Source organism: Bifidobacterium sp. LH_450 (assembly GCF_056356715.1).
The window spans coordinates 57,672-115,342 of record NZ_JBKEUU010000005.1; the positions used below are offsets into that span (position 1 = coordinate 57,672).

At 62.1% G+C, this 57,671-nt stretch carries 42 protein-coding genes and 2 tRNA genes (1 of these 44 only partly in view); 13 read left to right on the forward strand and 31 right to left on the reverse strand.

Annotated elements, in window-relative coordinates:
• From AC1AXT_RS07260 to AC1AXT_RS07280, 5 genes are all read right to left on the reverse strand, one after another.
• Positions 1-210 carry the start of an amino acid permease gene (locus AC1AXT_RS07260; protein ID WP_476541191.1) on the reverse strand. The gene continues 1,296 nt to the left of window position 1, outside the view, so only the first 210 of its 1,506 coding nucleotides appear in the window; the start codon lies at positions 208-210; its stop codon lies beyond the left edge, outside the window.
• Positions 211-710: 500 nt separating this feature from the next.
• Complete coding sequence (locus tag AC1AXT_RS07265; RefSeq protein WP_476540946.1) at positions 711-2,006, reverse strand: AGE family epimerase/isomerase; 1,296 nt, start codon at positions 2,004-2,006, stop codon at positions 711-713.
• A 468-nt stretch (positions 2,007-2,474) separates the two neighbouring features.
• Positions 2,475-3,290, reverse strand: coding sequence for a hypothetical protein (locus tag AC1AXT_RS07270; protein WP_476540948.1), 816 nt, complete (start codon positions 3,288-3,290; stop codon positions 2,475-2,477).
• A gap of 179 nt (positions 3,291-3,469) precedes the next feature.
• Positions 3,470-4,624, reverse strand: coding sequence for a sensor histidine kinase (locus AC1AXT_RS07275; RefSeq protein ID WP_476540949.1), 1,155 nt, complete (start codon positions 4,622-4,624; stop codon positions 3,470-3,472).
• Positions 4,621-5,304 (reverse strand): helix-turn-helix transcriptional regulator, encoded by a 684-nt coding sequence (locus tag AC1AXT_RS07280; protein WP_476540951.1) that lies wholly within the window; start codon positions 5,302-5,304, stop codon positions 4,621-4,623. Before AC1AXT_RS07280 ends, AC1AXT_RS07275 begins: the two co-directional genes overlap by 4 nt.
• Before the next feature lie 247 nt (positions 5,305-5,551).
• On the opposite strand from AC1AXT_RS07280, the gene AC1AXT_RS07285 reads away from it, so the two are divergent.
• From AC1AXT_RS07285 to AC1AXT_RS07300, 4 genes are all read left to right on the forward strand, one after another.
• Positions 5,552-6,427: a hypothetical protein gene (locus tag AC1AXT_RS07285; protein ID WP_476540953.1), complete on the forward strand. Its 876-nt coding sequence runs from the start codon at positions 5,552-5,554 to the stop codon at positions 6,425-6,427.
• Positions 6,428-6,515: 88 nt separating this feature from the next.
• Complete coding sequence (locus AC1AXT_RS07290; RefSeq protein ID WP_476540955.1) at positions 6,516-7,112, forward strand: hypothetical protein; 597 nt, start codon at positions 6,516-6,518, stop codon at positions 7,110-7,112.
• Complete coding sequence (locus AC1AXT_RS07295; RefSeq protein WP_476540957.1) at positions 7,109-7,732, forward strand: hypothetical protein; 624 nt, start codon at positions 7,109-7,111, stop codon at positions 7,730-7,732. Before AC1AXT_RS07290 ends, AC1AXT_RS07295 begins: the two co-directional genes overlap by 4 nt.
• A gap of 52 nt (positions 7,733-7,784) precedes the next feature.
• Positions 7,785-8,417 (forward strand): ABC transporter ATP-binding protein, encoded by a 633-nt coding sequence (locus AC1AXT_RS07300; protein ID WP_476540959.1) that lies wholly within the window; start codon positions 7,785-7,787, stop codon positions 8,415-8,417.
• Between the two features lie 178 nt (positions 8,418-8,595).
• On the opposite strand, the gene AC1AXT_RS07305 is transcribed toward AC1AXT_RS07300, so the two are convergent.
• Positions 8,596-10,773, reverse strand: coding sequence for an alpha-galactosidase (locus AC1AXT_RS07305; protein ID WP_476540961.1), 2,178 nt, complete (start codon positions 10,771-10,773; stop codon positions 8,596-8,598).
• Positions 10,774-11,114: 341 nt separating this feature from the next.
• Between AC1AXT_RS07305 and AC1AXT_RS07310 the strand changes: the two genes are divergently transcribed.
• Positions 11,115-11,867, forward strand: a complete 753-nt coding sequence (locus AC1AXT_RS07310; RefSeq protein WP_476540963.1) for a hypothetical protein — start codon at positions 11,115-11,117, stop codon at positions 11,865-11,867.
• A 134-nt stretch (positions 11,868-12,001) separates the two neighbouring features.
• Positions 12,002-12,622 (forward strand): YesL family protein, encoded by a 621-nt coding sequence (locus tag AC1AXT_RS07315; RefSeq protein ID WP_476540964.1) that lies wholly within the window; start codon positions 12,002-12,004, stop codon positions 12,620-12,622.
• A gap of 176 nt (positions 12,623-12,798) precedes the next feature.
• Here the strand turns inward: AC1AXT_RS07315 and AC1AXT_RS07320 are convergent, their stop codons facing one another.
• From AC1AXT_RS07320 to AC1AXT_RS07350, 7 genes are all read right to left on the reverse strand, one after another.
• Positions 12,799-13,845 (reverse strand): LacI family DNA-binding transcriptional regulator, encoded by a 1,047-nt coding sequence (locus AC1AXT_RS07320; RefSeq protein ID WP_476540966.1) that lies wholly within the window; start codon positions 13,843-13,845, stop codon positions 12,799-12,801.
• A 211-nt stretch (positions 13,846-14,056) separates the two neighbouring features.
• Positions 14,057-16,780 (reverse strand): glycoside hydrolase family 2 protein, encoded by a 2,724-nt coding sequence (locus AC1AXT_RS07325; protein ID WP_476540968.1) that lies wholly within the window; start codon positions 16,778-16,780, stop codon positions 14,057-14,059.
• Between the two features lie 61 nt (positions 16,781-16,841).
• A complete protein-coding gene (locus tag AC1AXT_RS07330) occupies positions 16,842-17,774 on the reverse strand; it encodes a carbohydrate ABC transporter permease (RefSeq protein ID WP_476540970.1) in 933 nt (310 codons plus the stop codon).
• A complete protein-coding gene (locus AC1AXT_RS07335) occupies positions 17,767-18,879 on the reverse strand; it encodes a carbohydrate ABC transporter permease (RefSeq protein ID WP_476540972.1) in 1,113 nt (370 codons plus the stop codon). The genes AC1AXT_RS07330 and AC1AXT_RS07335 overlap by 8 nt, the downstream gene beginning before the upstream one ends.
• 285 nt (positions 18,880-19,164) lie before the next feature.
• Positions 19,165-20,538: an ABC transporter substrate-binding protein gene (locus AC1AXT_RS07340; RefSeq protein ID WP_476540974.1), complete on the reverse strand. Its 1,374-nt coding sequence runs from the start codon at positions 20,536-20,538 to the stop codon at positions 19,165-19,167.
• A gap of 478 nt (positions 20,539-21,016) precedes the next feature.
• Positions 21,017-22,399: an ABC transporter substrate-binding protein gene (locus AC1AXT_RS07345; RefSeq protein WP_476540976.1), complete on the reverse strand. Its 1,383-nt coding sequence runs from the start codon at positions 22,397-22,399 to the stop codon at positions 21,017-21,019.
• A gap of 598 nt (positions 22,400-22,997) precedes the next feature.
• Positions 22,998-24,371, reverse strand: coding sequence for a GH1 family beta-glucosidase (locus tag AC1AXT_RS07350; RefSeq protein ID WP_476540978.1), 1,374 nt, complete (start codon positions 24,369-24,371; stop codon positions 22,998-23,000).
• Positions 24,372-24,598: 227 nt separating this feature from the next.
• Between AC1AXT_RS07350 and AC1AXT_RS07355 the strand changes: the two genes are divergently transcribed.
• Positions 24,599-25,729, forward strand: coding sequence for an SGNH/GDSL hydrolase family protein (locus AC1AXT_RS07355; RefSeq protein WP_476540980.1), 1,131 nt, complete (start codon positions 24,599-24,601; stop codon positions 25,727-25,729).
• 130 nt (positions 25,730-25,859) lie between these two features.
• Positions 25,860-28,211, forward strand: a complete 2,352-nt coding sequence (locus tag AC1AXT_RS07360; RefSeq protein WP_476540982.1) for a sialate O-acetylesterase family protein — start codon at positions 25,860-25,862, stop codon at positions 28,209-28,211.
• A 90-nt stretch (positions 28,212-28,301) separates the two neighbouring features.
• Here AC1AXT_RS07360 and ilvC read toward each other — a convergent pair whose 3' ends face one another.
• From ilvC to AC1AXT_RS07380, 4 genes are all read right to left on the reverse strand, one after another.
• Positions 28,302-29,357, reverse strand: coding sequence for a ketol-acid reductoisomerase (gene ilvC / locus AC1AXT_RS07365; RefSeq protein WP_476540983.1), 1,056 nt, complete (start codon positions 29,355-29,357; stop codon positions 28,302-28,304).
• A gap of 446 nt (positions 29,358-29,803) precedes the next feature.
• Positions 29,804-30,187, reverse strand: a complete 384-nt coding sequence (locus AC1AXT_RS07370; RefSeq protein WP_476540985.1) for a fluoride efflux transporter FluC — start codon at positions 30,185-30,187, stop codon at positions 29,804-29,806.
• On the reverse strand, positions 30,187-31,176 hold the full coding sequence (locus AC1AXT_RS07375) for a FluC/FEX family fluoride channel (protein ID WP_476540987.1): 990 nt from the start codon (positions 31,174-31,176) through the stop codon (positions 30,187-30,189). Before AC1AXT_RS07375 ends, AC1AXT_RS07370 begins: the two co-directional genes overlap by 1 nt.
• 55 nt (positions 31,177-31,231) lie before the next feature.
• Positions 31,232-32,518 carry an adenylosuccinate synthase gene (locus AC1AXT_RS07380; RefSeq protein ID WP_476540988.1) on the reverse strand — a complete coding sequence of 429 codons (1,287 nt, stop codon included), beginning with the start codon at positions 32,516-32,518 and terminating at the stop codon, positions 31,232-31,234.
• A gap of 248 nt (positions 32,519-32,766) precedes the next feature.
• On the opposite strand from AC1AXT_RS07380, the gene fbaA reads away from it, so the two are divergent.
• Positions 32,767-33,831, forward strand: coding sequence for a class II fructose-bisphosphate aldolase (gene fbaA / locus AC1AXT_RS07385; protein WP_476540989.1), 1,065 nt, complete (start codon positions 32,767-32,769; stop codon positions 33,829-33,831).
• 77 nt (positions 33,832-33,908) lie between these two features.
• On the opposite strand, the gene AC1AXT_RS07390 is transcribed toward fbaA, so the two are convergent.
• From AC1AXT_RS07390 to AC1AXT_RS07400, 3 genes are all read right to left on the reverse strand, one after another.
• Complete coding sequence (locus AC1AXT_RS07390; RefSeq protein ID WP_476540991.1) at positions 33,909-34,784, reverse strand: aldo/keto reductase; 876 nt, start codon at positions 34,782-34,784, stop codon at positions 33,909-33,911.
• Between the two features lie 208 nt (positions 34,785-34,992).
• Positions 34,993-35,066, reverse strand: a tRNA-Gly gene (locus AC1AXT_RS07395).
• Between the two features lie 283 nt (positions 35,067-35,349).
• Positions 35,350-36,447, reverse strand: a complete 1,098-nt coding sequence (locus tag AC1AXT_RS07400) for a serine hydrolase (RefSeq protein ID WP_476540993.1) — start codon at positions 36,445-36,447, stop codon at positions 35,350-35,352.
• A 256-nt stretch (positions 36,448-36,703) separates the two neighbouring features.
• On the opposite strand from AC1AXT_RS07400, the gene AC1AXT_RS07405 reads away from it, so the two are divergent.
• Both AC1AXT_RS07405 and AC1AXT_RS07410 read left to right on the forward strand, forming a co-directional pair.
• Positions 36,704-37,084 carry a hypothetical protein gene (locus AC1AXT_RS07405; RefSeq protein ID WP_476540995.1) on the forward strand — a complete coding sequence of 127 codons (381 nt, stop codon included), beginning with the start codon at positions 36,704-36,706 and terminating at the stop codon, positions 37,082-37,084.
• A gap of 40 nt (positions 37,085-37,124) precedes the next feature.
• Positions 37,125-37,889, forward strand: a complete 765-nt coding sequence (locus tag AC1AXT_RS07410) for a hypothetical protein (protein WP_476540996.1) — start codon at positions 37,125-37,127, stop codon at positions 37,887-37,889.
• 57 nt (positions 37,890-37,946) lie between these two features.
• Here AC1AXT_RS07410 and AC1AXT_RS07415 read toward each other — a convergent pair whose 3' ends face one another.
• The 3 genes from AC1AXT_RS07415 to AC1AXT_RS07425 all read right to left on the reverse strand — a co-directional run bounded on the left by AC1AXT_RS07415 (position 37,947) and on the right by AC1AXT_RS07425 (position 43,966).
• A complete protein-coding gene (locus AC1AXT_RS07415) occupies positions 37,947-39,392 on the reverse strand; it encodes an FAD-dependent oxidoreductase (RefSeq protein WP_476540999.1) in 1,446 nt (481 codons plus the stop codon).
• Positions 39,393-39,516: 124 nt separating this feature from the next.
• Complete coding sequence (locus AC1AXT_RS07420) at positions 39,517-41,757, reverse strand: heavy metal translocating P-type ATPase (protein ID WP_476541000.1); 2,241 nt, start codon at positions 41,755-41,757, stop codon at positions 39,517-39,519.
• 292 nt (positions 41,758-42,049) lie between these two features.
• Positions 42,050-43,966 carry a S1C family serine protease gene (locus AC1AXT_RS07425; RefSeq protein ID WP_476541002.1) on the reverse strand — a complete coding sequence of 639 codons (1,917 nt, stop codon included), beginning with the start codon at positions 43,964-43,966 and terminating at the stop codon, positions 42,050-42,052.
• A 307-nt stretch (positions 43,967-44,273) separates the two neighbouring features.
• Here AC1AXT_RS07425 and AC1AXT_RS07430 point away from each other — a divergent pair, with 307 nt between their 5' ends.
• The gene (locus tag AC1AXT_RS07430) at positions 44,274-45,362 is read left to right on the forward strand and encodes a glycerol dehydrogenase (RefSeq protein ID WP_476541004.1); all 1,089 of its coding nucleotides are present in this window, start codon (positions 44,274-44,276) and stop codon (positions 45,360-45,362) included.
• Between the two features lie 178 nt (positions 45,363-45,540).
• Here AC1AXT_RS07430 and AC1AXT_RS07435 read toward each other — a convergent pair whose 3' ends face one another.
• The 5 genes from AC1AXT_RS07435 to AC1AXT_RS07455 all read right to left on the reverse strand — a co-directional run bounded on the left by AC1AXT_RS07435 (position 45,541) and on the right by AC1AXT_RS07455 (position 51,299).
• Complete coding sequence (locus AC1AXT_RS07435; RefSeq protein WP_476541006.1) at positions 45,541-47,109, reverse strand: RNA-binding domain-containing protein; 1,569 nt, start codon at positions 47,107-47,109, stop codon at positions 45,541-45,543.
• A gap of 443 nt (positions 47,110-47,552) precedes the next feature.
• A tRNA-Leu gene (locus tag AC1AXT_RS07440) sits at positions 47,553-47,635 on the reverse strand.
• Between the two features lie 106 nt (positions 47,636-47,741).
• Positions 47,742-49,043, reverse strand: coding sequence for a tRNA guanosine(34) transglycosylase Tgt (tgt, locus tag AC1AXT_RS07445; RefSeq protein WP_476541008.1), 1,302 nt, complete (start codon positions 49,041-49,043; stop codon positions 47,742-47,744).
• Between the two features lie 183 nt (positions 49,044-49,226).
• Positions 49,227-49,952 (reverse strand): RloB family protein, encoded by a 726-nt coding sequence (locus tag AC1AXT_RS07450; protein ID WP_476541010.1) that lies wholly within the window; start codon positions 49,950-49,952, stop codon positions 49,227-49,229.
• 9 nt (positions 49,953-49,961) lie between these two features.
• Positions 49,962-51,299 (reverse strand): AAA family ATPase, encoded by a 1,338-nt coding sequence (locus tag AC1AXT_RS07455; RefSeq protein WP_476541012.1) that lies wholly within the window; start codon positions 51,297-51,299, stop codon positions 49,962-49,964.
• Positions 51,300-52,031: 732 nt separating this feature from the next.
• Between AC1AXT_RS07455 and AC1AXT_RS07460 the strand changes: the two genes are divergently transcribed.
• The gene (locus AC1AXT_RS07460; protein ID WP_476541014.1) at positions 52,032-53,348 is read left to right on the forward strand and encodes a Fic family protein; all 1,317 of its coding nucleotides are present in this window, start codon (positions 52,032-52,034) and stop codon (positions 53,346-53,348) included.
• A 261-nt stretch (positions 53,349-53,609) separates the two neighbouring features.
• Here the strand turns inward: AC1AXT_RS07460 and AC1AXT_RS07465 are convergent, their stop codons facing one another.
• The 3 genes from AC1AXT_RS07465 to AC1AXT_RS07475 all read right to left on the reverse strand — a co-directional run bounded on the left by AC1AXT_RS07465 (position 53,610) and on the right by AC1AXT_RS07475 (position 57,564).
• On the reverse strand, positions 53,610-54,350 hold the full coding sequence (locus tag AC1AXT_RS07465) for a creatininase (RefSeq protein WP_476541192.1): 741 nt from the start codon (positions 54,348-54,350) through the stop codon (positions 53,610-53,612).
• 169 nt (positions 54,351-54,519) lie between these two features.
• Positions 54,520-55,809, reverse strand: coding sequence for an MFS transporter (locus AC1AXT_RS07470; protein ID WP_476541194.1), 1,290 nt, complete (start codon positions 55,807-55,809; stop codon positions 54,520-54,522).
• 189 nt (positions 55,810-55,998) lie between these two features.
• Entirely contained in the window at positions 55,999-57,564 is a 1,566-nt protein-coding gene (locus tag AC1AXT_RS07475; protein ID WP_476541016.1) for a PucR family transcriptional regulator, read from the reverse strand.
• Positions 57,565-57,671: the final 107 nt, after the last annotated feature.

Sequence of the window (57,671 nt, forward strand, 5' to 3'; positions counted from 1 at the left end):
GATCGACGGGCCGGCCAGCGAAATCGATTCGCTGGAGCCGTAGAACAGGCCCGTTCCGATGGCGCCCCCGAGCGCAATGAGCTGGATATGGCGGTTTTTCAGCGATTTCTTCAGCGTAGGAGATTGCTGCACCGTCGTTCCGTGGCGCGGGTCGGCGACGGCTGCGTTCGTCGCGCCCTTCGCCGGCTTGCTCGCCGCATCCGGCTGCATCGTTTCGTGCCCGTCGTTGACCGCCGGCGCGATGTTGGCTGCAGTGTCGACGACGGCGTTGACTTCATCGGCTGCCGACGGTTGAGAAGGCTTGGTTGGCATGGTCGTTTGCTCCGCTCTATCCGCGAGAACCTGCGCGAACCGGCAGGCAGAAGCCATTGTAATAACGGCGCCGCCGAATGCAGAAGCCGCCGCAGCCAGCGGGCCGCAGCGGCTTCTTTTTCCAGCGGCAATCCCGCGCACGGGGAAACATGCACGCGGGAAAAACCGGCTGAAAATCTTCAATAAAAACCGGCGCCCGGCGGAACCGTGGGGTGAGAATGGTTCCGCCGTCCGAGGGCCGGCGCCGGCGCGTACGGGAGAGGAGAAGAGAGAACCCGCACCGTCGGCCGGAAGTGGGGATGGCAAGTAGGGTGTGATGATGTCATCCCCCAAGATTTTCTAGATTGCGTTGCGTCCGGCCGTGCCGCCGCGTTCCCACGGCGGCACGGCCGCCGACGCTACCGCAGCCCTTGCTCGACGCCTTCCTTCGTTGCCGGGGCAATCGAAAGCGCCGGGTTGCGCAGCGGGATCATCATCGCCTGCGTGGCGTGGTAGAGATCCGACTTGCCCGGCCACACGGTGCCGATGACGTTGTTGTTCTGGTCGAGCTGGTGGAACCAGGAACCGTTCTCGTGGTCCATCAGGTACTCGTCGATGTACTCGAGGAACGTGGCGTACCAGTCCTTGTATTCCTGCTTGCCGGTGACGGCGGCGAGGGTGGCGGCGGTGTTCACGCCTTCGGCTAGCGTCCAGTGCATGCGGTCATGCACGACGGGCTTGCCCTCCCAGTCGGTCGTATAGGCGATGCCGGGCGCGCCATCGGCGTTCCAGGCGTCCTCGACGGCGCGGTTGAACAGATGCTCGGCGGCGTCGACGTACGGCTTGGCTTCCTTAGACACGGCGACGGTGGCGCCCGGCGCCGGCTCGGCTCCTTCGGGAGCCGGGTAGGTGGACAGCGCCCACTGGGTGATCAGGCGCGCCCATTCGATGCCGTGGCCCGGCGTGGCGCCGTACGGCTTGAACTGGTCGTCCTTCTTGTCCGCGTTGTACTCGAGCTCAGCCTGCCAGTCGGAGTTGAAGTGCTCGGGGATGCGCCAGTCGTTCTCCTTGGCCCACTTGATGACGTGGTTGATGATGCGTCCCGCGCGGCGCCGCCATTCCTCGTCGCCGGTCACGTCGGCCACGGCCAGGCACGCCTCGACGGAGTGCATGTTGGCGTTGAGCCCGCGGTACGGGTCGAGCTCGGTGAACTCGGTGTTCCAGGTGTCGACGGCGAGGCCCTCCTCGTCGTCCCAGAACTTGCTCAGGTACACGTCTTCGGCGTCCTTGAGCAGCTCTTCGGCGCCCGGGCGTCCGGCGAGCAGCGCCGAGGACGCCGCGAGCAGCACGAATGCGTGCGCATACGCCTGCTTGGTCGGCTCGTAGCCGCCTTCCGGCTTGATTTCCGGGTACCAGCCGCCGTTCGCATCGTCATGCAGCGCGCCGCGCAGGCCCTTGAGGCCCGCGTCGACGAGCTCCTCGGCGCCTTCGACGCCCAGCAGCGTCGCCAGCGAGTAGACGTGCGTCATGCGGCAGGTAATCCAGGTGGCGCGGTTGCGGTCCTTCCATGGGGTGCCGTCGTCGCCGAGCCAGTAGGAACTGCCGTCCGGCGACGGGAAGTTGCGCCCGAATTCAATAAGATTGTCACGCGCCGCGTTCAGGAACGCAGCGTTTTCCTCAGTGCCAAGCTGGTACTTTGCTTCATGAGTGGCCATCGTCGTTTCCCTCTGTCCGTCTTCCATTGACGGCGGAGCGGCCGGCCTTCCGACGAGCCGGCGCTTCGCTGCTTTCCTTCAGCACCGCGCAGCCATGCACGGTTCCTTTTCGTAGCCCACAGTACCACTTAAGCGCTTAATCCGCAACCGGCGCGCCGTTCGAAAAAGATTCCTCCCCCTCGGATTACGCTTATTGCACCTCCTCCCTTGAGAAACGCCCCCCTAAACAATCCCTGCCGATCGCCCCGCGAAGCACCCGCGAACCATGAGCGGCTTCCACGCGCCTTCCCCAATGTCGCCGACTTGCCCAGCACCTACGTTCTGGCGATATTCCGGGCCCCTCTTTTATCGCCAGAATTTAGGAGCTGGGCGCGTCGGCGACATTCCGGGGCCTGTTTCCAGCGCAGACACGCCGCCACCGGGCATGTTGGCGACATTTCTCCCCGTTGCGGCAGCGACGTCGCCGGCTCATCCGAACGGGCGCCAGGCTTCCTGGGTGAAATAGTCAGGTGCGTAGGTGTCGAGCTCGTTGGCGATGAGGCAGTTCATCACTTCCTTGTCATCAAGGTCGAAGGAAAGGCTCTGGGATATCTGCGCCCGGAAATCCTCTTCGTCGGCGGCGGTGCGGATGCCTGTATCGCCGCCGTAGTTCACCGCGGCGTTCCAGTAGACGTCCGTCTCCTCCTGGAACTTCTTAGCCGTATAGCTGGCGTCGACCACTCCGGCCGTTTTCATGCAGTGCACGGTGGCTTCGTTTTGGTCGGATGCCAGATCGGAGTTGCCCAGCGATGCGGCATACAGGTCGTGGATGGCCAGCACCTCCTGCGTGCGGCATTGGTCGACATCGTCGGACGCCGCCTGCGATTCCTCCTCCGTGAGGTCGTGCCCATCCAGGCGGAATGTGCGGATCTCGTAGAGTCCGTTGTCGTAGCGATGGAGCGAGAGGGGCGCGTAGCCGCGCTCTACTACGCACGAATTGTAGTTGGATACGGCTTTTTCGTATTCGCCCCTCGTTATGGCGCCGTCGTTGGCGATGACCTCGTTGAGCAGCGCAATCTGTTTGTCGCCCATGCCCTCGTACTGGGGGTCGTCCAGCATGGATTGCGCATACTGCTTCATCGAGTCCGCTAGCTTGGCGCCCGTGTATGTTTCGGTGGTTCCGCTGGCAGCTGCCGTGCTATTTGACTTGGCCGCGCCATTCGAATCGGCGGTGCCTGAACAGCCGCCTATGCATATGCAGCCGACGATTAGCGCGGCTGCAGCTGCCGCAATGCGACGAATCATTGTTCTCTCTCCCTTTTGCCTGTGACGCATCGTTGCTTGCCCGCTCCAGCACTTCCCGCAGACGGTTCCGTTGTACCATCCGCGGCGTGCGCAGTGCCGCTTTCACCCACAAACCGAGACGGAAATCCGCTGACAGCAGCGCAGCGTTTTCTCTGTAAGACGCGAACGCTTCCGAACTTCTATATTGCACCCAGAGGGATTTCCGCTTCCATCGCCCACAGATTCTCCTCTTGCGACACTGAAAGCGCGCCGCCGATGCGTTGGATAATTGCGGCATACGTCTCTAATCCGATACCGGTGGAACCACTCGCTGTTGGCGACGGCACATCACTGGCTGCAATGACTAGCGACGCCCCCTGCAGGGCTGCCGTCAACGTATAGGGATGGTCGGGATCGGCATGCTTAAGGATATTGCCGAAAAGTTCCGCTATAAAACCGGTAATCGCCGAAACATGCGTTTGCGCAGCCGACACCTTCCTTAAATCGTCCGGCTCAATGACGAGCACGCCAGATATGCCAAGCTGCTCCAAACGACTTTGCCCCTTCCGCAGGATTTCAGCAATATCAAGAACGACCGTTTCGTCGTTTTGCTCCGTTCGAAACGTCTTTTCGCAGACTGCGGTTTCGGCACCATGGAGAATGTTGACGGAATGACGTGTAGCTTGCAATGCGTTTTGCAACGAATCCTCAAGCCGCCTCTTGTCTGTTTCCGTGAACTGTCCTGAAACGTCCAACAAACGCAACGCATAACACAGGTCGTTGCACACTACGTCATGTAATTCGAGGGCAATCCGTTCACGTTGGCGACGATCCTCGAGCTCGCGACACTCTTCTTGCCGGCACCGCAGCAGGAAAACGATACGCCCCAATGCCGTACAAAGTAGTGAGACAGCCGCAAGAATCAAAAAGAGCCTGAGATTGTTTCGAGGCAATCCGAACAGCGATGAAGCAGGGAGAAAAGCAATGAATCCCGAAGCAATCATTGACGAAGCAATCCCTAAAGGCCACGACGCAAAACCGAGGAAAACGAGTGGAATCGCACCCAACGACAAGTACCCTATGGGCGGCGTGAGCGGCAAGAAGAAGGATAAGGTCCACGCTGAGAATAATGCTATTGCGCCTGCACGCGGATACACGGCAAAAATGACCGCTGCGGCACAGAGAAAACCAGCGGCTGCATAAAGGGCGACATTATCTTGACAATAGGCATACTCAACAAGAACGGACAAAAGAAGCGTCACGTAGATAATCGCACTGAGGACTCTGAGCGGCCATGAACGCAAAAGAAGAGGCGGAACGACTTGGGTGGAGGTGGGGTGCTGCGTGGCATTCATATCAGGTCAAAATCCTTGCATTTGCGAATGATTTTTACCCGGCCCGTCACTCCTAGCTTTTTCCCTGCACGACGGACGTATGTAAATACGGAATTCAGCGAAATACCAAGTTTTGCAGCGATTTCCCGGCTGTCAAATCCCTGATCGTATAGGCGCAGCACCTGGAGTTCCCGCGGGCTTATTGATTCTTTATCCGATTTCACAACAGCAACTCGATCGAGAGAAGGTTCCGGTGTCGACAGACATGGAGGATTTTGCACCGCTTGGATAATAACGGACGGCAAATCCCGCGTAAGGCAATCTTTGGCAATGACGGCCCGCCCTCCGCTCTCGCATAATTCGGCGGTATATTTTTCTGGATCGTAGGCGGTTATTCCGATGACGGGGAGCATCGGCCGTTGTTGCGCTATCGCACGAGTCAACGCAACGCCATTGGTAGCGCCTAGCGCCATGTCGATGAGCAAAGCATCAAGTCGCCGCTTCCCGATAAGCAGCTTCTGTAGTCCCTGGGCTGGATTCGTAGCCGTCCACGCAATATGGAAAGGACGCCCTGCCACTCCCGGCATTGAGTACGCCGATAGCCATTGTGCAATCGACTGCATGCTCCAAACGTCATTGTCGATAATCGCCACGGTTATCGGCATCTGCGAGAACACCGTTGAAGAGGGGGCTTGAGTCATCGCTCTCCTTTCCTTTCGCCGTGAAGCCCTGCGACGACCCTGTCACGTTTTTCGTGACAACCGTTTCCCCGCACAGTCCTTATGCCTCTAGCTTAAGGCATGCCGGCAAAAGCCGGCCTTAACCATCCACACCAATCTCATGAAAGCGGGGAATTGATGCAGTTGAGAAGAATCAGGAAGGGCGATGGAGAATCGACATTGATGTCGCCCTTCCACTTTTCGAGTTGGTAAGGGAGGAAAGACATTCATGCCGGATGGGTCTCATAGGGAATCTTTTCAGTGGATAATGCGGTATCTTCTGCGGCGAGGGCTAGGCGGCTGGCGCTTCATTGCCGTGGTGGGTATTTCCATAGGGCTGGTAGGGCTCCAATTCTGGACAACGCATTTCGCGAGCTACGTTATTCCCGAACACGAACCGACGTTTCTGAGCGATGTCATGCTGTTCAGCCAATACGGTAGTAGCTCGGAACTCTATTTGTTCGTGCTGCCTCTGCTCGCCTCATGGCTCGGTGGCGGCACTATAGCGAGCGAACTGCGCTGCCGTCGTTTCACACCAATTGCTGTGCGGTCCGGTCGACATGTGACAGTGGGCGCCAGTGCGTGCGCCGGCTTCGTTTTGGGGATGATAGGCGGAATCTTTCCTCTTGCTTTGAATCTTTGCGTTGCGGCGGCGGCTAATCCGCGACTCGTTTTCATCGACGGGACTGAATTTACCTCCGACAACGTTGCGCTGCAGAAATACGTTTTAGTTTCCAGCCGTTCTTGGTTATATCCCCTGTATGAACGGAACCAGATTCTCTTCATTATTGCCGTCGTCGGCATTGTATGCGGTCTCTCCGGTCTATTCGCTTTATTATCGGTCGCAATCTCGCTCATCGTTTCGAACGGCTATCTGGAGATATTCGTTCCGTTCGTCGTGAATCTTGTGTGGTGGATGGCTCCAACCCTTACAGACGGTTTGATTCCAGATGAATGGAGTCCGCTTATTTTCCTCTTCGTATCCATTCCAAGCGCCACGGGTCACGAAGCGCATAACGCGCTTGGATGTGCACTGACGCTTGCATTGCTGGCCATCACAGCGACTGCGCTTTTCAGGACAGGACGGGCCCATGATATCGACTAGGGTTTCCCGACAGTACAAGCCGCTCCCGCCGTCTCCTCTTGCACGGTGGTTTGCGTTAGCGCTGTGTATCGGATGTTCGATATATGGTTTGTCGATTTTGCGTGATTCCAGTGGGTTGGTGGAAGATTATGCCGGTTTCATGACCATTGGAGCTGCTGAGGCGGTGTTACCGGCGGCACTCGGAACGATTTGCGTACATCGGTACCAGATTGGTTCATTCGAAGCGGTACGCATGCCCCGAGAGCGGACAGTTACGCGGAATACCGCATTGATTGCAAAAGTCGCTATATGCTCGGCTGCAATTGCAGTGTTCGCATTGGCAATCATCGACGCTGATGACGTAGGCGCTCAACCTTTGATGGCTCTATCGCTGCTGGGCATCGCATTTGCGCAGCTAGTCATGATGACAGTTTCAGTAGGTATCGCATTGATGGCGCTGCATGCAATGGGAATCCAATGGATGCTGCTGACCGCCTTGGCAATTGCGTTCTATGTACTGGTCGACTGGATTTTCCTTCCTCTTGGCGGGGAGTGGGGATATGTATTTTGCTATTTCTGGTATCCCATCTCCCCCTCCTGGACGGTGGTGTGCTGCAGGCAGATTGTTCCGTTTGCAGTTTTCTCCGCAATCGCGTTTGCGCTCGCGCGTGCAATCGAAATCCGACGAGACAGATTGGAATCATGATGAGTGCCCGTCACATAGCGCGCGCGGCATTATGCATCGTATACGCAATCGTGCTGTTCCGGTTTTTCCAGTCCGGCTTAGATCCCTCTGTTTTCGTGGGCATGATCCGCCCTGGAACGGCAGGAACGAGCGTACCCCTAGCAGACAATATGTATTCAGCTGCCTTCGCATTCTGCGGCGTTATATTGCCGATGGGAAGATTGGAAGATTATTTGTCCGAGCCACGCTACTTTGCATACGTTCGGCAACGTCGTTCGCTGGCGCTCTTCTCCAAGTACGCAGCCCGAGTTGCCCTGTACAGCATCCTGTTCTCCGCGCCTCAGGCGGCACTGGCGGCAGCCATCGTGCCGGAAGCGGACCGCGGCACGTTGTGGACGACGACTTGCTGCGGAGCGATGATGCTCATTGTGATGCTGTTCATGCGCTGCTTCGGGCATCTGCTACGCGCTGATGGCATTGGGTACGCAATGCCAATCGCACTGTTTTGCACCCTTGTCGCCTCTCGCCACGTCGCTGTTTGGTTTGCGAATCCATCACACTGGGGACTCTTGCTGGGGGTTCTAGCCATTGGCTTCGCCATAGGAGACGCAGCGCTGTTTCACAGGTACGAAATCATCTGAAGATAACGAGAAGACTAAGCGCCTATAACGCTTAAGAACGATTGGAGAAATAATGTCCATTGCGATGCGAGACTACACAAAGAGCATTAAGCGGACGACAGTGCTTGATGCAGTGAATGTTACGTTTGATAGCGGGAAAATCCATGGGATCGTAGGTCCGAATGGATCTGGCAAGACGATGCTGCTGCGCGCTATATGCGGTTTCATTCACCCCGATTCAGGATGCGTGGAAATCGACGGGGAACCGGTAGGATTCAACCGTCCGCTACCATCGCCAATGGGCGTCATTATTGAAACGCCAGGGTTTTGCCTGCATGAAACCGCCATGGAAAATCTGAAATATCTTGCTGGCATCAGCGGGCGATTCGACGCGGACGAAACAGCCCGTTTACTGGATGTATTCGGCCTGTACGAACACCGTAATCAGAAAGTCAAATCCTTCTCACTGGGCATGCGTCAAAAGCTGGCCATCGTGCAAGCGCTCATGGAACACCAGCCGATTGTACTGCTGGACGAACCCACCAATGGCCTGGACGAGGAATCGGTAGAAGTGTTCCTCGAAGAAATGCAACAGCAACGAAACGCTGGAAAAACCATTCTCATTGCCACTCACCATTCAGCGGAACTGGAACAGGTGGCGGACCGCCTACACCATATATCGCACGGTTCCTTGCGCCAATCCTGAAGAGATGCCGCGCGCGAGAAGCTGCCCACGCCCCGGCGAAGTAGGAACGCAAGCGTGTCCCCTACTTCGCCGAAAAGCATCGGCAGCCTAATGCGCTAACAGCCCACGAAACGCAGGCCTGGCATGAGCGCGTCAACCACACACAGGCCGTAGGCGCCTATGTACCTAACTACCCGCGCTACGCGCGCTGCACGTCCAGCACGATGGCCTGCAGCGGCCACAGCGGCGGCAGCTGCAGGCCGACCTGGGCAAGCAGCGCGCCGGACACGGCGAAGCCTTCCGGCGAACGCGCGGCGCGGACCCAGGCCGGGGTGTTCCAGCCCCAGCGCGCTTCGCCGATCTCCTCGCGCAGCCGTACGCGGTACGTCGCGCCGGCATCCAGCGCCGGCATCCGCAGCCGTTCGGTGAGTACGTCGCGCAGGTTCGTCACCGTCGCGACGACCCACACGGCCCGCGAGCCGTCCGCGGCCACGACACCGCGCCCGCGCAACGCCGGATCCTTGAAGTCGGCATGGTGCACCTCGCCGGAGTGCAGCAGGCCGCGCAGCTCCTTGACGAGCGCGACGAACCGGCCGATCTGCGCCTGCTCTTCCTCGGAGCATTCCAGCAGGTTCCATTCGAAGCCCGGGCAGCCTTCCAGCGAAATGGCCATGCGGTACGACAGGTCGGTCGCGCGCCACGTCGAGTGCGCCGGAGACGGCCCGACGTGCGCTCCGATCATTTCCGGCGGCACGATCAGCTCGGTATAGCGCTGGATGTCCACGCGGTCGCGCGGATCGTTCGAGTCGGACGCCCAGATCCGGTCGGCGTGCTGCAGGATGCCGGCGTCGGTGCGCGCGCCGCCCGACGAGCAGCTTTCGATTTCCAGCCCCGGGAACTCGCGCTTGAGTTCGTCGAACAGCCGGTAGCATGCCATCGTCTGCGCGTGCAGCCCGTAGCGCCCGTCGTGCACCGGCTCGGTGACGTCGCGGTTATGGTCCCACTTGATGTAGTCGATGCCGAGCTGCCCGATCAGCGCCGCCATCTGGTCGTGCACATGCGCGTACGCCGCCGGGTTCGCCAAGTCGAGCACGTACTGCGTACGGTAGCTCAGGTCGCCGCGGTACGGCACGGCGTCCGGCGCCGCGAGAATCCATTCGGGGTGCTCGCGCGCCAGGTCGGAATCAAGATTGACCATTTCCGGCTCGAACCACAGCCCGAACTGCATGCCGAGCTCGTGGACGTGCCCGGCCAGCGCATCGAGCCCCTGCGGCCACACGTCCGGATCGACGACCCAGTCGCCCAGCCCCTTCGTATCGTCGCGCCGTTCATGGAACCAGCCGTCGTCCAGCACGAACCGCTCGACGCCGGCGGCCGCGGCGACGTCGGCGAGCCGCAGCAGGGTCGCCTCGTCATGGTCGAAATACACGGCTTCCCAGGTATTGAGCGTCACCGGCCGCTCGCCGCTCACGTGCCCCGGCAGCGAGCGCAGCCAGCGGTGGAAGCGCGCCGCCATGCCGTCGAGGCCGCCGTCCGACCACGAGAAGCACACCTGCGGCGTTTCGTACGACTCGCCCGGCTCCAGCTGCACTTCGCCGGGGCCGAGGAGTTCCGAGGCGCCGAACAGCGCTTCGTGCTGCGGCAGATTATCCAGCCGGTACGTCTGGTTGCCGCTCCACGCCAGGTGGCATCCCCACGTTTCGCCGGCGCCCCACTGCGGCTCGCCGTCGGTGGCGATGAACATCCACGGGCTTTCGTGGCTCGTCTTGCCGTGCCGGCAGTCGCGCGTCACCGAGCCGACCGGCAGCGGCCCGGTCGCCGGCTGCTTTTCCAGCGGCCACCGCCCGGTGAACTGCGTCAGATGGTCGGCGCGCCGCGGCAGCGGCATCGTCGCGTCGAGCCAGTTGACGCTCAGCGGCGCGCCATCGTCCGCCGTATTCGTCACCTTCTGCCGCACGATGAGCAGGCCGCCCGGCTCCAGCTCCAGCGTCGTTTCAAGGGCCACGGCGTTGCCGGCATCGTTCGCCCGCACCGTTACGGCAACGGTATTGCCGTCCTCTCTACGAGATTCCACCGCCGTGCTTCCCCAGCGCATGAACACCGGCGCCGTACCGCGCCAGGCTTCCAGGCCGGGGCGGCCGGCCCATCCTTCGGCGCCCTGCGGCAGCAGCGACGGCCGCAGCGCCGCGTCCGGCTTTTCGTCCGGCGTCGTCACCTTCAACGTCATCATGTCGAGCGCGGCGAGCGTCGCCTCGTCGCTGCCGACGCCGAAATCGCGCCCCCAGTATTCCACCTGCGGCATGTCGTTTTCGGGGGTCTTGAGCACCACGCACACCCCGTCGCGGCGCATCACCACATGCGAACCCTGATCAAACATCGTCGTCCTCTCGTTCCGTGCAACGGACGTGTTCGCTTCGGTGCGGTTGCGTCCGTTTCAGTTCGTTTAGTGCCAAAGCCACGCCGCAGGGCATGCGGTATTGACTTTTCCGTTTCAACAGTATATATTAAGCGGTTAAGTAGCACAATACCGGCCTGAGTGTTGCACGCGAACGAGGCATCGGACGCCGTACGGAACCGTTGCACGCAAGCGCCGAGCGGGGTGCCGGGCGCCGGCGGCGCAGAAGCCGCGGGGCGCCGTTTCCAGCGTGAAGGTTCCCAGCGGAATCTAGCATAATGAAACCACGCACACCCCACCCAGGCCGAGGAGAGGAGCGGGCGATGAACGGGCATCCAGCGGTACCGCAGAAGCTGACCGAAGAGCAGCAGGCGGCGATTGCGACGCTGACCGAGGCGCCGCAGTACGCCGGCGAATCGAAGCTGAAAATCTTCTTCAAGATTCCTTGGCGGCAGAAAGCCGCGTATTTCAAAACGCATTTCCTCGTGCCTACCATCGGCGCCATCTGCGTCGTCGCGCTCGTGACGTTCATGCTGTTCAGGTTCCTCGTGCCGTCCCCGAAGCCGGCGCTGTACGTCGCCGTGCTCGAGGACGCGCTGCCGATCACGTCGGCGCAGACGCTGCAGGATAGCTACAGCGAGCGGCTCGGCGACGACGTCACCGTCGACGACTATTTCGACATGTCCGACGACGGGCTCTCGAAGCTGCAGACAATGATCTCCAACAAGGAAATCGACGTCGTCATCGCGCCGGAATCGGTGTTCTCCGAACTCGCCGGCTACGGGTATTTCGGCGAGCTGTCCAGCGTGCTCACGTCGTCGCAGCAGCAGTCGCTGGGCACCTACGCGGCGAACTTCAACGGCTACAACGACGGCGATGAATACGATTCGTACGACACGTCCGGCTCCGGCAAGGGCGAGTCGCTGCCGTACGGGCTGGAGCTGGCCGACGCCGGCGGATGGACGGCGCTCGAGGACGCGAACGACACGGCGCTGGCCGGCGTCGTCGCCAACACGACGCGCGAATCCACCGCGCAGAATTTCCTCAGCTACCTGTTCGACGGCAAAGGCAAGTAAACGGCGCCGGCGCTACGGCTTCTCCGCGCCAACGCAGGCGCCGTCGGAAGCCACCTGCCTCCTCCCCCGCCCCACAAACCCGCACCCACGTACCAGCAACGCAAGAAGACCCACGCAAGAAAGCGAGCGCAACGATGTCCGCACGAATCTTCCAGCAAGACAACCCCTACAATGCCGTCATGAACCGCATCGGCGACCTGGCGATGCTGTCGGTCGCCTGGTTCATCGGCTGCATCCCGATCTTCACCATCGGCGCGTCGACGCAGGCCGCGAACGAAGTGGCGCGGCAGATGCTCGAAGGCACCGATTCGGGCATTTTCCGCGGCTATTGGAAGGCGTTCAAGCGCCGCTTCGGCACCAGCGCGCTGCTGACGCTGTTCCTCGGCATCTTCTGGGGGCTCGCGGCGTTCGACCTGTGGATCATGTCGGCGCAGACCGGCGACACCGCAAGCCTGATGTACGGCGTCACGCTCGCCGTCATCGTCTGCGTCGGCACGCTGCTCGCCTACGTGCTGCCGCTCGCGTCGCGCTCGAAGCTGAGCGCCTGGGGGCAGGTCAAGCGCTCGGTCAAGGTCGCCATCGCCAAGCCGCTGCCGGCGCTGCTGATCATGCTGATGGACGTGCTGCCGGTCGTGCTGCTGCTGTGGCTGCCGACGGCCGTCGCCTGGGTACCGCTGCTGTGGTTCGTCATCGGCGGCGGCCTGACGGCATGGCTCACGATGGCACTGATGCGCCGCAACTTCGACCTGGACTAGCGGGGCGGCGGCCACGGTAGGCCGCTTATCCATGACAGCAGTACCAGCCGCACCGCAACCCACAACAGATACGGAAACACATACGCAAAAGGGGCGCCCGGAAAAACCGGGTGCCCCTTCTCATTGCAGTCCTTGCCGTTGCCGCCACGTCACCGACGCGGCTTGCGGCTGCCCCGTCAGTCGACGGCGGTGACGACGGCCGGCGCCGGGCCGGTAGATTCGCGCACTTCCAACCGGTACGATGGCTCCTCGACGATGCCGACTTCCTCGCCGTTGATGAGCTTGAGCAGCAGCGACGCGGCCATGCGCCCCGACTCGACGATATTGCGGTTGAGCGCGGTGATGTTCGGGTGCGCGGCCATGCACATGAACGAATCGTCCCAGCTGATGATCGACAGCTCGTCCGGCACCTTCACGCCGAGCACGTTTGCCACGCTCTGCCCGGCCAGCGCCATCACGTCGTTGTCGTAGATGATCGCGGTAGGCCGCGGCGTGACGCTCAGCAGCCGCTTCGTGGCGTCGGCGCCGGCTTCCGGCGTGTAGTCAGTATGCAGGCAACGGTAGCGGATGCCCATTTCGGACGTGATTTCGGAGAACGCGGCGTCGCGGATGTACGAGTGGCCGAGTTCCTCCGGCCCGGCGACGCGGGCGATGTTGCGGTGGCCGAGGTCGACCAGATGCCGCACCGCCATGCCGCAGGCGCCGGCATCGTCGCTGCTCAGCGTCGGCAGGCCGGCGGTCAGCGACGCGTCGGCGATGGCGAGCGTGCTGACGTCCGGATTCGCCTTCATCAGCTCGATGCGCGGGTCGCCGATTTCCAGATTCGTCAGCAGCAGGCCGTCGATATCGCCGGTGGCGATCCAGTCCTCCATGATCGCCCGCTCGTCGTCCTCGCCTACCGACAGCCGCACGAGCATCGAATAGTCATGCTCTTCGAGTTCCGCCCCCAGGCCGGAAATGAGCCCCATCATGTACGGCTCGACCGACAGCAGCTCCGGATCGTAGCCAAGCACGAGTCCGATACGCCGCGTTTTCGACTGCGCTAGCGACTGGGCAGCCCCGTTCGGCTTCCAGCCGAGTTCGTGCGCCACGCGCAGCACTTTCTCGCGCGTCGCGGCCGAAACCCCCGGCTTGCCGTTCAGCGCATACGATACGGCGCTGCTGGAAACGCCCGACGCTTTCGCCACGTCGAAAATCGTCACTTTCCCTTTTGCTCCGCCCATGCTTGCTCTCCGTTTTCTTCAGGTCGGCTGCGCTCCGCCGGCGCCAACCCCTCCGCTTAAGTTCTTAAGTAAGATTTTAAGCTCCCCGGTAGGCATCGTTGCCTAAATACTATATTTTGGAGCGGTTGAAGCGTTTCAGTCGATGTTGTTGTCCAATGGAAACGGCGGCGGCGGGGAATCCTGTGCACGATTCCCCGTCGCCGCCGCGAGATCACCAGTTGCGCTTGAGGTCGTTCGCCGAGCGCAGCACGTTGGCCGCGGCGAACGTAGCCGGGTCGGCGTTGATGCCGGTGGCGATGCGCAGCGTCGCCGTTTCGCCCGGCAGCAGCGACACGAGGCCGTTGTCGACGCGGGCGTCCGGATCGATCTTGTCGGCCATGCAGAACAGGTCGCGCACGTAGCCGTTGGCGTGCACGTCCAGCTCGACGCCGCCGTCGATGCTGCGCGCCTCGACGCTGAACGCCTCAGCCGGCGCCGCAAGCTGCTGGTCTACCACTTCGGCGCCGTTGTAGATGGTTCGGGCGAACGCGCCGGCAGACGGCGTCGCGACGATCAGTTCGCGCGTCGGGTCGTCGAACGTGCCCAGCGTTTCCGGCAGCGCGAGCTCGAGCGAGCCATTCGCGTCGACATGCACGCCGGTGAACGTTTCGCTGGCGAGCACGGTGCCGTCCAGCGCAATGCGCTCGACGGTCCAGTCGCCGTCCCAGGGCTGGCGGGTGTCGTTGACGAGCACGAGCGCCAGATGGTCGTCGGTGTCGCCGTAGGCGGTGCCTTCCCAGAAGTGCGTCGCCTTGTACTCTTCGGACGTGCGCGGCTGGATCGTCGCCAGCTGCGGCGCGAAGAAGTCGCGCGAGGCGTACCACAGCGGCTTGCGATGGCCGTCGAAGTCCACGGCCGCCCAGGAGACGACCGGCCAGTCGTCATTGAGCTGCCAGATCAGCGTGCCGGCGTTGACCGGCTCGAGCGAACGCATGTACTCGACGCCGAAGCGCAGCGCCTGCGCCTGCTGGAGCTGGCACGCCCAGTGCCAGTCTTCCAGGTTGCTCCAGTCGTCGGTCGGAATCAGCCAGCTGTGAGGGCCGTCGGACGGCTTGCCGTTGACGACGCCGCCGAAGCTCACGTCGGAGAGCTTGCCCGGCGTCAGGTGGCCGCGCATGCCGCGGGCGAGCTTGTAGTTGCCGCCGGAGGCCTTCTGGTGCACGAGCATCTGCGGGCCGAACGGATCCATCGGCTCGTCGTGCACGGCGCGCACGAGCGTGCTCCATGCCGGGGGCGCTTGGTAGCCGAACTCGTCGGCGAAGCGCGGGGTATGGTCTCGGAACGTGCGGTAGTCCTGGCGGTTCCACACCTCCCACAGATGCATCGTGCCGTCGCCGTCGGCGTTGGCGCCGACGTACTTCGTGAAGCTCATCGGGGAGCTCGGCAGGTAGACGTGCGTCGGGTCGAGCTCGGCGAGCAGCTGCGGGAACAGCTCGCTGTAGTAGTAGTCGCCCCAGCCCTTCTCGCCGTAGCCGAATTCGTTGGCCGGCAGGTCGTCGTCGCGCAGCGCCTGCTTGTGGCCACCCCATTCGGCGTAGGCCTGCCAGTTCTCGTTCGAGCCGTTCCATACCACGAGGCTCGGGTGAGAGCACAGCCGCACGATCTGCTCGCGCGCCTCCTCTTCGATTTCGTGGCGGTTCTCGGCGTCCTCGGGGAACGCGCCGCAGGCCAGCATGAAGTCCTGCCAGACCATGATGCCGTATTCGTCGCACAGGTCGTAGAACTCGTCGGACTCGTAGATGCCGCCGCCCCAGATGCGTACCATGTTGCAGTTCGATTCAACGAGGTCGTCGATGGCGCGCTGGTAGTCGGCGCCATCCACGCGGCTCGGGAACGCATCGTCGGGGATCATGTTGTAGCCGCGGGCGTGCACCGGCACGTCGTTGACGTAGATCTGGAACGGGCGGCCGATTTCGTCGGCGCGGGTGTCGACGTGCACGTTGCGGAAGCCGACATGGCCCTTCCAGCGCGCATCGGAACCGTCCTCGTCGCCGGCATGCACGTCGACGTCGTAGAGGAACTGCTCGCCATAGCCGCGCGGCCACCACAGCTTGGCGTCGGGGGCGGCGATCGTCACCGTCGTTTCGTTGCGGCCCGGCTCGATGGTGCCGGTCGCTTCGAGCTCGGTATCGGCGCCGCTGAGCGTGACGTGGACGGGAACGGCGCGCTGGGCCGCCGTCGCCTGGTCCGGCGACATGACGCGGCCGGAACCGGCACGCTCGATCCTGACATGGCAATCCAGGATCCCGGTGCCGTTCGCGGCGACCTGCACCAGCGGCCGCACTTCGGCGATACGCACGCCGCTCCACGAATCTATGCCGATTTCACGCCAGATGCCGGCGTTGGCGACGTCGATGCCCCAGTCCCAGCCGAACGTATAGCAGGCCTTGCGGATCTGGTTGAACGCGTGATGCTCGGTGTGCGGATAGTAGCCGCGCTGCTGTTCCTTCATGTCGGAATAGCGCACCGGGCTCATGAACGTCACCGTCAGCTCGTTCGCGCCGTCGCGCAGCAGCGCGCGGATGTCGTAGCGGTAGGAGCGGTGGGCGTTGGCGGTCTGCGCGACCGGGTCGCCGTTGACGGCGATCGTCGCGACGGTGTCGAGGCCGTAGCACACGAGGTCATGGCGTTCGTTGCCGTCGTCATGCCAGGTGAAGTTGCACGTGAAACGCCAGTCGACGTCGCCGATCCACTGCTGCTTCGTTTCGTTGTCGCCGTCGAACGGGTCGTCGATCAGGCCGGCGGCGAGCAGGTCGAGCGTCGCCTCGCCGGGAACGGTGGCCGGAATGCCGGCCACCAGCTTCGCGCGCAGCTCTTCGGGCACGCGCTCCGGGTTGGCCGCCGTCAGCGTCCATCCGTCATGCAGCGGAACAAAGGTGCTGGAAACGTGAGTCATTGCAATCAAATCCTTCTATTCAGGTCCCCGCCGAGCGGGGACCGGTGGGCCGGCGCTGGAACTACTCCTTGACGGCGCCGGCTGCGACGCCGCTGTAGATCTGCTTCTGGAAGATCAGGAACAGGATCAGCGCGGGCAGCAGCGTGACGATGACGCCGGCGCAGATCAGGTTGTACTTGGATCCCTGCGGGCCGGTGAAGGCGTACAGCGAAATCGCGACGGTGCCGATCTTCGACTTGTCCTGCAGGTACAGGTTCGCCGCATAGTACTCGTTGTAGATCGCGACGCCCTTGAGGATCAGCGCGGTGACGATGGCCGGCTTCATCAGCGGCAGCAGGATGCGGCTGTAGATCGTGAAGTAGCCGGCGCCGTCGATCATCGCAGCTTCATCGAGCGAGACCGGCAGGTTCTCGAAGTACTGGATGAAGATGTAGATCGAAATGACATCGGTGCCCATCGACATGATGATGTAGCCGGGCAGCGAGTTGATCAGGCCGAGCGTGCTCATGATCTTGTAGATCGCGACTTGCATGGCGATGCCAGGCAGCAGCGAGGCCATCGTGAAGGCGCCGCGGATCAGCGCGTTGCCGGGGAACTCGAAGCGCGACAGCACGTAGGCGAGCATCGTGCCGATGATGGTGGTGAAGAAGCACACGCACACCAGGACGATGAAGCTGTTGCGGAAGGCGACGGCCATGTTCGACAGCTTGAACGCTTCGGCATAGTTATGGAAGTTGAAGAAGTTCTCCGGCAGCGTCATCACCGACGTGTTGCGGTATTCGGTGTCGGTCTTCGCGGCGGTGAACACGCAGGATACCAGCGGCAGCAGGATCCAGAAGGTGATGAACACCAGGCTGAAGTACTTAAGGAACACGAGGATGCCGTGGCGGATATGGTACCAAACGCCGGTGGCCTCGATCTTCTGCTCGTCCATGCGGGTTCCCTTTTCGTCGTTGCGATTGTTTTCCATGAGATTCATCGTTGCGCTAGTCATTTGCGCTCACCGCCTTCGCAGGGATGGCAGCCGCCGGCACCTTCGCCGTGCGCGGCTTGCGGTGGAAATTGAATACCGGGGCGGCGCCGACGCGCACGCGGTTGGCGGCCTTCATCTGGCGCTTGCGGGCGCGCTCGACCTTCTTCGCGTGCTTGCGGGCCTTCTTCGTGCCGTCATCCGCATCGCGGAACAGCAGCCCCATGATGATCTTCTGCAGCAGCGCGCAGATCAGGATGATGACCAGCAGCACGACGGCCATGGCCGAGGCGAGGCCGACCTTCTGGTCGGTGTGGGCGATCTTGTCCATCTGCACGAAGAACGTGCCGGTGCCGTTGGCGCCCGACGTAATGACGTACGGGGCTTCGAAGGAGCTCAGCGAACCGGTGATCGACAGGATGATGTTGAGCACGAGGATCGTCTGGATGCCCGGCAGGATGATGTGCTTGAACTGCTGCCACTTGTTGGCGCCGTCGATTTCGGCGGCTTCGTACATCGAGCTGTCGATCGACATGATCGCGCCGATGAACAGGATCATCGTCTGGCCCAGGTAGCGCCATACGGACGAGAACACCAGCGACCAGTTGTTGATGCTTTGGTCCTTGAGCCAGTACGGCAGCTGGTCAAGCTGGAATCCGCACCATTGCAGCACGGTGTCGAGCACGTAGCCGCGGGTGTAGAAGAACTTGAAGATGAAGCCGATGGCGATGCCGTTGATCAGGTAGGGGAAGAAAATCGAGGCCTTGAAGAACGCGCCGCCCTTGACCTTGAACGCCAGCACGGTGGCCAGGTAGAGCGCGAGCGCGACCTGCACCAGCGCGCCGACCATGTAGTACAGCGACAGCTTGAGCGTCGCCAGCAGGTCGGGACGGGTGAAGACGTCGATGTAGTTCTTCAGGCCGACGTACTTCGGGGTGCCGATGTACTTCATCTTGAAGAAGCTGTATCCGCACATCTGGAAGAACGGCAGGTAGGTGAAGACGACGAGGAGGGCGACCGGCACGATCGAGAAGCCGATGATGACGCCGATCTTCTTCCAGTTGATGGGCTGCTTGTTGTACGGAATCTCGTCCGCCTGGGCTACGGCAGCCGGCTTTGTAGTGCTCATGGTGATCTCTTTTCTTTGCAGAGGTTCCGTTCCGTCGGCGCGTCGTTGCGCGGGGTCGGGGCGGGATTCGCTGGGGTGCGTCCCCGGAAGAATCTGCGCCGGTCCTTCCGGTTCCGCGGGGGAGTTTTCAGTTATGGCTTAAGATTTTGGGGGCCGGCCGGCGCCTCGCCGTACTGCGTTGGCTTGGCGCCGCCCGGTTGCTGTTGATGATGAGGAAAGAACGCCGGCGCGGTCCCGTTCAGGTTGCCTTCAGGGCCGCGGCCCGGCGTAAGCGAGAGGGGGCTCTCACTCGTTTTCTTCGACGGCCGCGGACCACTTCTGGTTCCACTCGGCCATGATGTCGTCGATGGTCTTGCCGTTGTTGGCGGCCTCCTCGACGATGTTCTGGATCTTCTTGCCGTTGCCGTTGTTGATGCCGAGCTCCGAATCGGAGTTGACGTCGGCCAGCAGGTCTTCTTCGCCTTCCTTGGCCGGTTCATCGGTGATCAGCGTGACATCGGAGAAGTTCTCGTAGGTCTCGGGCATGTCCTTGTCGTCGGCGACGATCGGGATGCCGCCTTCGTTCATCGCGTAGCCGGACTTCTCGGTCATCCACTTGACGAAGATCATCGAGGCTTCCTGACGTTCCTTCGAGATGTTCTTGTTGATGCCCATCGAGTAGTTGCCGGCGATGGTGGCGTACTGCTTGCCGTCCACGGTGATCGGGAACGGCATGTAGGAGACGTCGTCGGCGTTGTCGCCGGCCTGCTTCATCTGCGGCACGGCCCAGGCGCCCAGCACCATCGTCGCGATCTCGCCGTTGTTCATCTTCGTCTTGGAGGACTCCCAATCGGTGGTGGAGTAGTCATCCTCGGTCAGGCCATCCTTGACGGCGGTGTACAGCGTGTTGTACACGGCGTAGGCGTGGGTGTCCGGATCCTTGGTGTCCTTGGCGAACGGCTCCTTGGTGTGCGGCAGCTCCTGGTTCATGTACTTGGAGTCGCCGGTGGCGATGCCGCCGATGTAGGCGTCCCAGGCGCCCATGGCCCAGTCCTCGACGTAGTTGGTGTACAGCGGGGTCGCGTCCGTCTTCTCCTTGATGAGCTTCAGGTCGGCGATGAACTCTTCGGGGGTCTTCGGCAGTTCCTTGATGCCGGCCTCCTCAAACACCTTCTTGTTGTACACGACGCCGGAGGTCTGGCCGTCGGTCGGGATGCCGTAGGTCAGGCCATCGTAGGACTTCTCGTCGGCGAGCTTGATTTCCTTCTTCATGTCGGCGACCTCGCCGTACGGCACGAAGTAGTTCTTGAATTCGGAAGCGTCGACCGCCGGAATCATCATGACATCCCAGCTGTCGTTGTTCGACTGCAGGCGGGTCAAGGCCGAATCGGCGTAGTTCGAGTCGGTCTGCACCTTCACCGTGATGTTCGGGTACATCTTGTTGAAGTCCTCGATGTAGGACTTCCAGTTCTTGCCGGCATAGGTGTCGAGGTCCATGTCGGTACGTCCGTTGAAGAACGTGATCGTGGTCTTGATGTCCTCGCCGGTCTTGCCCAGTTCGATTTCCGGGTAGGTCAGATCGGTTTCGTTGCTATCGGATGCGTTGGAGCTGCCGCAAGCAGCCATGCTGACCATGCAGACGGCGGCGACTGCGCCAGCAACGATCTTCTTGAGCTTCATCTTCTTTCCTTCCTTATAGGCGCTTAAGCTGGCCGTAAGCGGTTGGCTTGTCGCCAGCTCAAGTTTCCCGCGATTCGCTCTGCTGCGAGGTGCTCGCGAGCCCTTATCGTTAGGCCTCTCTGCCTGCCTTTGATAAGTTGTATTAACGAGATTAAGCATTGCTCAAGTCTTTGTCAAGCGCTTAAGTTCCGTCGTGTCGCCCCGTTCAGACCGTCGGAAAACGATTACCCATTGGAAAACCTACCGTCACCAATTTTGCCAATATCTCCGAAACCGCTGCAACCTCGGCGTTTCGCGCTGAATCTTCATCCCCGTTTCTCCCGACCATCCCACCCAGCCCCTCCCCGCTGGCTCGCTTTCCGCGCCGCAAAATCCATCATCTTGTCTATTAAGCGCTTAATAGACTTTATGCAAACGCAAAGCCGCCGGCGCGGGAATACCCGGCGCCGGCGGCTGGCAGCAGAACCTTAAGGAAGGGTTACTCGTTTTCCTCCACGGCCGCAGACCACTTCTGGTCCCACTCGGCCATGATCTGGTCAATCGTCTTGCCGTTGGTGGCGGCTTCCTCGACGATGTTCTGGATCTTCGAACCGCCGCCATTCTGGATGGCGAGCTCGGAGTCGGAGTTGACGTCGGCCAGCAGATCCTCTTCGCCTTCCTTGGCAGGCTTGTTGGTGATCAGCGTGACGTCGGAGAAGTTGGAGTATAGGTCAGGCATCGTGTCATCGTCCTTGGCGATCGGGATGCCACCTTCGTTCAGCGCGAAGCCGGACTTCTCCGTCATCCACTTGACGAAGATCATCGACGCTTCCTTGTTCTCCTCGGAGATGTTCTTGTTGATGCCGTAGGAGTAGTCGCCGGCAATCGTGGCGTACTGCTTGCCATCCACGGTGATCGGGAACGGCATGTAGGCAACGTCGTCGGCGTTGTCGCCGGCCTGCTTCATCTGCGGCACGGCCCAGGCGCCCAGCACCATCGTCGCGATCTCGCCGTTGTTCATCTTGGACTTGGAGGACTCCCAATCGGTGGTGGAGTAGTCATCCTCGGTCAGGCCATCCTTGACGGCGGTGTACAGCGTGTTGTATACGGCGTAGGCGTGGGTGTCCGGATCGGAGGAATCCTTCTCGAACGGATTCTTCGTGTGCGGAAGCACCTGGTTGATATAGGTGTCGTCGCCAGTGGCGATGCCGCCGATGTAGTCGTCCCAGGCGCCCATGGCCCAGCTCTCCACGTAGTTCGTGTACAGCGGGGTCGCGTCCGTCTTCTCCTTGATGAGCTTCAGGTCCTCGATGAACTCCTCCGGGGTCTTCGGCAGATCCTTGATGCCGGCCTCCTCGAACACCTTCTTGTTGTACACGATGCCGGAGGTGACGCCGTCGTTGGCGACGCCGTAGGTCATCCCGTCATAGGACTTCTCGTCAGCGAGCTTGATTTCCTTCTCCATGTCGGAGACCTCGCCGTACGGCACGAAGTAGTTCTTGTACTCCGAGGCATCCACCGCCGGGATCATCATGATGTCCCAGCTGTCGTTGTTCGACTGCAGGCGCGTAAGCGCGCTGTCGGCGTAGTTCGAATCGGTCTGCACCTTCACCGTGATGTCCGGGTACATCTTGTTGAAGTCCTCGATATACGACTTCCAGTTCTTGCCCGGATACGTATCGAGGCCCATGTCGGTGCGGTTGCTCAGGAGGGTAATCGTGGTCTTGATATCGGTGCCGGTCTTGCCCAGCTCGATTTCCGGGTAGGTAATCGAACCCGACGAGCTGCTCGAGGAGCTGCTGCTGTTGCCCGACCCGCAGGCTGCCATGCTGACCGCGCACACGGCGGCGATGCCGGCTGCGATGATTTTCTTGGCGTTCATGTGCTCTTCCTTCCAGAAATGTCCCTCAACTCCGAGGAACGCCTACTCGCCCCTGACCTCTCTGTCTTGGTTGTGGCGGGTGATGATTTGAGCATAAAGGCGCCATTTCAGTTTGTCAAACGCTTAAGTACTTTCGGCGTGTTAATTCAGTTAAGGTAAGTTCAGCGTTTCCGCATCACCTTTTGCAACAGCAACGCGGGAGCCAACGTTTTCGGTGGTTCAAGATTCCCTTCCGCGCCTTTCCAACGTTCCCGCTATCAGAATGACATCGTTTTCAAAACTGAAGCGCTTAATCTCCCGAACTGTCTAGGCAAGATTCCTGTCTTTGTATCACCCGCTCGCATGGTCCGTTCTTGCTCAGGCCGCATGTGGAAAACACGGCATCCGCGCTGCCCCTCCCCACCTATTACGGTCCCTCGGGTTCTTCACCTTTTCCAACTAGGGGACCATCTCGCCATCCGCTTGCCTGTTCCGGCATGAACGCCTCAGGAACCCGAGCAACAAATACGGCCTCGTAAAAACGATGGAATTCCAACGTTTTCACGAGGCCGTGTGGCTGGCTCATGTCCTGCTTCACCGGCAGCCGGGAGGAGGCGGACTACTTCGCGCTGTGGGCGGCGATGAAGTCGCGGTACCAGTCGTAGCTGTCCTTGCGGATGCGCTCCTGGGTATCGTAGTCGACGTAGAGCAAGCCGAAGCGCTTGGAATAGCCGAACGCCCACTCGAAGTTGTCCATCAGGCTCCACGCGAAGTAGCCGCGCACGTCGGCGCCGGTTTCCAGCGCGCGCGAGACGGCGTCGAGGTGGCGCTCAAGGTAGGAGATGCGCTCGGCGTCATGCACGGCCTTGACGCCGTCGGGGCCGACTTCGACGCGGTCCGCGCACGCCATGCCGTTTTCCGTCACGACGAGCGGGATGCCGTCGTAGTCGTCGTTGAGCCGCACGAGCACGTCGTACAGCCCTGCCGGGTCGATGTTCCAGCCCATTTCGGTGTGGGGGCCCGGGGTGTCGAGCCAGTCGATGTCGGAGGCGCCCGGAGCCGTCGTCGCCTCGGTCGACTGCGGGAACTGCGGGCGGTCGCTCATCGCCACGAGCGACGTCGAATAGTAGTTGACGCCGAGGGCGTCGATGGGCTGGCAGATCAGGTCGAGGTCGCCGGGGCGGATGAACTCCCAGTCGCAGATGCCCTTCGTGATGGCGAACAGCTCGTCGGGGTAGCGCCCGCGCAGCATCGGGTCGAGGAACACGCGGTTGGCGATCAGGTCGAGGCGGTGCACGGCGTCGGCGTCGCCGCGCGTCACCTGCAGGTTCAGCGTGACGTCGACGTCCGGACCGCTGCCGGCCTGCGCGCGCACGGCCTGGCACATCAGCCCGTGGGCGAGGTTTAGGTGGTGGGCGGCGCGGAACGCAATCGGGCCGCCGCCCAGCCCCGGCGCCTGTTCGGTGGCGCCGTAGCTCAAATGCGCCGCGCACCACGGCTCGTTGAGCGTAATGAACGTGCCGACGCGGTCGCCCAGGCGCCGCGCGACGATGCCGGCATAGTCGGCGATGCGGTAGGCGGTATCGCGGTTGAGCCAGCCGCCGTCATCGCCGAGGTACTGCGGCAGGTCCCAGTGGTAGAGCGTGGCGACCGGATCGATGCCGTATTCAAGCAGCTGGTCGACGATGCGGTCGTAGAAATCCAGCCCCTCTTCGTTCGGCTTGCCGTCCGGCGTCGGAATGATGCGCGGGATGCCGATTGAGAACCGGTAGGCGTTGACGCCCAGGTCGCGCAGCAGCTTCAGGTCGTCGCGCCAGCGATGGTAATGGTCGCAGGCCACGTCGCCGGTATCGCCGCCGAGCGTATGGCCCGGCTCATGGGAGAACGTATCCCAGATCGACGGGGTGCGGCCGCCTTCGCTCGCTGCGCCTTCAATCTGGTACGCCGCCGTCGCCGTGCCGAACTGAAATCCTTCAGGAAACTTGTTGAGCATCGATGCTCCTCCACTTAAGTAGTTAACCGCTTCAGCGTTATGCGGTACCATCGTAACTGAACAAACAGGCATCCCACAATTTTCCGCCGGTTTTTTCGACAGTCGTCCGGATCAATGCCGCGTCCCGCGCCTTGCGTTCGCCGCCGGCCGCAGCCCGGAACCAACGTCGTGGCCGCTGCGGTACCCGGCACGCAAGCCGGACACCGACCGCTGCAAAGGAGCATCACATGCGTTTCATACCCTCCAGCCATCCCGCATTGCGTTACAGCGGCCGCAACGGCATCACGACCGCCGGCAACCCCCTGTGGGTCTTCCCCTATTCCTCCGTGTCGTTCCGCTGCACCGGAACGGCGCTTTCGGTGGTAATTTACAACTTCTGGAACTACGGCGACATCCGCTTGGGCGCCATCGTCGACGGCACGCAGTTCAGCATTCCGCTGCCCACGCCGGCCGAGCCCGACGCCGCCGGCGGCCGCGTCGTACGGCACCCCGACGGCTCGATGACGGTGCGCATCGCCGACCACCTTCCCGACATCGACCACGACGTCACCATCTTCAAGCGGCAGGACGGCGGGATGCACTATCTGGCGCTGCGCGGCATCGAAATCTCCAACAAGGCGTCCATCGCCCAGCCGCAGGGCGAGGCGCCAGCGCGGCGCATCGAGTTCTACGGCGATTCGGTGACGGCCGGCGAACGCAACGAAGCGGTGGAATACTGCGGAAAGGCCGACCCCGAAGCCGACCTGTCCGCGTACTCCAACAGCTGGTTTTCGTACGCGGCGGTGACGGCGCGCAATCTCGGCGCCGACGCGCGGCTGATTGCGCAGGGCGGCATTCCGCTGCTCAACGGCACCGGCTGGTTTCACGACCCGCAGTTCCCCGGCATGGAGCAAATCTGGGATTCCATTACCTATGTGCCGTCGCTCAACGCTGCCAGCGACGGAAGGTTTGCCGTGAAACAACGCGCCGATTTCACGCAGTGGACGCCGCAAGCCGTCGTCGTCGCGCTCGGGCAGAACGATGCGCACCCGCGCGACATCATGGCCGAGGATCCGCGCAGCGAAGCCGCCAATCACTGGCGCCAGCGCTACGGCGAATTCCTCGGGCAGCTGCGGCAGACCTATCCGGACGCGCTGATCGTGGCCGCGACGACGATCATGGAGCACGGCATGGCGTGGGACTGCGCCATCGACGAAGCCGTGCGGCGGCTTGCGGACCCGCGCATCGTGCATTTCCTCTACTCGCGCAACGGCTCCGGCACGCCCGGCCACCCGCGCATACCCGAGGACATGCAGATGGCGATGGAGCTGACGCAGTTCCTGGAAGGGTTCGGCGAGGGGCTGTGGGCGGCGCGCTGAACCATCTCACCTAAGGAAACGCGGCCAACACAACGGTCGAGTTTGCTGGAATCATAGAGAAAGAACCAAACCGAAGCGAACGTAACGCCCGGGAACCGCGACGCAGCATAAGCAGAGGAGAGCGAAGGACATGGGCAATCCAACCGGACCGGCGCCGGGAGCCGGCAACTTCACCGCAGGACGCGCGCACGGAGCGCACGAGGGTGCGGACGACGCCAACGGACCCGCCGACCGCACGCGCGACGGTTCGCTGCGCGTCGCCGCCGTGTTCAGCGACCATATGGTATTGCAGCGGCACCGGCCGATCGCCGTGTTCGGAACCGCGCCGCTCAACGCGAACGTCGAGGTGACGCTGAGCGGCGAAACGGAGGCGACGACGGCGATCACGCGCGTCACGCACGCCGACATCGACCGCATCGTCGCCCAGTTCGGCCCCGACGCCGCGCAGTTCGGCTGGGACGATGGCGACAGCGAGAGCCTACCATGGCTGGTATGGCTCAAGCCGCAGCCGGGGCAGATGGGCTGCACGCTGACGGTGCGTTCCGGTTTCTCCAAGATCGAGTTCAGCGACGTCGCCATCGGCGAAGTCTGGCTGGCGAGCGGGCAGAGCAACATGGAGCTCGAGCTGAAGGACAGCGCCGACAACGCCGGCGCGATGCACCATCCGAACCCGTACGTGCGCTTCTACAACGTTCCCAAGTCCGGCTTCGTCAACGAAATCGACGAAGCGTCGTCCGGCTGGGTGCCGGCGAACCCGCGCACCGTCGGCGCGATGTCGGCGGTCGCCTACCATTTCGCCGACCAGCTGCAGACGGCGTTCGAGGAGCGCTACTGGCGCCGGCTCATGGCAACGGCGCGCAAGATCGCGAAGACCGAGGCCGCGGTGGCGGAAGCCGCCGGCGACGCCGACGAGATGGACCCCGAGGAACCGATCGGCTTCGACATCGTCGACGAGGCGCGCAACAAGCTGCCGGCGCCGTTCGTCGAGGAAAACGAGGACGTCGTCATCGGCATCATCGACTGCTACGTCGGCGGCACCTCGGTGACCTGCTGGATGAGCGAGGAAAACCTCGCCGCCTGCGAACCGGGGCGCGCGTTCCTGGCGCGCTACCGCAACGCCGTCGGCGGCAAGACCGACCGCGAGCTGCTCGCCGAAGCGCGCCAATGGCAGGCGGATTTCGACGCGTACAACGAGAACGTCGCCACCTACCGCGAGCAATGCGCCGCCGCGTATGCCGCCGCGCAGAGCATGCGCGGCGTCGGGCGGCGCCGGCGCACGCCGTGGCTGCCGGATGCGGCGAATTCGCCGGCGCTGGCCGGCAAGACGCCGGTGCCCTCGCCGGAGGAAATCGAGCGGCACTGCGGCACCTGCCCGTGGCCGCCGCCGGTCACGCCGTTCTCGCCGTGGCACACCTGCGGGCCGTTCGAGGGCATGCTCTCGCGCGTCGCTCCCTACACCATCGCCGGCGTGCTGTGGTACCAGGGCGAGGAGGACGAGCCATACGCGGACGACTACGCCGAGCTGTTCGAGCGGATGATCGCCGAGTGGCGCGCGCTGTGGAACCCGGCAGCCGGGCCGTTCGAGCCGCACGCGGTGCGCGGCAAGTTCGCGGGCAACGGCGCGCGTTCCCGGCAGGATACGCCGGGCGGCGCCGCTGCCCCCTCCGTTCAGCATCCGTCGATGCTGGGCAACGTTCCCGAATCAAGATTGCAGCCGGCGCCGCTGCAGCGCGGTGCCAACGGCGCGCGCGGCGCAAAGGGTGAGCCCCAGGAGCCGCTGCCGTTCCTGGTCGTGCAGCTGCCGCAGTTCGTCGACCGCCAGACCGCGGCCGAGGGCGGCGACCTGAACTGGCCGGTACTGCGCGAGGCGCAGCGTGCGGTAGCCGACGCCACCGAAGGGGTCAGCATCATCTCGACGATGGACTGCGGCGAATTCGACAACGTGCATCCGGGCGACAAAACGACGGTCGGCACGCGGCTGGCGCAGACGGCGCTGTCGCAAATGTACGGATTCCGGGACCTGAAGCCCGAGTGCCCAACGTGCGTGGACGTGCATGCCAACGAGCTCGGCGACGCGCTGATCGTGACGATGGAGCATGCCCATCGGTTGTGTTTTACCACCAATCCGATTTCCGTCAAGACGGGTGCGCGCAGCGGGGCGCCATTCACCAATACACGCGGCTCCGACCGCGCCGGCAAGCGTGGCGCTTCGGTGGGGCTGAACGAAACGCTGTCGGGATTCGAAGTGGCTGGCGAGGACGGCGTGTTCCACCCGGCCATCGCGACCATCGTAGCCAAGCACCGCGTCTATGGCTTCCAGGACGAGGACGCCGGCCGCTCCCCCGACACCGTCCAGCTGGTCGTCTCCAGCCCGCAGGTGGAGCACCCGGTCGCCGTGCGCTACGCATGGCACAGCTGGGGCCCGGCACCGCTGTTCAACGGCGGCCACCTCCCGGCCCTCCCCTTCCAGGCCTCCATCTAAACAGGTTGCCCCGCTTCCCGGCGATACTCGGGAAGCGGGGCAACCTGCGTTACGAAAACCCTATGTTCTTAAGGAACCGTCAGGCCAGGCTCACTCCTGGACCTGGGCGCGGGCGATCTTGCCGGTGAAGGAGTTGGCTTCGTCGGCGTCAGCAGCGCCCTCGTTGTTCCAGGAGAACATCGCGCGCAGCTTCGGGCCGACCGTCTCGATGCGGACGTTGGAGTACTCTTCCTGCAGCTGCTTGAACTTCGGGGCGCCAGCATCCTGGTCGTCGATGAATTCCTTGGCGAAGGAGCCGTCCTGGATGCGCTTGAGGTGGTACTCCATGCGTTCGCGGACGTGCTCGTCGATGCAGGTGTTGACGTAGTCGCCGTACTGGGCGGTGTCGGAGCAGCTCCAGCGATCCTTGTTCAGGCCGCCTTCGTTCATCAGGTCGACGATCATCTTGAGCTCGTGGCACACCTCGAAGTAGGCGATCTCCGGCTGGTAGCCGGCGTCGGTGAGGACCTCGAAGCCCATTTCGACGAGCTTGTTGACGCCGCCGAGCAGCACGTTCTGCTCGCCGAACAGATCGGTCTCGGTCTCTTCCTTGAACGTCGTCTTGATGGCGCCGGCGCGCAGGGCGCCGAGAGCCTTGGCGTAGGCCAGGGTCATGTCCCAAGCGTCGCCGCGCGGATCCTGCTCGACGGCCACGACGACCGGCACGCCACGGCCTTCGGTGTACTGGCGGCGCACGATGTGGCCCGGGCCCTTCGGGGCGACCATGAAGACCGGGTGGTCCTCGGACGGCTTGATGTAGCCGTAGTGGATGTTGAAGCCGTGGGCGAAGGCCAGGGCGGCGCCCGGCTTCAGGTTCGGCTCGATGTCGTTCTTCCAGATGTTGCGCTGGTACTGGTCCGGCGCGAGCACCATCACGATGTCGGCTTCGGCAACGGCTTCCGGCACGGTCTTGACCTCGAGGCCCTGCTCCTTGGCGAATTCCACCGACTTGGAGTTCGGGCGCAGGCCGACGACGACGTCGACGCCGGAATCACGCAGGTTCAGCGCGTGGGCGTGGCCCTGCGAACCGTAGCCGATAATGGCGACCTTCTTGCCATCGAGCACCGAGAGATCACCGTCGTTTTCGTACCAGATTTGTGCTGCCATTCTTCTCGCACATCCTTTCTTGTTACCGCAGTGGTATGGCCGCGGGAACACCTTCTGGGTTCTGTCCTCTGGTGCAACCGCCGTTATGCCGCAGATTGCAGGGGGATTGCATTGTCGTTTAGGGATCGTGTCCCCGAACTGCGGTTCAGTTTAGCTAAAAGAGCCGCAGGAGTTTCCCAATGTCCACGTTTCGGAAACCTCTATGAAACACCCGCGGACGCCCCGGTTCCGTACGGTGGACTACCGAAGTTCAAACGGGCTGCACCCGGCCACAACCGCGCTGGAATATATCCCCTCCCCTACATTCCAGTCACTGAGGGCGCTCAGGCGACTGAAACGTAGACTACCCTCCTACATTCCAGTCACTGACAACCCGCAGGCGACTGGAATGTAGAGTTTGGGCTATGTTCCAGTCGCTTGGGTTCTGCTTGACGAGTGCGGGAATGCTAGTGATTCAGGGCGCCGACCCACCAGCCGCCGATGACGCACAGGAACGGAATCATCAAGGAGAGGAAGAAGTACAGCACGCACGTTACCGGATGCTTGCCGCGCAGTAGGCCCACCATTTCGTTGATGGCGGTCGAGAACGTCGAGAAGCCGCCGAGGAAGCCGGTGACGAACAGCAGATAGGTGGAATAGCTCACCGTCTGGTAGAAGTAGGCGCTGGCTGCTGTGCCGGCGAAGAACGCGGCGGCGCAGTTGATGATGAACGTCGACAGCGGGAAGAAATGGCTCCACCAGCGCTGGATGGACGTGTTGAGCACGAAGCGCGCCACGGCCCCCAGTCCCCCGCACCCCATGACGCACAGGAACGTAACCCACGGGCTCATCAGCGCACCTCCCCCGTCTGCGGATTCGGCACGACGGGAATCTCGTCGGTCGTCGGGTTCGCTTCGTCGTCGGCGGCCGCGGCGGCAGGGGCGTTTGCGGCGCCGGTCGCGACGGCTGGATCCGCCGGAACGCGCACGCCGATGGCCGGCTTGGCCCGGCCATCCGGCGTAATCTCCATCATCGCCTTCGCCGAGCGGGAAGCCGTCGCCCTGAGCACGATTACCGAAGCCGCCCACGACACCAGCATGCCGCACAGGAACGTTCCGGCCGAATACAGCACGAGCCCCAGGTACAGGCCGCTATGCAGCGCCGTAATGTCCTCCACCATCATCGCCGACAGCGTCGAGAGGCCGCCGCACATGCCCATGCCCAGGCCGCGCGACGCCAGCTGCCGCGTCCGTTTCCTGATCCAGATCGCGACCGTGCAGAACGTCGACAGCGCCGCGAACAGGAAGCACGCCACCATATTGGCGACGAACGTCGCCGGATGGAACGCCATCAGCAGCGAACCGTCGCCCGCCGCGGTCGGCATCGCCATCCACAGCAGGTAGCGCAGCGCCGTGCCGACGCAGCCGCCGGCGAATACGACGGCGTAGTTGGCCCAGTCCGCGAGCGGATTGAACCGCGGCTGCAGCCGCTTGAGCGGCGCCAGCGGCACCTTCGGAGGGCGGCGCATCGCGGCCGGCCCGGTTGGGTGGGGACTGTTGAGTTCCGCTTCGAGCGCGTCGCGTTCCTCCGGCTTGACGACCGGCTCGGCATGCGCCTGCATGTATTCGCGCTGGGCCTGCTCGAGTTCGATATGGCTTACCGCGCCCGCGTTCGACTGGTCGCCGGGCTCGTGTTCGGTAACGAGGGAATTGGATTCCATCGTTTCGGCGACGAGCTGTTTGAGCTCCGCCTGTTCGTTACGCTCGCCCTGAGGCGTGCCTTCAGATTCGTCCTGCGTCGGCTGCCCTGACGGCGCATTCGTAGTGTTGCGTTCTTCCATGGTCTTTCTGGGGCATGGCGCGCATGCCCGGTCGTAGCTTCGCCGTTCCGGTCGGTCAGTCGGTCAGCGAATTGATCTGGATGATATGGTCGCGCTGCGGGCCGGTTCCGATGACCGAAATACGGCATCCGGAAAGCTCTTCGAGGCGCTTGACGTACGCCTGGCAGTTGGCGGGGAGCCCGTCGAAGTCATGGACGCGGGAAATGTCCTCGCTCCAGCCGGGCATCATTTCGTAGATCGGCTTGGCGGCGGCGAAGGCGGCCTGGTCTGCCGGCATATCGTCGTAGCGTTCGCCGTCCACGTCGTAGGCGACGCACACGGGGATTTCGTCGAGGCCGGTGAGCACGTCGAGCTTCGTAAGCACGATGTCGGTCAGGCCGTTGACCTGCGTGGCGTAGCGGTTGACGACGGCGTCGAACCAGCCGCACCGGCGCGCACGTCCGGTGGTCACGCCGTATTCGTGGCCCTGGGCGCGCAGCCATTCGCCGGATTCGTCGAACAGTTCGGTCGGGAACGGCCCCTCGCCCACGCGCGTGACGTAGGCTTTGGCAACGCCGATGACGCGGTCGATCTTCGTGGGGCCGACGCCGGTGCCCGTGCAGGCGCCGCCGGCGGTCGGGTTGGAAGAGGTGACGAACGGATAGGTGCCGTGGTCGATGTCGAGCATCGTCGCCTGGCCGCCCTCGAACAGCACCGTCTTGCCCTCGTCGAGCGCCTTGTTGAGCACGAGCGACGTGTTGGCGACATACGGCTTGAGCCGCTCGCCGAGCGCCAGCAGCTCGTCGACGGTGCGGTCGACGTCCACTGCGCGGCGGTTGTACAGCTTGACGAGCATCTGGTTCTTCTGGTGCAGGCTTCCCTCCACCTTGTCGCGCAGGTGCTCTTCGTTGAACAGGTCATGCACGCGGATGCCCACGCGGTTGATCTTGTCGGCGTAGGCGGGGCCGATGCCGCGGCCGGTGGTGCCGATCTTCTTCTTGCCAGCAAAGCGTTCGGTGACCTTGTCGATCGTGCGATGGTACGGCGCGATGATGTGCGCGGATTCGCTGACGAGCAGGCGCGAGCAGTCGATGCCGCGGCTCTGCAGCCCATCGATTTCCTCGAACAGCACTTGAGGATCGACGACGACGCCGTTGCCGATGACGGGAATGGCCCGGGGGCTGATGATGCCGCTGGGCAGCAGGTGCAGCGCGTACGATTCATCGCCGACGACGACGGTATGGCCTGCGTTGTTGCCGCCGTTGAAGCGGGCTACGTAATCGACTTTGGTACCGATCAGGTCGGTAGCCTTGCCCTTACCTTCGTCGCCCCATTGTGCGCCCACCAACACGATTCCAGGCATAGTCAAGCACCTTTCGCTACGCTTCGCCGTCCGCCGTCAGCCTACCAAAGCCCCTCTACGCATGCCTTTGTTCCCCACCGCTCCGTCCCGCCATTGAAGATTTCCGTTCCCCTCCGGGCCCGTGTCACCGCCGACGTCCGCGCCGCCAGGCAAACCGGCGCCATCCCACGGCGCCGGCGCCCGGAAATCTCGTTTCCAACAGTGAACAGCCGTAGCGTTGCAGGGGCGGCGCGGCCGATAATGGAACCATGACTATTGCAACACCCGAACGATATGCCGAAATGCTGGACGCCGCGCGCCAAGGGGGGTACGCGTTCCCGGCGATCAACGTAACGAGCTCGCAGACGCTCAACGCGGCGCTGCAAGGGTTCGCCGACGCGGACAGCGACGGCATCATCCAGATTTCCGTGGGCGGTTCCGCCTATCTGTCCGGCCAGCGCGTCAACGACAGGGTCACCGGTTCGCTGGCGTTCGCCGCGTTCGCGCACGAAGTGGCGAAGAAATACCCGAACGTCACCGTTGCGCTGCACACCGACCATTGCGCCAAGCAGTACCTCGACGAATGGGTCCGGCCGCTGCTCGACATCGAAGCCGACGAGGTGAAGCACGGCCGCGAGCCGATGTTCCAGTCGCATATGTGGGACGGCTCGACGGTGCCGCTCGCCGAGAATCTTGCGATCGCCACCGAACTGCTGGAGAAATCCGTTGCGGCGCATACGATTCTTGAGATTGAGATTGGCGCCGTCGGCGGCGAAGAGGACGGCCAGCGCGCCGAAATCAACGACAAGCTGTATTCCACGGTCGACGACGCGATCAAGGTCGCGCAGACGCTGGGGCTCGGCGAGCGCGGCCGCTACATCGCCGCGTTTACGTTCGGCAACGTCCACGGCGCCTACAAGCCGGGGGTCGTCAAGCTGCGTCCGGAACTGCTCGGCGACATCCAGCGCGGAACGTGGGATGCGCTGCAGGACGGGATGATCGCGTCGGCGCCGGGCATGGACGTCATCCCCGGCAAGCCGTTCGAACTGGTGTTCCACGGCGGCTCCGGCTCCTCGCCGCAGGAGATTGCGCAGGCCGTTTCCCACGGCGTCGTCAAGATGAACATCGATACGGACACCCAGTACGCGTTCACCCGCGCCATCGCCGGCCACATGTTCCGCGACTACGACGGCGTGCTCAAGATCGACGGCGAAGTGGGCCGCAAGCACCAGTACGACCCGCGCAGCTGGGGCCGCGAAGGCGAGGATTCCATGGCCGCCCGCGTCGTAGAAGCCTGCCAGGAACTAGGCAGCGCCGGCAAAGCTCTCAAATAGGAACGAAAAGGCCCCGCCCTCCCGCAGTGCATGGGAGGAACGGGGCCCCTGGTTTGAGTTCGAGGGTAAGAACTAAATCAGCGCGAACGCTTGTCCGGGCTGTAGCACGGCCACTTGGCGCTCTCGCCGTACTCGGTGAGCTTCAGCGTCTTCAGGTAGGCCATGTCGTCTTCGGAGATTTCAAAGCCATCGGTCCACGCCTTCAGGTTGTTGCGCAGATGCTCGACGCTCTTGGCCTTCGGCAGCGCGACCATGCCGAGCTGCAGGTCGTATTCGAGGCACAGATCGGCGACAGACACGTCGTACTTGGCGGCCATGTCCTGCAGCGTCTGGTTGTTGAGCACTTCGCCATGGCCCATCGGCGAGTACGCCTCGACGACGATGTTCTGGTCCTGCGCGAAGTCGAGCAGGTTGAACGGGGTGTTGCCGACGTGGGCGAGCACCTGGTCGGCCATCGGCTTGATGTCGGCGCCTTCCAGCAGCGTATTGAGATCGTCGCCTTCGAAGTTGGCAACGCCGATTGCCTTGACCTTGCCGGCCTTGTAGGCGTCTTCCATTGCACGCCACACGTCAAGATTCTCCGCATAGAACTTCTCGGTGCCGCGGTACTTGTCCCACGGCTGCGGGCAGTGGATCAGCAGCAGGTCGATGTAGTCGGTGCCGAGCGCCGCCAGCGATTCGTCGATCGACTCCGCCGCGCGGTTATAGGTCTTGTACTCGGCGCGGACCTTGTCAGTCAGGAAAATCTGGTCGCGGGAAACGCCGGAGGCCTTGATGCCTTCGCCGACGCCCTGCTCGTTTTCGTACGCCTGCGCCGTGTCGATGTGGCGGTAGCCCATGTCGAGCGCTTCCTTCACCACCTTCACGACGTCCTTGTTGTCGATCAGCCACGTTCCCAGGCCTACGGTCGGGATTTCAAGGCCATTGCTCAGAGTTGCATACTGCTGCCTCATAATCACGCTTCCTTTTCCTCGCCGCCCACGAGGCTCCCCATGGCCGGCGCACGTCTACTGCCCCTTCAACAGAGGCTTTTGCTTCGACCCTACCGCGAATCCAAACCAGTCCGCGCCGTCCTACGCCATAAGCTTGCTCGCGCCAACGCTTGACGCATGATAGAAAGATTCCAAAAAGAGGGGTGGAATCACTCTCCACCATTCACAATGGAGCGGATGACGGGAGTCGAACCCGCCTTTGAGGCTTGGGAAGCCGCCGTTCTACCGATGAACTACATCCGCAGCGCCAACAGGCACAACGACGAGTGTACCACATGCGGCGCCCACATCTCACCAGCCGCCCAATCTTTCATTCTTACACCGCCAATCTTACACGTAAGATTAAACCCGTAAGGTTGAAAGATTGAAGGAACAATCGCTCAGAAATGTATCTCGATAATAAAAAGATTTTCTTAAGAATTAACGCGCGATAGCGTCGTGGGAGGAGTAATCTTTCATTCTTACACCGCCAATCTTACACGTAAGATTGAGCCCGTAAGGTTGAAAGATTGAAGAGGCAAGAACGCTACGACTGCATCGAGCCTTCGTAGACCTGGTCCAGCGACGCGGCCAGGTTTTCAAGCAGACCGTATTCGCCGCATGCGTCGGTCAGCATCGTGATGACGTAGGCGGCCGGCTTTTCGGTCACGGCGACGCCGCCGTACGAACTGGTCCCCTCGGTGCCGGGAAACACGATGCCGCCGTCGTTGAGCGCATAGTAGCCGTCTTCGCAAATCCAGCCGGCTTTCGTCATCATGCGGTCCTGTCCGCCGAGTTCAAGATTGATTGAGGAATTCAGCGTCGCCGCATAGTTCGACGCGAGCCATTCGCGGGCTTCCACCGACGCCTTGCCGCCGTCGGCGGCATCGTCGACGTCGGTAAACAGGTAATCGTACGCCTTCGTCCACATCAGCGCGAGGTCGACGGCCGACAGGTCGAGGTAGGCGACATCGGAGCCGACGGTGAGGTTGTGCTGGACGCCGGTGCCGTCCATCCAATCGACGAGCGGCTGCGCGCCGTACTCGCGGTACAGCGCATGGTAGCTTTCGTTGTCGGAAATCTGGATGGCGTTTTCAATGTAGGTTTTATCGCTGGCTTCGGCAGCGGTGACGCCGTTCATGACGCCGTCGAGATCGATGGCGCCGGTTGCGGCGAGCGACATGACGTACGGCCCCTTGATCGACGACGCCGAATACTTCGCTTCGGTACCGTCATACGCCAGCACGGCGCCGGTGGAGAGGTCGGCGAGCACGAACGCCGCAGAGTAGCCGGCATCGGTGAACGCGGAAACGGCCTCGCGCACGGCCTGCTGATCGTCGTTGTTTAACGTGAAACCAACCGTTTCAATCGACGAGCCGCCGGTAATCTGATTGAGATTTTCGATGGTTGCGAGCACCGGGTCGACTGCCGGCGCCGGCGCCGCGCTGCGAGCGACGGTAGCCGACGCCGTTTCGGCCGTGCCGGTCACGGCGTCTACAGCGGCGTCGGCCATGGACGACGGACGGTAGTACATCGTCAGTCCGACCATGTCGATAATCAGCAGCACCGATGCAATCAGCATCAGCCAGCGTCGCATGATCGTCGCTTTGCGTGCGCTGGCATGCCGGGCATTGGATTGAGGCATCGATCACCTTTTCGCTCGCGCCGCCCGGCAGACCGCCCGGCGGCCACCCACGCCCGCAATCGGGCATAGGCACCCACTTTCTACAGTTCGAGCCTACTCGCCAAGCTGAAAAAACAACCGAAACACCTTAAACGTTCCATCAAGCAATCTTTATATTCACATAATGGGTACGCTCACTCATGGTCAGGAAACCGAGGATAAACAATGGGAACACAACCCCCTTTAGGGAAACGCTACATTTCCAGCATCATCCAGAATGATTGGCGAAAGGATAAAAATGCACAATCTGCGACTCTCCAAGAAAAAGATGGTCACGCTAATCGCGGCGTTCTTATGTGCCGCCACCATGGCACTCGCCTCCGCGTTCCCCGCCGCAGCCGTTTCCTCCTCAGGTTTCTGGCGCTACGGAACCGGGCATTTCGACCACTACTACGTGTTTGGCGACTATTCAGTCACCTCAACCGTCTCCGACATATCTCTAACTACAAGCGCCGGGGTGTTCCGTACCACCTGTACGGCGGTACAGGAGGGGACAAAAACAAACTCACACACCGTTGGAGTTCTCTCTGCTTGCCACTCTAGGGTAACCGGTGTTAGCGAGATGGGCAAAGACTGGGTTTCCTACAACGCTCGGTGATTAGGCCATTCAGCTGACGGAACCCAAGGGAGGAGAAGGAATGCTCATCACGTCGGCAATGAAAACCGCAGTCGCTGCGATACTGGCAGCCGTGCTCGCCATGACAGTCGGAGGATGCGGACATCAGGAGGAAACCGCACAGACATCCGGAGGAGAAAAATACGCCTCTTCGATGAGCGAGTATCTCCAGATGGTGCTCAACGCATATGAAAAGTCCCCGTATGCTGGCGGATCCCAGGAAAGGATTGTACGCAAATCTCTAGAGAGCGGCAAACCGATTAATCACGCCGACTATGAGCAGGCCTGGAGCGACTATCGCCAATGCGTCGTTGACAAAGGCTATACGGAACCTCCCCTACTCACTGCCGGGGGCTTTTATACAGATGCATACAGTACCTCCGCCGACGATTTCCCCTCCGAAGCCGCTGAGCAGAAGTTCAATGACGACGAGGGAGATTGCTTCGCGCGCAACGTGAGCATCGTTTCCGTAGTTTACCAACGCCAGCAAGCCGACCCACAGCTATTCAGTGAGCCGGAAGAGGCAGCCGTCGACTGCCTCCACCAAGCCGGACTTGCCGAAGCCTCCTACACAGCCGCGCAGTTCACAGACGAGCGAGAGGCTTACTACGATTTCCAGGAAAAGCGGAACTCAGCCGAGCTGCCTTCATTGGACGAAGCAAACGAATACTTCACGATCGATCTGCGCGACCAGGGAGTGATGAGCTGCATCGTCGCCAACGAAGCCATCGCCGTGGGCGCCCTTTCGGGCGATTACGAACCGCCCGAATGGAAGCCGCTAGGTTAATCGCCATACCGCGAAAACGTCATCGAGAAGGACACGTTGCGCCTACCCGCATCATCGCTACGCGTGGGCGAGATTGCGCATCGTGTCCGGATCGATGACCTTCTTGTGTTCGCGGCCTTCCTTGGCGCCTTCGGAGCGTTCGAAGGCGTCGATCTTCTTCCAGCCGGCGAAATCGATCGGCTTGATGCCGCGTTCGGCCAGCAGGCGGTCGATGGATTCCGGGTCGCGGTCGGGGGCGACCTGGCCGCCCTCGGCAGCCTTCGCAAGGTCTTCGAGCATATTCGTCACGATGAGCAGCGCATCCGACTTCGTCGAGCCGATCAGGCCCACCGGCCCGCGCTTCGCCCAGCCCGTGGCATACAGGCGTTCGCGGATCTCGCTGTTCTCGGCATCCACGGTAATGCGCCCGTCGCCGTTCGCGTTCGCCAAGTGCGCGCCCTTGGCGTCATAGGCGATGCCCGGAGCCTCTTCCGGCTGGTAGCCAATGGCATGGTAGACGGCCTCGACCGGGTATTCGACGAATTCGCCGGTACGGCTCATCTTGCCATCGGCCGACGTTTCGGTCTTCTCGACCTTGATGCCGGTCACCTTGCCATCCTGTCCAAGGATTTCCACCGGCGCCGAATTGAAGTGGATGTAGTAGCGGCGGTCGGCGGGGTTGCCTTCGAAGTCGACGTTGCCGTCGTCCTCCATGTCGAGCGCCATCTCCTGAATGGCGTACAGCTCCTCGACCATCTGGCGCGTGAGCTTGTCCTTGCCGGCTTCCTCGATCGTGTCGTCGTCGAGCTCGAAGTCGTCTTCGTCGATGATGAGCTGCACGCCGGGCAGCTTCTCCATTTCGCGCAGCTCCTGCACGCTGAACTTGGCCTGCGCCACGCCGCGTCGGATGAACAGGTGCAGTTCCTTGGCCTTGTTGGCCGCAATGCCTTCATAGACGTTGTCGGGAATGTCGGTGCGTTCCTTGAGGTCGTCGGCGTTGCGCATCAGCTCGCGGGCAACGTCCATCGCGACGTTGCCGCCGCCGATGACGGCGACCTTTTCGGCAGTCAGCGGCCACTCGCGGGCACCGGTGGGGTATCCGTCATACCATTCGACGAACTTGGCGGCGCCGTACACGCCGTCGAGATCGGCGCCCGGCAGGTTCAGCGGCTTGTCCTTGACGGCGCCGGTGGCGAACAGCACCGCGTCGTAGCGCTCGAGCAGGTCTTCCAGCGTCACGTCCTTGCCGAACTCCACGTCGCAGTACAGGTGGATGTCCGGGTTGTCGAGCGTCTTCTCCAGCGCGGAGGAGATGAACTTGATCGACGGATGGTCGGGAGCCACGCCGTAGCGCACCAGGCCGAACGGCACCGGCAGCTTCTCGAACAGGTCGATGCGGGCCTGCGTGCCCACGCCCAGCTCGTCGCCGAGCTTCTTGAGCTGGCGCAGGAAAATATCGGAAGAGTAGACGCCAGCGGGGCCGGCGCCGATAACGGCAATGCGAAGTCCAGAATCTTGAGTCACGCAACCAAGAATAATAGAGAACCCCGAACGCCGGAACCCCAGCCCCGCGGGCTGCGGCGGCGCGGGGCGCCCTCCGCCGCCCGCACTGCCCTGTCGCGCCCGCCGCTGCCGCCCAGCCCCGCAGCTACTCCGTGCGGTCGAACATCGCCGTCAGCGCCCACATGATCGACACGACGTCGATCGCTTCCTGCAGGAACGCGCCGACGACGACCGGAATGAGGTTGAACGCCGCGCACAGCATGCCGACGATGGCCAGCGCAATGCCGAGCCACACCGCCTGCAGCATGACGCGCTTCGTCTGGTGCGCAATCGAAACGCCGAGCGGCACCGCAGCGAGCGTGTCGTTCATAATGACGACCTGCGCGGATTCGGAAGCGGCCGTCGACGTGCCGTCCGTGATCGCCACGCCGATGTCGGCGACGGCGAGCACCGGCGCATCGTTGACGCCGTCGCCGACCATCATCGTGATTTCGCGCGTCATCGATTCGCCGAGCACCTTCTCGCACACCTTGTCCCACCACGGCTGCTTCGAACGGCGGCCGTGCTCGCCATGGTCGCCGGCGTCGCGCACCGCAGCCACCTTGCCGTCCGGCAGCAGTTCGTAGCGCACGTCGCTGATGCCGACTTCGGAGCCGATTTCCTCGGCCGAGGCGCGCTTGTCGCCGGTCAGCATCGTGACTTCCTGCACGCCCAGCTGCCGCAGTTTCTCAATCGAACGCGCGGCGTCGGCACGCGGCACGTCGCGCAGCACGATGCGCGCGGCCAGCTGCCCGTCGATGGCGACGTACGTGGCCATTTCGTCTGGCGCCAGCTGGCTCGGCCACGCATAGCGCGCCTTGAGCGTTTCGGAAGATTCGTCGGATTCCAGCACGAACGGCAGCCGCCCGACCCGCACCTTGCGTCCGTCGACGGTGCCGGAGACGCCCTTGCCGGCTTCTTCGCAGATGTCGGCGACGGACGGGTAGTTGGCATCCGGAATGCGCGGGTGGGCACGCTTCGGATTCGCCGGCACCGGCCGCTCGGTCAGCCTCCCGAGCCGCACCATCGCGTCCTTGCCGGCTTTCGCGATGCCTTTGGCGAGGATATGCACCGAATAGTTTTCGACGACGCCGGCCATCACCAGCAGCTCGTCGTTCGTCAGCCCGTGGGTGGCCGCGGTCGGCGCCGCCGCCGTCTGCTCGATGCGCACGACCTGCGGCTGCTTGACGGTCAGCGTGCCGGTTTTGTCGAAGAATACGTGGGTTACTTTCCCAAGATTTTCCAGCACGTCCTGCGCCTTGACGAGAATGCCGTGCTTCGCAAGCCGGCCGGTGCCGGCAACGTAGGCGACGGGTGCGGCGATGAGCAGCGGGCACGGGGTCGCCAGCACGAGCACCTGCGCGAACCGCAGCGCCGAGCCCGACACAATCCACGCCAGCGCGGCGATGAGGAACGACACGACGGTGAACGGCACCGCCAGCATGTCGGCGGTCTTGACGGCGGCGGAACGGCTTTCCTGCGCGGAACGCACGAGTTCGAGGATGTTCTGGTACTGCGAATCCTTCGCCAGGCGCGTGGCGCGGATCGTCATCGTCGTCGAGCCGTTGATCGAGCCGGAGAGCACTTCGGCGCCGGCGTACACGGTGCGCGGCACCGGCTCGCCATTGATATTGCTCAGGTCAAGCGTTGCGGCGCCGGAAATCAGCTGGCCGTCGACCGGCACCGTTTCGCCGGGCAGCACGACCATCACGTCGCCGAGCTGGACCTGGTCGACCGGCACCGTCGTGAAGTGGTGGGCGGCTTCCTCGTCGCTCTGCTCGTCGGTCCCGGCGGTTCCGGCGCCGACCACCGGCACCGACGCGCCCGGGTGTCCGTCGATTTTCCCGGACACATGCCGAAAATGCTCGGCGTCCTCTTCCAGCGCAGCGACATCCGCCGTCAACGAGCCGTCATGCCCTTCGACGCCGTCGACGCCGGGAAGGTTGACCAGGTGGGCCTGCTGCGGCGCCGCCTTGATCAGCGCCGTCAGCGAACTGCGCGCCTTCGCCTGCGCATACGACTCGATGGCGTCGCCGGACGCCACCATCAGCAGCACGGCCCACGTCGCCCAGTACTGCTCGACGCAGACGGTGGATGCGAGCGCGACGACGGCCAGCAGGTCCACGCCCAGGTGGCCTGCCTTGAGGTCTTCGATCATGCCCTTGACGGATTCGATGATCGTCCAGCACGTCAGCAGGATGATGATCCACTGCCCTACGCCCGGATCGAACGACCAAGCCCAATGCCCCCACGGGCGCCAGGAAGGGATGAGTGCCAGCGGAATGGCCGCCACGATGACGATGGGCAGCATCGGCACTTCTTTGCACAGACGGATGATTTTATTCATCGCATCTCCTTACGTCGGTATCGTTGCGCCGCCGCCAGCGTCACGCCTGCGGCTACCCGAACGCCACGGGAGCAGGGGTAGCCAAGGCGCGCCCCCGCCGGGGACGGCATTGCGCTACGCCTTGTTAACCCATCGAAGCGAAGGCCCGGCTTGGCCCAGCCCGCGATACACGGCGTAAAAAAAGATGATTGAGTTATCGCTGTCTAACTTACCATACAAAGCCAACCGCCCCGCCCAACGCAACGGGGCGCTGGAACGGGGCGGCTGGCGAATCTTGGTTAATTACCGCGGCTTACCACAGGCCGAACGGATCGGTGAATCCGCCACCGTTGCCGTTGCCGGAGCCGGAATCTCCGTTCGAATTGCCGTTGGAGTCGCCATTCGAGTTGCCGGAGTTGCCGGAATTTCCGGAGTTGTCGTTCCTCGTCGTGCCGTTGACGTCGCTTTCCTCCTGGTCGAACGTGACGTCGAACTCAAGCGTCTTGCCGTCGCGCACGACGGTGAGCTTCGCCGTGGAGTCGAGCGCCGCGGCGCGTACGTAGCCGAGCAGCGAGTAGTTGTTGCTCACCGCGTTGCCGTTGAACGCCACGATCGTGTCGCCGGCCTTGAGGCCTGCCTTCGCCGCCGGGCCGCCGGAAACGACCGACTTGATGAGGGCGCCGCCGCGGGTGACGCCGTCGGCTTCCACCGTCGTCGCCGTAATCGTCACGCCGAGCGCAACGTGCACGACCTTGCCGTTCTTGATGATTTCTTCGGCGACGCGCTTGACGAGATTCGACGGGATCGCGAAGCCGATGCCGATCGAGCCGGCCGTTTCGGTCGAGCTGGCCGTCGACGCAATCGACGAGTTGATGCCGATGACCTGGCCGGCGGCGTTGAACGTCGGGCCGCCCGAGTTGCCGGGGTTGATCGCCGCGTCGATCTGCACGGCGTTCGTCACAATCGCCGTGTTGTCGGAATCCATGACGGAAACCGGGCGGTTGAGCGCCGAAATGATGCCGCTGGTAGAGGTGCCTTCGTAGCCCAGCGGGTTGCCGATGGCAAGGATCGGTTCGCCGGCCGCGAGGTTGTCGGAATCGGCGAACGTCACCGCGGTCAGGTTGTCCGGGGCGTTGTCGAGCTTGAGCACGGCGAGATCGGTCGTCTGGTCGGTGCCGACCGTCGTCGCGCTGTACATGTCGCCGTTGGCGAGCGTCACCTGGATGGCAGTGGCGTCCTCGACGACGTGGTTGTTCGTAATGATGTAGCCGGCCTTATCGATGATTGCGCCGGAGCCCTTCGCCGTGCCGTTCGACAGCGTCGTCTGGATCGAGACGACCGAATCGGAGACGTTGTTGATGACGCTCGTCCAGTCGGGCGCGTCGCCGCCGTCGACGGTCGCGCTGCCGGTGCCGGACTTGTTCGACGAAACCGACGTCAGCGAGCTCGTCGTCGCCACCTTCACCCACCCGTTCGTCAGCGCCGCGTAGCCGAAGCCGAGGCACAGCGCCGCCGCAACGAGCGCCGCGACGACGGCGACGACGACGTTGCTGGCCGTGCGGGGCCTCGCGTTCGCGTTGGCATTCGGGGGCATCGGGACGCCCCCCGGCATGCCCTGCTGCGGACCGTTCGGGGCGGCGGGGCCCGTCGGCGTGCCGTTGGCGCCGCCCGCGTTGGCATTGGCGTTGTTCGCGTTGGACGCGCCGTACGCGTTGCCGTAGGACGGGTTCTGCGTGGGCGGGAAGTAGTTGCCGTTCGGGGTGGAAGACTGGCCGTACGAAGCGCCGTACGGCGTGCCGAACTGCTGCGTCGGCTGGGACTGCGACTGCTGCCCCGTCTGCTGGCTTCCGGTGCCGGGGGTGCCAGCGGCGCTGGCCGGCTGCGCGGAACCGTGGGCGGCCGGGTTCGTGCTGAACGCGCCGTACTGCGGCGCCAGCCGGTAGGTGCCGTCGACCGGCGTGCCGTTTGCGGAAGATTCCTCCGTTCCAGCCGACGACGTGCCGCTCGCCGCCGAGCCAGCCGCCGTATCGGTCGGCGTCGTACCGGCGGATGCGGCGCCAGGGGCGGCCGAATCTTGGGAAGCGACCGGAATCGCCTGCGTCGGCTTCGTCTCCTCGGTGATCGTTTCGGTCACGTCGATCTGCGTTTCCTCAGGCTGCGGCGCCTGCTGTTCGCCGTCGTTGCCGTACGGGTTCGGCGTGCCCCAGCTGCCGTTGCTGTCTTCAGCCATGTCTGCTCCTTCTTGTCTCTTGAAACGGAGTTTCCTGCGGTAAAAGTCTTCGATTATGCCATCGGTTGAAGTGCTACCTACGAGTAAAAACGTCCCGTCTGGGTGATTCCTGAAAGAATCTTTAACGTCACAATCGACTTTTTTGAACATCCCTGCAAAGCGTCGCCCGGAGGCAAAAAGTCCATACACGACCCTCACAACCGACCGTAGACGCCGCAAGGGGCGGGACATAGAATCTAAACCGCATGCGGGCCATGCCGGCGCCAAGCCGCGGCCCCACCGACGACCGCGATACGAGGAGGTATCCATGAGGAAAGTTCTGTGCTCCCCCGGCAGCTATATCCAGCAGGAGGGCGCGATGGCGTCGCTCGCCGGCGAATACCGCGAGCTGGGCAGCAAGGGCGCGTACCTGATCGTCGACTCGTTCATCGACCGCGCCTACCACGACGACATCGTCTCGTCGTTCGAGGCGACCGGCGTTCCGTACCGCTACAAGGTGTTCGGCGGCGAATGCTCGATGTCCGAAATCGACCACCACCGCGAGATGCTGGGCGAATGCGATGCCGTCATCGGCATCGGCGGCGGCAAGACGCTGGACGCGTCGAAGGCGGTGGCGCACTTCGCCGGGCTGCCGGTCATCATCGCGCCGACCGCGGCGTCGTCCGATGCGCCGTGCTCGCGTCTGTCGGTCATCTATACCGACGACGGGCAGTTCGACCACTATCTGCCGCTGCCTGCCAACCCCAACAAGGTGATCATGGATACCACGATCATCGCCAAGGCTCCGGCGCGCTTCCTCGTCGCTGGCCTGGGCGACGCGTTCGCCACGTACTACGAGGCGCTGGCGTGCGTGCAGTCGAACGCCGTGACGATGACCGGCGGCCATGCCACGAACGCCGCGCAGGCAATGGCGAAGCTGTGCCACGACCTGCTGATCGCCGACGGCGTCAAGGCGCTTGCGTCGGTGCGCAACGGCGTGTGCACGTCCGCCGTCGAGCAGATCGTCGAAGCCAATACGCTGCTCAGCGGACTGGGCTTCGAATCGTGCGGGCTCGCCGCGGCCCACGCCATCCACAATGGCCTGACCGCGCTGGAAGGCACGCACCAGTATCTGCACGGCGAGAAGGTGGCGTACGGCACGCTGGCGCAGTTCGTGCTCGAAGACCGTCCGATGGCCGATTTCCAGGAAGCGTACCGCTTCTTCCGCGAAGTGGGGCTGCCGACGTCGCTGGAGGGCATCGGCATCGCCGACGCCACCGACGAGGATCTGCTCAAGGTCGGCGAACTGGCCTGCGACCCGTCCGACACGATGGTCAACATGCCGTTCAAGGTGACGCCGGCCGACGTCGCCGCCGCGCTGCGCACCGTCGACGAACTCAACAGCGTCATCCAGTAGTCTCCCGTGCCGCCTCGGATTCCAAGCCACAGGATTCCGGGGCGGCACCTGGGCCGCATCCGCGGCCATTGCGCCATTCCAAGGGACCGTCCCTCACCCGGTCCGGCGCAACAAGCCCCCTCCCCTTCTCCCCTTTCCAGAGAGGGGGCCTTTCATTGTTTTTCCTTTCCGATAGAGCTTAAGATTCCTCCTGCAAATGCCACTTAGCAGCCGAAGTAGCACCATCTGAGTAGATTTTCCCCTGCTTACGCAAGGTTTGCAGCAGATAGCTGACTCGGTTGGCCTGCTGCTGATCGGATACCCCTTCTGGAAGAGCATGTTTGATTGCAGCGAGAATTTCGATTCTTGTAGAGGGGCGAGAACGGAGTAGTTGAAGAATAAGAGCCTTGCAGATTTGATTGTCCAATCCTTTGCTTCTTACGTATTCCTTCTGCTTACCAAGAGCTTTCGCTACGGACGATGAAATCGTAAGCCTGGGATAGCGCCCCTCTACCAGGCCTCTTGAACGCAGGTCCTTAGCTTGATCCTTAGAGATGGGCTGCTCCTTCTGCACCATGTCCAGCAGCACTACGCTCTGCAAATCTAGTTTGGGATATACGGCCAGAAGCTGCGAATATTTTTCATCAATGATGGTGCCAAATATCGTAACTGATACGCGCGAAGGTTGCGAAAGATCGTAAGTTGGCAATGGCAGCCGGCGCTCACGCTGGATATCAAAGACGCTACGGATACCGATTGCATTCTGGTCAATCATACCGATCTTGCTCATAGCTTTTGCTAACAATGCATTGCGATAGTAGGGAGGTTTGTAACCGGGGGCGAGCGCTGCATCAATGCTGCCAGGAATAAAGGTGCCTTCATTCAGGAAGACCAGATGGTCTTCATATTCGAGAACATTAATCTTTCCTGAAAGGCGATAATCCTGATGGGCAATTGCGTTATGAAGGAGCTCACGAATAATTTCTGGGCTATATCGCTGCGCAACTTCCGGGAATAGGGTATTAGGATCAGTAAAAAATCGATACTTCTCGTTGCGTATTTTGGCTAGCACCTTGTTTACCTGCAATAGGAATGGCGGCTCAAAATGTTCATAAGAAGAGACATCCCCGTTAGAAGAGTACAAAGTCCAAGTAATACGAAGCCCGACGCCCCCTAGAAAAACAGTCGATTCAGGCTTTCCCAGCAACACAAGCGCGGCATTAGTAACATGGCCGTGAATCAGTAGACCAATTTTTGTCAGAATCTCTTCATCAGATAGGTTTTCAACCGCTTTCTGCGTAGGCGCGTATTTCTTAACGTATTCATCGCAAGCAAATCGTATTGCTTCCGAATCAAGATCGTCAACAGCGGCATCGTAGGCTATCTGCCGAGACCAGTCTGGCCTTGATTGCCCGTAAATTGCTTCAAGCTTGAACTGCGGCATCTGCGCTAAAGACTCATTCTCCCGCGACCAAGGAACGCCATGCCAAGTAGTTGGCGTGGCAAACGTTGCAGGTGGAATCTGAAACACAACGACCCTCTGCCCGTCTATTTCGAGCTCATAAATTTCTTCAAACGTCATTCCGTTATTGGTGTGCCGCGTGATGTCATGCTTAAGATTTCGCAATCCGACGCTAGGAGTATGAGTTTCCTTGCGATAGCCGGTACCGCAAATTGTCCTATCATTACGTACACCAAACAGCAACCACCCAGCATCTGCATGTCGAAGATTGGCTTCATTGCTTAGCGCAGAGAAGTATCGGCCCAAATCGTCAAAATCAAAATTGTTCTTCGCAGACTTATTACTCCACTACCTCAGTTTCGACGTCCGCCAGCAGGCGTCGTACTTTGTCAACCATCTCTGCAGTGCCATAAATCATCTTCGAACACCCAACTAATGTAATTCTTCAGTCAAACTAATGTAATTAGATTATAACTAATGTAATCGTTAGACGTTTGCATAATCATCCGGGCAGACGATGGCAGCAACCAGAATGCACAGGGCAGCCCTTTTCAATCGCTTTCACGACAGCCTGCGTGTCATGGCACAGGCAGGAGGGAGAATCACCATGTCGGGCTGGATATAACAGCTGATGAGAGTGCCGGCAGTCTGGTCTATGTCCTCGTCCTTAAGACGCCCAATCCTGCACTGAGCGTGGACTCGGCGGAGGAAAACAAAACCCGGCAACTTGGTTGCCGGGTTTTCAATCGTGCGAGTGGGGGGACTTGAACCCCCACGAGCATACGCTCACTGCCACCTGAAGACAGCGCGTCTACCATTCCGCCACACTCGCAGACAAATGACTAACTTACACCCACCTCCCCGGGAACGCAAATTAGTCATCTTCGGCGTGTCGCGAATCTTGTTTCCAACGGCGACGGCAGCGGGCGCTTTAAACGTCAGCCACGAGAACCGTTTTCGTAGAATTTCGCGAGCGTTTCATCGCGGAATTCCTCGAAATAGCCGCCATCAATCGACGCACGGATATCGTCGAGCAAATGCACGAAGAAATACTCGTTGTGGATCGTGGCGAGCGTGAAGCCGTTGAATTCGCGGGCGCGCAGCAGGTGGTCGACGTACGCCTTCGAATAATGGGTGCAGGTGTAGCACTGGCAGCCCTCTTCCAGCGGTCCGAAATCGAACTTGTTCTCCGCTCGCTTGACGTTGTAGCGGCCGTGGCGGGTGAAGATCGCGCCGTTGCGGCCGCAGCGGGCCGGCGCGACGCAGTCGAACGTGTCGCCGCCGTTCTCCACGCAGGCGAAGATGTCGTCGACGGCCGCGATGCCGAGCACGTGGCGAGGCCGGCTTTCCGGCATCTCATCGCAGATCCACGCGCAGGTGTCGCCGATGATCCGCTTTTCAATGGCGCCGCCGATGCCGACGCCGTCGAAATCCAGCGACGCAATCTGGGAAGCTGCACGGCGGCGCAGATCCTCGTAATTCGCGCCCTGCACGACGCCGTAAAGCGCCTGATACGGCTTGCCGAGCCGCTCTTGCGTGAGCTTGCGGTGCGCCTCGACGCAACGCTTCGCCCAGCGGAACGTACGCTCAATCGACTGCTCCTGGTAGCCGCGCGTGTTCATCAGCGTCGTCAGCTCGTCGAACGCGAACATGATGTCGGCGCCGATCTTGTGCTGAATCTCCATCGAGATTTCGGCGGAGAAGCGATGCAGCGAACCATTGAGCGGCGACTTGAACGTCACGCCGTCCTCATCGACGAACGCAAGCCGCTCCTTGCCTTCGGCGATGACGTCGTCCGACTTCATGCCGGTAACGTCCATCGCCAGCGTTTTCTTGAAGCCGGCGCCAAGCGAAAGGACCTGGAAGCCGCCGGAATCGGTGAACGTCGGGCCGTCCCAGTTCATGAACTTCGCCAGCCCCCCAGCGGCGTCGAGCACATCCTGGCCCGGGCGTTCATAGAGATGGAATGCGTTCGACAGCAGGCACTGCGCGCCCAGCTTCTTCATGTCTTCGGGAAGCACCGCTTTCATGGCCGCCTGCGTGGCGACTGGAACGAACGCCGGGGTGGCGATGTCGCCATGCGGGGTATGGATGACGCCGGTGCGACCGTAGCGCGCGCCGCCGCGGCCCTTGCCATCGGGAGCGTCGGAAAGCCGCGTATGCTGCTCGAAATAAAACGCCGAACGGTCGCCGGGCTTCCCCTCTTCAGCGCCGCGCGGATGTTCCACAAGATTCGTCATAGGCCACCACTCTACCCGCCGCCTCCCCGCTTTTTGCGTCCAGACTTTGGGAGCCACCCGGCTCACTGGACACAAGACGCTCCTTCAGCCTGCCGAAAATGGCGGATTTCCAACAAGCTGACATGAGCCTCGTGTCCAGCGGCGCCAGCACCCGCAAACTCTGGACAGCAAAGTTCTAAAGCCCTACAGCTCGCTACTGATGTCGCGGCCTGAGACGCGCTTGCACTCCTCGATCAGCGCCTCGACTACCCGCGGAACGTCGGTCCACGGCGCGTAGTTGGACTGGTTGTTCACCGCCGGATGCCGTTGCCTCAGCTCACGCTGGGCGCTGTCACACATGTGTTGCCGGGCATGCTCGAGCGCCTCCGCGTATTTTCCGCTGATCTTGTCAATCTGGATGTGCTTGTTCCTGCGCCCGCTTGCATTGCCCACCAGGTCGAGTTCCTTGGCAAGCTGCTGGCACATCGGCGTCTGCGTATATTCCGCCGGGCAGCTTTCGGCATGGTCGATAATCCATACCTCGAAGCACGGGTTCGAAATGACCAGTTCCACTTTCCCGCCGGTCGCGTCGGCAGCATCCTGCGCCTGCTGGATCTTCTTCGCGAAGTCGTCGATGTCGGTCACCACCCAGACCCGCTCGTACGGTTCGTACTCCTCCTTCTGCGCCGCCTGCGCGTCCCTGCGCATCAGCGTAATGGCGTCTTCCGTCAGCGTGAGCGGATCGACACCTTTCTTCTCCACCTGAACGTCTTCCTGAACGTTCCATCCCGGCGAACAGTACCGTCCCACAACGGACTTGACGTACTCGAAATACTCCACTTCAGTCACGATTCCACCGCAGAAAATCAGGAATCGCTTATTACGCTCGGCCTTCTTCTCCGGGCGCCCGTGGACGGGGACCTGCACCATCGCCGCCTCCTATCCTGCCTGCGTAGGCGCCTGAAAAATCCTCGCCACCGTTTCGTGCAGCGTAGGCTGCGGAGTGGCTGCATAGACGCCGTGCTGGTAGTTCTTGCCGAAGTTCACGTCGCGCTCCTCCCATTCCGTCAGCGGATGCAACGACGACTCACCCTCCCCGCTCTTCGTAATGAACCAGATTTGGTCCCGGTCAAGCACTCTGCGATCCGCCCCGGACGCGCTGATGAGACTCAGGTCATGCGTCGTGAAAATGAGCTGCGACTGGTGGGGGTTGGTGGCGGGGTCACGGTAGAGGCCGAGGATTTCGGCGCGCAGGGCCGGGCTGAGGCTCGTATCGATTTCATCGATGAGCAGGACCGTCGGCTTGGTGAGCGACTCGATGATCCACAGGAACAGCAGCATCGCGTTGCGCGTTCCCTCGGACTCCCGTTCCGGCGAGAACTGCCGCGTCACGCCCCGGCCGGCATGGGTGAAGAGCATCTGGGGCCTGCCGCTCTGCGCCTGATCGCCAGCAGCCGCGAAAGAGGAAGAATCGCGCGAATCATTGTGGAGACTGGCGAGGGCGGTAGCGATCTGACCCGGGTCGTCAGGAAACACCGGGTCGCCAGGGAGAACCGGGGCGCGGAAATCGACGCCGGTAATGCCGAAATCGGCGAATTTCAGCAATTCGGCGACCTGTTCGGCGATGACGGGATTGCGCCTCATATAGTGGGCGACGGTAGCGAAATAGCGACTGAAATCGACAGTGTCGCGAGACTGAATAGTCTTGGCAATCTCGTCGAACGCAGGCTGCACGGCGGCGATGCCGGAGGCCGCTGCAGTAGACAGCAGCAACGCGTTCGGCCGCGTAATCCGTTCGACAAGACGGCCGCCGGAACGCAACGCTGCCCCAAAATGAACCGGCTTGCCGTCCTCGCGCTCGAACAGTACGGTCTTCCGATTCGTTTCCGCGCGGAAGAGCCAAAGCACCTCCTCGACAATGCGGTCTTGGGTCAGCGAAAACCAATACTGGTACCGGCTGCCGTCAGCGGCGATGAATTCCGCGAAGAAGGTGGAAGGATGGTTTTCCGAGTCGTCGTCAAGGAGAAAGGGAGTTGCGCTGGTACCGGATGTGGCGTCGCCGGCACGGAAACTGGTGGCGACGAAGTTCGAGAAGAAGCGGAGGCAGCGGAGGAAATTCGTTTTGCCAGACGCATTGCCGCCGTAAATGGCGGCGAGCGTGGAGATTTGCGGCTGCGGCCAAGCCTCCCCTTCCGGCACACGGACGGTTCGGCGCATGGAGAACTGCTGGGGTTCACGGAAGCTCAACGCATTCTCGACGGTGAAATCCAGAAGCATGGCGACTCCTCCGGTGGTTGGCAGCGCGGACCAGACACGACAGGAAATTTGACGGTTGGACGGCGAATGGCTTGACGGTTCGGCGGCGAACGTGCGTCCAGCGTATCGCGAAAGCGAGCGATTCTCAATTTCAGTCGTCCAGACTTTGGGAGGCAGCCGGCTCACTGGACACAATGCGCTCCTTGAGCTTGCCGAAAATGGCGGATTTCCAACAAGCTGACATGAGCCTCGTGTCCAGTGGCGCCGGCACCCGCAAACTCTGGACGCCAATCCACTAAAACCCACGACGGCACAGGAGGACAGCCACCGCCGTCCTCGGAAACGGGGCATCCAATAGCCAAATCCAGAAGTCAGCAGTCGCCAAATCTAGAAGTGAGAAATCGCCAAATCTGGAAGTAAAGCCAGAAAACCGCTGGAAAATCAACGTTTTGAGCGAAATCAAATCTGGAAGCGAAACAATGGCAATAACGGAGCTGTGACGCGAGCGACTCCGGTAGATCAAGTCTTTCCCGCCTTCGCGCGTTTACCGCAGCCCAGCAATCCCCACCTTCGCATCCTTCCTAAAAGCGAAGATTCAATCGCCGTTCGCAGATTCTTTCTTTACATTTTGACGAAATGTAAAGAAAGGAGTGTCTTCGCGACCGTCTATTCTCGCATATCAGCAGGATGCGAAGATAACGAATCCGCCATGCGTTGCATTTGACGATATTCGCGCACAGAAGGGAGGCCACCATGGTGTCCTACAAAAGCGTCAAGCAATCCGTCTATATGAGCGACGCTTCCCTCCCCCCGAAGGAAAAGGCAGCCGCCATCGCCGCTGAACGGCTACACGACTGGAGCGCTTTCCCCTCCCACGTCACGCTGAACGGCCAGGAACCCTTCGTCGTGAATTTCCGGGAGCTTGCGCAGCTGCAATCATCCATTACCGCCAACGAAAAGGACGTTCAGGCATTGTGGGCACAGCTGCCCCCGACAGCCCGAGCAGCCTGCATGACCAGCCTCATCGCCCAGGAATTGCAGAGCACCAACGATATCGAAGGCGTGCGGTCGACGAGGCAGGAAATCAATAGCGCTATCGAACATGCAGCGTCTAGCATCGGCACCCCGAAAGAACGCCCCCACGCACGGTTCTCCGAGTTCGCCAAACTGCTCCTCATGCTGACTGACGAATCGCCGGTTATTCAGGCGCGGGAACCCCTGGAAGCTGCCGTTCCTTCCGCCTCCGCGCAACACCGCCAACTCGAATTCCCGCAGACGCTCGAAGCAATCCGCGCCCTGTACGACATGGTTACGGAAGGCGAGCTCGACGAGGAAACGCTGCCGGATAGCGACCTCTTCCGCACCGGCGCCGTGTACATTGATGACACGGCCACCGGCGAACATCTCCATCAAGGGCTGGTACCGAGCGCTATCCCCACCGCACTGACGCAATGGCTTGCGTTCGCGAACAGCGACGAAACGCCTGCACTCATCCGGGCAGCCATGACTCACTTCATCTTCGAATACATCCACCCGTTTTACGACGGCAACGGACGCACTGGCCGGCTCTTGCTTTCCATCCAGCTGCAGAGCTGCCTAAGCGCACCCACAGCCGTGAGCGTCAGCCCTGTCATTCTCGGCGAAAAGGCAGCATACTACAAGGCATTCGAAGACGCACAGCATCCGCTGAACTGCCTTGATCTCACGCTGTTCACATACCGTCTGCTCACGTTCGTGAAGACCGCGCAGAACCGGATCATCAACAACCTGCAAGAGAAGCTTGCCGCTCTCGCCGCAGGCGCCAGGCAGCTGGATATGCTGAGCCATGAGCGTGCTTACGATTCCAACCTTCGCGCCGTACTCTTCTTCCTTATGCAGGAGGAATTGTTCGGTGCTGCACCTCATAACATCGAGCGCTCCCGCGCAGCGGACGCTCTTGGCGTCGGCTATCGCGCCATCTGCAATATCTGCAGCCGCCTCGAAGCCGACGGCTTCATCACCCAAGTTCGCAAACGTCCCGTTCAATACGCCCTCACCAAGGAAGGCCGCGCCCAATTGCTCGGTTACTAGCAGCGCCCATTCCGCCACCACCTCAAGTTCAACTCCTACCCAACATAGGGAACATGAGAAGCAACACGGGGAGCAAGGGAAGTTACTTAAACAACATGGGAAGATACATAGGAAAGATGGGAAGTTACTTAGGCAACTTGACCATGTTCAAGGCAATGCAAGGCAAAGTAGTCACAGACGGCAGCCAACGCGAAAGCCGCTGGCTGCGATAGGTGGGCAATCGCAGGCAACGGCTTTGTGCAGCTAGAGCGCAAACGGCGGCTAGAGATTGAATTCGCGGCGGCAGATGGCGGAGACTTCCTGGACGCACGCATCAGCCATCAGCGCGCCTTGTTCGGCGGTGGCGCCGCGAGGGTCGGCCAGGCCACCGTAGGCGGGAACGTCGCCGGAACGCACCGGGTAGCGCACGTACGGCAGCGCCTTAACCGGGGTTTCGTAGACGATGCGGTCCATGTGCACGAGTTCGGGAGCGTAATGCAGCATGAGCGCCGTTTCGGTGATGGCCGCATGTTCCAGCGCCCAGCCGGGGAATTCCAGGCCGTCGAAGACTTTGTCGATTACGTCCTGCGTCAGCGGGTCCCACCAGTTCGTTTCCACGATTGTGGCCACGCCGCCAGTTTCACGTGTAACCAAATCAATCGCTTCGACGATGAACGCTTCGTTTTCAAAGTGCGCGTTCATCACGACGATCTTCGTAAAACCGTCGTCGATGAGCTCGCGCAGCACGTCGTGCATCTGCGCGATGACGGTGGCGCCGTTCATATCGATCGTACCGGGGAATAGCGGGCCGCCCCCAGACAGCGGCTTCGACTTGTACCCATAGGAAAGCACCGGCAATACGGTACCGTCAATCGCCTTCGCAAGGTCAAGGGCCACGCTGGCGGCCAGAACGGCATCGGTATTCAGCGGCAGATGCTGGCTATGCTGTTCGGTCGAGCCAATCGGCACGATGACCGGCCGATCCTTGCGAGCCGCGAATTCAGGCCACGTCATTTCGCTCATGAGATATGCCATGGAAGTGGGTTCCTTTCTATGGGGAGTCGGAGACTGCTGCGGTGGGGGGCGGACGCTGCTGCGCCGGAAGGGAGCGGAGCCGCCCTGCCGGACGAAGGCGGAGGTTGACGACTATCCGGCGCGCACCTCCGCCGCCGAATGCGTCGGGACGGCCAGATCAGATCGACGTAAGGTCCTTGTCGGCGTTTTCGTGCGAGAGAACCATCGCCACGAGCGCCACGGCCGCCACGACGACCATGTACCAGGCCGGCGCAATCGACGAACCGGTAGCCCAGATCAGCCAGGTGGCGATGAACGGCGCCGTGCCGCCGAACAGCGCGTTCGCGAGGTTGAAGCTGAACGCAAAGCCGGTGAACCGCACGCTGGTCGGGAACGTTTCCGCCAGATAGCTCGACAGCGTGCCGTCGTTGGCCGTCAGCGTCGCGCACAGCGACAGTTCGACGAGCAGCACCGGCCAGAACAGACCGGTCTTGAGAATCATGAACGCGGGCACCGTCAGCGCCATGAACGCCACGCAAGCGCCGATCAGCACCTTCTTGCGGCCGAACCGGTCGGACACATGCCCCATGCCGAACACCATGCCCACATACAGCACCAGGCAGATGGTGGTGATCGTCGACGACTGCGATGCTTCCATGCCGACCGTTTCGGAAAGGTAGGTCGGCAGATAGGTGAGCACGGTATAGAAACCGACGGCATTGAGCATGCAGGCACCGAAGCTGATGAACAGCTTCTTCGGGTACTTGCGGAACAGTTCGCGCAGCGGCGAGCGCTTGGCGCCGCCCTCGCCGGCAGCACCGCCCTGTTCCAGCGCATCGCTCATCTGCGCATAGACCGGCGAATCGGCGAGCTTGGCGCGCATATAGTGCGCGATGAGCCCGAGCGGTCCGGCGAGCAGGAACGGCACGCGCCATCCCCATGATGCCATCGCGTCGCCGCTCAGGTGCAGCGTCATGACGGTCGCCAGCGTCGAACCGGCGAGCAGGCCGATGGCCGTCGACGCCGGAATCAGCGAGCAGTACAGGCCGCGGCGCTTGGTGGGCGCGTATTCGCCGAGGAACGTCGCGGCGCCGGCATACTCGCCGGAGGCCGAGAAGCCCTGCACCATGCGCAGCAGCAGGAGCATCGCCGGCGCAGCCAGCCCGATGGCTGCGTACGACGGCAGGCAGCCGATAAGGAACGAAGCGCCGGACATCAGCAGAATCGACACCGACAGCGCGCCCTTGCGGCCGTGCTTGTCGCCGTAGCTTCCCCAGAACAGCGCGCCGAGAGGCCGCAGGAGGAAGGAGAGGGCGAAGACGCCGAACGTTTCCATCAGCGCCACCGTCTTGTCGGAGGAGGGGAAGAACACGGTGGCGATGACGGTCGCGAAGTAGGAATACGAGGCGTAGTCGAACCACTCGATGAAGTTGCCGAGGAACGACGACGCGGCGACTTTCCTCACCATCGACTGGCGTTCGGATTCAACCTCCGCACCGGCGTCGGGTTCCAATTCGAATTGCGGTGCAAGCACCTGGGGCTGGGTTATCGCACTCATGGTCACGCCTTTCTAGGAAAGAGAAGGACAACGGAAACCGGATTCACGCAATGGAATGTTTTGCACTGCCGACTATGCCCGCGCCGCTTTGCTTCGGTGTCACCGAACCATTACGTCGCCGCTTCCTGCATTGGACACACTGCCGCGGCCACCGGCATTCGGGGAACCGGCCGCCGGCGCCCCGCACAGCGCCAGCGCGGCCGCCAATCCCTGCAACTGGCACGCAAGCGGGTCGGAGCCGTCGACGCCGGTCAGTCTGGACACTTTGTCCAGCCGGTTATAGAGCGTCTGCCGCTGGACTCCAAGATTCGCGCACGCTGCCGTCTTGCGTCCGTCCGCCCGGAAACAGGCGGCGACCGCTTCTAGCAGCGCACGGTCGGCCAACGCCTCCTCCCCGAGCAGCACGGCCTGCAGCATCGCTGCGGCGTCGCCGGTCGCCGGCACCAGCGCGAACCGTTCCAGCAAGCGCCCATAAAAACTGCGGCATTCGCCCCACGCCGGCTCTCCTTGCGCGACAACGGCACGCATCGTCCCGCAGATATCCAGCAGCCCGCGCGCATTCCACGTTGCGCGCCCTTCCTGTGTCCAGCAGCCGGCATCGTTAGCCAGCGCCTGGCAGCATTGCCGGCAACGCCGCTCGAATGCCGCCAGATCGCCATCCTCGCCGGCAGCGCAATAGCATCCCCATAGCGTCGTGCCCTCCAGCACCGTTACCAGCCGCAAGCCGGCTTCATCCGCCCCTTCTTCCAGCGTTGCCGCCACAGCGCCGAGCGTCGCCGACAGGCTGCGCATTCCGATAGCCAGCGGAAAGAACATCGTGCCGGGCCCCGCGCCCAGCGCTTCCATCATGCGTGCGGCGTTGCGTGCTTCGGCATCGGTAGCCACGGTGCCGGCGGGGCCGGCGAATACCGACGACGCAATGGCCACCGGAACCTGCAACGGCACGAGTGCGGCAAGCAACGGCTGCAGAATCTCAGCCAACTGCGCCTGCAGCCGGCCATCAACGGCACGCAGCCGCTGCGTAATCTCCACCGTCGCCAGCGGACGCCCATTTTTCGACACCGAGATTGCCGCCGCCGTTTCCTGTGAAACATTGCCTGCGTAGCCGGCCTGCGCCAGCGGCAATCCGTCGGCGTCGAAGATCGCAACGCTCTCCCCCAGCGTCTGCGACAGCGCCGCGGCCGCTTCATCAACAGTGCGTACTTTCGACAACGACGCATGCAGTTCGCTGGACAAAACGTCAATGCGCGCCCGCGCTTCGAACTGGTCGCGCAGGATCTCGGTGTTGACGCTCTGGCACAGGTCTACGAACGGTTGCCGCGCATGCAGTCCGATGACCGGCAGCCCCAGCCGCTCCGCTTCGCGCAGCAGCGCCGGCGGCACCGTCCGCAGCCCCTCCACCAGTTCCATCGCGAACGCGCTGACGCCGGCGCCGGCCAGCGAACGCACGTACCGTTCCAGCTCGCCGTCCGAACAGCGGGCGAACAGCGCGCTGCCTTCGGCGATGACCAGTTCCCCTCCGGAAAGGAACGACGCGACGTCGTAGCGTTCGCTGGCGTAGGCCCACCGCACGGCATTCGACAGGGCCCCTTCGCCGGCTTCTACGCTGGGATCGGCCTGGCGCATCAGCGTCGTTTCCAGAATCTTGCGCACGCTTACAGCCATTACACTCTGTCCAATCATGTTCATGCGCCGCACATGGCGGCGTTACCGGCAGGCAAATCGTGACGCCGACAATATCGGCCATACGTTACGCATTGCGCTCGGCGCCG

Excerpts from the sequence above, each read along its gene's own strand:
- AC1AXT_RS07280 (WP_476540951.1), bottom strand. The coding sequence starts at position 5,304 with ATGACTCAAGCCCCCTCTTCAACGGTGTTCTCGCAGATGCCGATAACC.
- AC1AXT_RS07405 (WP_476540995.1), top strand. The coding sequence starts at position 36,704 with ATGATTGGCGAAAGGATAAAAATGCACAATCTGCGACTCTCCAAGAAA.
- AC1AXT_RS07390 (WP_476540991.1), bottom strand. The coding sequence starts at position 34,784 with ATGAGGCAGCAGTATGCAACTCTGAGCAATGGCCTTGAAATCCCGACC.
- AC1AXT_RS07475 (WP_476541016.1), bottom strand. The coding sequence starts at position 57,564 with ATGGCTGTAAGCGTGCGCAAGATTCTGGAAACGACGCTGATGCGCCAG.
- AC1AXT_RS07295 (WP_476540957.1), top strand. The coding sequence starts at position 7,109 with ATGATGAGTGCCCGTCACATAGCGCGCGCGGCATTATGCATCGTATAC.
- ilvC (WP_476540983.1), bottom strand. The coding sequence starts at position 29,357 with ATGGCAGCACAAATCTGGTACGAAAACGACGGTGATCTCTCGGTGCTC.
- AC1AXT_RS07330 (WP_476540970.1), bottom strand. The coding sequence starts at position 17,774 with ATGACTAGCGCAACGATGAATCTCATGGAAAACAATCGCAACGACGAA.
- AC1AXT_RS07425 (WP_476541002.1), bottom strand. The coding sequence starts at position 43,966 with ATGGCTGAAGACAGCAACGGCAGCTGGGGCACGCCGAACCCGTACGGC.
- AC1AXT_RS07420 (WP_476541000.1), bottom strand. The coding sequence starts at position 41,757 with ATGAATAAAATCATCCGTCTGTGCAAAGAAGTGCCGATGCTGCCCATC.
- AC1AXT_RS07380 (WP_476540988.1), bottom strand. The coding sequence starts at position 32,518 with ATGCCTGGAATCGTGTTGGTGGGCGCACAATGGGGCGACGAAGGTAAG.
- AC1AXT_RS07310 (WP_476540963.1), top strand. The coding sequence starts at position 11,115 with ATGAACGGGCATCCAGCGGTACCGCAGAAGCTGACCGAAGAGCAGCAG.
- AC1AXT_RS07340 (WP_476540974.1), bottom strand. The coding sequence starts at position 20,538 with ATGAAGCTCAAGAAGATCGTTGCTGGCGCAGTCGCCGCCGTCTGCATG.
- AC1AXT_RS07410 (WP_476540996.1), top strand. The coding sequence starts at position 37,125 with ATGCTCATCACGTCGGCAATGAAAACCGCAGTCGCTGCGATACTGGCA.
- tgt (WP_476541008.1), bottom strand. The coding sequence starts at position 49,043 with ATGACGAATCTTGTGGAACATCCGCGCGGCGCTGAAGAGGGGAAGCCC.
- AC1AXT_RS07265 (WP_476540946.1), bottom strand. The coding sequence starts at position 2,006 with ATGGCCACTCATGAAGCAAAGTACCAGCTTGGCACTGAGGAAAACGCT.
- AC1AXT_RS07320 (WP_476540966.1), bottom strand. The coding sequence starts at position 13,845 with ATGGGCGGAGCAAAAGGGAAAGTGACGATTTTCGACGTGGCGAAAGCG.
- AC1AXT_RS07315 (WP_476540964.1), top strand. The coding sequence starts at position 12,002 with ATGTCCGCACGAATCTTCCAGCAAGACAACCCCTACAATGCCGTCATG.
- AC1AXT_RS07430 (WP_476541004.1), top strand. The coding sequence starts at position 44,274 with ATGAGGAAAGTTCTGTGCTCCCCCGGCAGCTATATCCAGCAGGAGGGC.
- AC1AXT_RS07360 (WP_476540982.1), top strand. The coding sequence starts at position 25,860 with ATGGGCAATCCAACCGGACCGGCGCCGGGAGCCGGCAACTTCACCGCA.
- AC1AXT_RS07470 (WP_476541194.1), bottom strand. The coding sequence starts at position 55,809 with ATGGTGAGGAAAGTCGCCGCGTCGTCGTTCCTCGGCAACTTCATCGAG.
- AC1AXT_RS07465 (WP_476541192.1), bottom strand. The coding sequence starts at position 54,350 with ATGAGCGAAATGACGTGGCCTGAATTCGCGGCTCGCAAGGATCGGCCG.
- AC1AXT_RS07460 (WP_476541014.1), top strand. The coding sequence starts at position 52,032 with ATGGTGTCCTACAAAAGCGTCAAGCAATCCGTCTATATGAGCGACGCT.
- AC1AXT_RS07345 (WP_476540976.1), bottom strand. The coding sequence starts at position 22,399 with ATGAACGCCAAGAAAATCATCGCAGCCGGCATCGCCGCCGTGTGCGCG.
- AC1AXT_RS07400 (WP_476540993.1), bottom strand. The coding sequence starts at position 36,447 with ATGCCTCAATCCAATGCCCGGCATGCCAGCGCACGCAAAGCGACGATC.
- AC1AXT_RS07455 (WP_476541012.1), bottom strand. The coding sequence starts at position 51,299 with ATGCTTCTGGATTTCACCGTCGAGAATGCGTTGAGCTTCCGTGAACCC.
- AC1AXT_RS07355 (WP_476540980.1), top strand. The coding sequence starts at position 24,599 with ATGCGTTTCATACCCTCCAGCCATCCCGCATTGCGTTACAGCGGCCGC.
- AC1AXT_RS07375 (WP_476540987.1), bottom strand. The coding sequence starts at position 31,176 with ATGGAAGAACGCAACACTACGAATGCGCCGTCAGGGCAGCCGACGCAG.
- AC1AXT_RS07335 (WP_476540972.1), bottom strand. The coding sequence starts at position 18,879 with ATGAGCACTACAAAGCCGGCTGCCGTAGCCCAGGCGGACGAGATTCCG.
- AC1AXT_RS07285 (WP_476540953.1), top strand. The coding sequence starts at position 5,552 with ATGCCGGATGGGTCTCATAGGGAATCTTTTCAGTGGATAATGCGGTAT.
- AC1AXT_RS07305 (WP_476540961.1), bottom strand. The coding sequence starts at position 10,773 with ATGTTTGATCAGGGTTCGCATGTGGTGATGCGCCGCGACGGGGTGTGC.
- AC1AXT_RS07325 (WP_476540968.1), bottom strand. The coding sequence starts at position 16,780 with ATGACTCACGTTTCCAGCACCTTTGTTCCGCTGCATGACGGATGGACG.
- AC1AXT_RS07370 (WP_476540985.1), bottom strand. The coding sequence starts at position 30,187 with ATGAGCCCGTGGGTTACGTTCCTGTGCGTCATGGGGTGCGGGGGACTG.
- AC1AXT_RS07450 (WP_476541010.1), bottom strand. The coding sequence starts at position 49,952 with ATGGTGCAGGTCCCCGTCCACGGGCGCCCGGAGAAGAAGGCCGAGCGT.
- AC1AXT_RS07275 (WP_476540949.1), bottom strand. The coding sequence starts at position 4,624 with ATGAATGCCACGCAGCACCCCACCTCCACCCAAGTCGTTCCGCCTCTT.
- AC1AXT_RS07350 (WP_476540978.1), bottom strand. The coding sequence starts at position 24,371 with ATGCTCAACAAGTTTCCTGAAGGATTTCAGTTCGGCACGGCGACGGCG.
- fbaA (WP_476540989.1), top strand. The coding sequence starts at position 32,767 with ATGACTATTGCAACACCCGAACGATATGCCGAAATGCTGGACGCCGCG.
- AC1AXT_RS07270 (WP_476540948.1), bottom strand. The coding sequence starts at position 3,290 with ATGATTCGTCGCATTGCGGCAGCTGCAGCCGCGCTAATCGTCGGCTGC.
- AC1AXT_RS07300 (WP_476540959.1), top strand. The coding sequence starts at position 7,785 with ATGTCCATTGCGATGCGAGACTACACAAAGAGCATTAAGCGGACGACA.